The following is a 57,671-nucleotide window of genomic DNA, read 5'->3' as shown; positions in this document are numbered from 1 at the left end:
TTAAATCAGCTATTTAGTCACAGGGGAATTTCAAGTAAATTAGATACAAATTAATTAAATTTCCAACTTATTTCAAATTTCTGTTTTGCTATTAAGAGTTTTGGTATTTATTATGACTTGTGAACCCAAAATAATTTAAGTACAATTTATCTTAAAGAAAAAAATAAAATTAACAACTAAGTATTATTTTCAATAATACAATTATTTGTGTTCTCTCAAACTTAAAATATTTCAAGAATATTAAAGGATTGAGGATGATGTCACAAACATTCAAATTTAATAGATAGCGTTCTAAATAAATATATTTAAGGGTGGATTGTATGATTCTCAAGTCTATCGGGAATAGCAAATGAAGGGGATTATATTGGTTCTGGTACCCGACTTTATCCTTTAACTCATATTGTCAGTAAATAATTAATGCCAGTTTACGACAAGCCGATGATTTACTATCCTTTATCTGTATTGATGTTGACTGGGATTCGGGATATTTTAATTATTTCTACACCGAAAGATTTAAGTTTGTTTTGAGACTAACTAAACCCTCGAAAATATTAAGTTTTAACTCTACGTGCTTGCACTATGGGTTATCTGAAAAAATTTGCCATAATTATTTTGGTTTTTCCTCTGTGAGTAATTGTTGTTAAATGAAGAATATTTTTTACCAGCGTCGATTTTTCTGGTGGTTAGGATTAAGTTTACTGGTTGTTTTGCTTGGGTTTATTCCGGTGAGGATTGCTGTTGCTTTTCACCAATCACCAACACCTCAAGCTATGTTTGTTTTAGGGGGTAATTTTGAGCGGACAAAGTTTGCTGGTGAGTTTTGGTCGTCTCATAAGGATTTGGACATTTGGGTTTCTGATTTTCCCCAGTATTTGGATAGACAGGGGCGGATTCTAAATCAGTTTGGAATCCCTTCTAGACAGTTGCATTTGGATGGCACAGCGACGGATACGGTGACTAATTTTACAACTTTGGTTGATGATTTTGTTGATGCTGATTTACAGCACATTTATTTGATTACGTCCGATTATCACATGAGGAGAGCGAGAGTTATTGCAAGTGTTGTTTTGGGTAGTCGGGGGGTTGTGGTTACTCCAGTTGCGGTGGCTTCGAATGGACATGAGTCTGAGTCTCTGATAAGAGTGGTGAGGGATTTTGGGCGTAGTGTATTGTGGATTACAATTGGTAGAAGTGGAGCTAGTTTGAATCCACGTTTGAGGAAGTCTGATTTTAAACATTCTCCTTCAATTACCTTTGTTAAATACTGCAAAGAAAATCCAGTCTACAACAGACGGCGACCTTGAAACCTTAAACGATGAGCATCTTTACGGGTAGGAAATGAAAAATAAGTGGCTTGAGTAGAATCTTGGGGTTTAGCATCAACTGTACCCGCCTCAATTTTATCGATAGCTTCGAGCAAAGCCTTAGCTCCAATAATCTTAGAGCGCACCATCAAATCATGTAGAGAATCACTAGGATTAATTGGGACAGATTTCTGTAAAATGATATCCCCAGCATCTAATTTTTCTACCATATAATGAATTGTGACAGTAGCCTCCGGTTCATTATTCACCATTGTCCAAAAATTCGGCATCATACCTTGATAACGCGGTAAAGGCGCAGAGTGCAGGTTAATACAACCTAATGGAGGAACTTCCAGAACAGATTTTTTAAGAATTTGGCTTGCAGCTACAGAGACTAACAAGTCAGGACGAATTTTGTGCTTTAAAGTATCCACAAAATTCGCAGCGTTAATTTTAGAGGGTTGATATAAATCAATATCATAGCGATGAGCTATCTCAGATGCGGAATAGGGACGAGTCAGAGGTCGCCAATAATTTAAATGGTTTAGCGCTTTAGCCCATGCATAATAAGCAAGCAAACGACTAAAGTCAAAAGCTCCATAGAAATGATATAAGCGTTTGGCTGTAGAAGTTATTTTTTCATTAAAACTAGGCGTAACAATAAGAGCAACAATATTGTCTTTTTGTGTCTGACATAGAGTATTTAATGCTGGAGGCAAATAAAAAGGATCTTCTTGAGTAATTATGGCAATTCGCATTTCTAATGTTTTCTCTTTCTATATAGATAAATTTTGAGCAAATACTTGTTTCATTGGAGCAAATTTAAACTCGTTTAGTAAAAGCCTTAGTCTATTTTCAGTTTTATCAAGGTTAACGTAGTGACGAAAGCGAGACATTAATGAAGCATTGCTTATACGCGGTTGTTTTGGGTCAAACTCCCACGGGTGCAAATAGATGATGGCTGGATGTCTGTCTATGTTAAGCCTACGAATAGCCCAACTAGTTATCGGTAGTGGAAAAAGCCGGAAATAACCTCCACCTGCAACAGGAAAGTTGTATTTACTTAAGCGCAATGTGCTAACAGGAATTTCCCACAAATCTTTCTTGATTTCATGGATAAATCTTTTGGCATCACTGATACCATAGCGGTCATGTGCTGTAAGAGGAAAGATACTTGAGTCGTACTTGATACCATAGTCACGGAGAATATCCAATGCCCATAAGGATTGGCGGGTGATGGAAAAGGATGGGGCACGATAACCTATAATTTGATAATCACCCAAAGCATTATGAATAGCTTTAATAGAACGATTCAAGTCATCAGCGAATTCTTTAGGAGTTTGGCGGTAAATCAGTTCATGTTGATAGCCATGTGTAGCAATTTCATGACCATTAGATGCTATTTGCTCAACAAGTTGAGGGTGACGTTCTGCAATCCAGCCCAACATAAAAAAAGTAGCACGAACTTTATACTCTGAAAGTAATTTCAGAATGCAATTAGTATTACAGACTACGCGGGTAGAGTAATTATCCCAGTTAGAACGTTTAATTACTTTTTCAAATGCGTGAACCTGAAAGTAATCTTCGACATCTATCGTTAAGGCGTTAAGCATATATGTGATTTGTATTTAATTTAAAACTTATATTTTTAGACAACTAACTAAAATTAAAAAAATCTGCAAAAATCATAGCTAAATTCACTTAACGTTTTAAACATTTAGGATAATTCAAGTTAGCTAGCTATTTACCAGTTAGGAGCCCGTAAAATTTTGTGTCTAAATAGTTGGTAAGTATATCCAAAAGAGTGAGCTAATGGCATTGTAAGTATAGCGACTCCACAGAATAAACATCGAGTTATTATGGAGGGGACTTTTTCTGAACTACGCCAAATTTCTGAATTAAATACCAAATCATACTTTAACGTTGTGCGGATACCTTCTAAGAAAGGAATCAAGAAGCAAATGAATAAAAATATGTAAAAGAATAAGCTAATTTGAGGGAATAAATAAGTAAAAGGAGAAGCAAATACTAGAAGTAACAGAGCAATGAATGGTATTTTGCTCCTTAAAGGGGATTTTTTAGGATGTTTAAGAGAAGTTAAATAACGCCCTCTACCATATTTAAAGTACTGCTTCCATAAAGTTTTCCATGTCTTGCGTGGGTGGTAACAGACTTTTATCTTTGAACTTATATAAATAGCTTTAGGATTTTTTTCAATTAATCTTAAATTTAACTCTGCATCCTGATTTGTAACTTGTGAAGTATCAAAATATTCAATATTCGATAAATTTAATTTTTCATTTTGCTCAGATTGTTTGTATAAAGCTACTTGAAGTATATCCTTTTTCCAAAAACAACCCATAAAGTTTGTATCTGAGTATCCGTCATAATTGGGATTTCTTAATTTTGAGCCACCGTTAGCTAAAAAACTTCTAAAAGCAAGAGCAACTCCGGCTTGGAAAGCTGTAGTTGCAACAGCACGCTGCGCTCCACTGACACTGGAGGCTTTTGATTCGATTAAAGCTTCTACACATCTTTCTATATAATCGGGTGCATATTCGCAATGAGCATCAGCCCTAAGAAAAATATCTCCTCTACATTGCTGCAAAATTAGATTAAGACCTGCTGATTGAATTTTTAGAGGATTATGTAAGAGTTTGACTCTTGAATCTTCTAGAGATAATTTTTTAACAATATCTTGAGTACTGTCAGTACTACCACCATCAGCAATGATAATCTCTATTAAGTCAGGATATTTAGTTAATAAAAAACTTCTAATTACTTGTTCTATAGTAGTTGCTTCGTTGTATGCAGGAATTCCTACTGTTACGGAAGCATAAGTTGTGATTTTTAGTTCAGATGATATATTTGCTACAGTAGTATTTATTTCATTTAAGTTCCAATTTTTTTGTTCTTCCATATGTATTAGTGTATTTAGGTATTTTTATTTTCCTACTTAATTAGAACTTCACGAATTGCTAATTATGATATGCTTTAATTAAAAAAATATCTTAAACATAATTATTCATTTGATTCAAGAGTAATTTAGCATTAGTTATATAATCATGATTTTTCTCAACCAATTTACGTCCTTCAATACCCATTTTTAGGCTTATATGTGGATTCAATAATAAAAAATGCATTTTTTCTGCTAACTCTTCAATATTTCCTGGTTCACATAAGTAACCATTTATATTTTCTTTAATAACCTCTGGAATTCCAGAAAGCTTAGAAGTAATAATTGCTCTTCCTAAAGCCATTGCTTCATATATAACTGTGGGTATACCATCCATATCACCATTTTTATCTATTACGCTTGGAGCGACCAAAGCTATACAGTCTTTTAGCATTTCAGGTAATTGTTCATTTTTATATTTTCCTTTTAAATTGACAATTTCCTGAAGATTATTAATTTTTATCAATTTTTTAAGATTCTGTTCTTCTAATCCATAACCATATATATCAACAACAAAATTTTCTCCTCTATTGTTTAGTATTGCAGATGCTTTAATTAGTACATCGAAGCCTTTTTTAGAAACTAAGCGTCCTAATGCGATAAATTTTTTACTAGTCAATACTGGAATAAGTTCTTGAAAATCATTAGGTCGAATAGCTGTATAATTAACCTTGATTTTCTTCTCACACTTCGGTGAAATTTCTAGAAGTTTTTGTTTCCCATACTCATGTTCTGAAAAGATTAAAATAGCACACTTTATCTTAATTTTTTTTAAAAAATCTACATATTCTAAACTCTTATCATAAATATCAAAAGCATGAACTTTGAATGAAAAAGGACATTTGAGTACTTCGCTTAACATTAAAGCTACTGTGGCAGTTCCTTTACCAAAGTCAGCATGAATCCAATCAAAACTTTGCTCTTTATTTAATAAATATGGATACCATCCAAGAGTAAATAATAAAGCTGCTAAATTCTTTTTTATTGCCAGTATATTAATTGATGCTATTAAAGTGAATGTCAGGATTCTAAGAAGAGATATTGGTGACCTGAATAGCAATAAAACAAAACCTAAAAATATATTATTATAATTTGGATAAATTACATGTTTAAGTAAAGGTATTGCAAACTCATGAGCTTCAGTACAGGATGAATTTCGACAAGATGCAATTGTGATATTTACACCACTATTTTGAATTCCCAACATTTCATTTTGCTCGAATACTAAACTTACTGCTGGAAATTGAGGTGAAATATAGAGTAATTGTTTAATATCTGTCATAAATTTAATTATTTTATCTTTTCTGCAATACAAGACAAGTTGATGAGACTCTCTTAAACAACCAAGTAAATCTTGCTAAACTACGCCACCATGTTTGCGGCTTATAAATTGGTAACATTAGTCGAACTGTAAAGGCTACCGCAAATATTAAAAAAGGAAAACGAGTTCCGTTATATTTACTATAAACAATCTCCCCATATAACTTTGTTAAGGTTGAAAATGACTTCTCAAGTTCATCTATGGTGGGACGGAACATAGTATCGATAGGATCGGGATGATATGGATATTGATGAGGTACTGTAACAAACAAGTAGCCTCCTTTAGGTAAGATAGAACTGATTATTTCACAAAATTCTTCACGATTATCTAGATGTTCAAGTAAGTTAGAACATAGAATAGACTTAATATTTAACTTAGCAATTTCTTTCAAAAACTCAGTATTACAGAGGTCTCCAGCAATATCAACTCCTTCATCTTGTTTCAGGTCCGTATGAATAACATTAAAACTTTTTTCCCTGGCAGGTTTAAATAAGTGTTTGTCTATCCAAGGCTGTGTTTTTTCTCTAAATTCTTTAGTTGAGCTACCTACATTAAGGATCGGAAAAATATTTGCTTCTTCTAAAGAAGAAATTTTTGCGGCTAACCAAATAGCTTCATTTTTTAACATATTCAGTCTCTATTTTTGTCACGTCGCAACTATTTATTACTTCAGCGTAGATAATCTCATCAATTCTAAGTATTTAGATACTATTTTCTCGGTACTAAAATCTTTAGCTCTCTGAATAAGTAAATTATTTGATATGACAGGTTGTTCTAGCATTTTTTCCATACCTCTAGCAAGAGCAATTGAGTCATTTTCTGGAACTAAAAATCCATACTTACCTTCTTTTAAAATTTCTACTGGTCCATGAGGACAGTTCGTTGAGATAACTGGACAACCGCACGCCATCGCTTCAATTAAAACTGTTGGTAAGGCTTCATAATCCGAAGATAAAACAAAAGCATTAGCCCTACTCATATAACTGTAGGGATTGTCAATAAATCCCGGCATAAAAACGTCAGATTCTATACCTAGTTTTTTAGTTAAACTTTCTAATTCGGTTCGTAATTCTCCTTCACCGAGTATCATGAGTCGAGCTTCTCTACGAGAACGTAAATCAGCAAAAGCAGTAATTAAGTTTTTATGATTTTTCTGTTTGTTTAACCGTCCAACTGTCAAAAAAACCGGTGGTTGATCTGGATTAAACCAAGGATGCTCATTTGGTTCTTCTGCTTGCTGAAAAATTTCATCATTTATAACTGGGTTATACAATACATTTACTGAACCTTTCTTAAGACCCAATTCTATTTCTAGATCGCGAGCTGTTCCTTCTGAAGCAGAAACAAGTATATCTCCAAAAGGATAAGTCCATCGCATTAAGCTTAATATCGGTATCCTTGTATATAAAGGCATACTATATTTATCTATTGACAGGGTATTATGTGCTGTCATAAACAAGGAAGTAGGTATTCTGGCCAAATGACGTGCAATAAAAGCTGCTATATTTCCATTAAAATTAGCTGACAACAATACATCTGGCTTTTCTTTCTTTAAATAATTTGTCAGTTTAGGTATTGATAAAAATAATTTTTTAGAATTCAGATTAATGAGCCTTACTTCTGATGATACTTCCTTTAAAAAGGAACCACGGGCAGAAGTTAAAAGTAAGTCCGGTATAATATTTTTATCTACCATTGCATTAATTAAATTAACAATTGTCTTTTGTATTCCACCTCCTTCTAAATCTCTTAAAAAAATTGCTATTCGCGGAAAATTATGTTGGTTGTACATATACTGATTGTTCTTTTATAAGGATAACTATCAGAAGATAAACATAGAATTTAGGACTTACGCATTGACAGGATTAGGAAAATATGAGGTATGTATTTTAGGCATCAAACATCAATTTTCCGATACCTTTTACGCAATTACTTTAATCACGGAGTTATTGAAAATAGTCTGAAACAACGTATTCTCGTTCCTGACTGTAGTAATCTTGTACTGTTATTAAGTCCTAGAATTTATTTTAATTCATCAAAAGATTCTATACCTCGATTATTTACAAACTGTTGAAGCCAAACTTCCATAGTAAATAGTCTAGTCAATGTTTTTATATATTTTGGATATGGATACCCAGAAAATAATATTTTCTCACGATCAAGGTTTATAAACTCTCGCCATAAAGCTTTTGAGTTTAATAATAAAGTCTGAGCTAAACTATTGAAAGGTTCACTACGAAGCCACTTTACATAATCCATTGTTAGGTACTTATTTGAAATTGGAATGCTCATACATTGACTTCCCTGAAGTATTCTAGTCCACAACTTATTATTTTTCTTACCTAATTTTTGTATTACAAGTGGACTATCAATGCTTGTGCCAGTTTTATGCCACGGATATTTTTTAAAATAATCAGGATGTAACTCTAAGAGGGCTTCATTATAAATCCGACTATCTGACACCCAATTTCTAGGCAAGCTAAATAAGAACGAGAAAAGCTGATTCTCGAAAAAAGGTTCACGAACTTCGACTGCACTTAATTCAATACTAGGTCCAAAAGAAGTAAAGCGTCTTAATCGTACCCAAAAATTATCCTCTTGACTCAACTCATCACTAACTATAATTTTTCCACCACCTGCGATCATATCTCCAAAAAGTCCATCTATAACTATCCCACCATCTCTTTGTATAAATTCAAGACAGTGTATGACGTGTGTATGAAGCAGGTCAATCATACCATCGGTCATCCAAATAGCTTTAGCTCTTGATGCTAACCAGTTATTAGAATCTATTTCTATAACAATATGTTTTATACCACATTCTTTGGCAATTTTTGAAGCTATTTTTACTTCTAAAGACGATTTTTTACCATAAGTTATTGCACCTTTTATTTGAACATGTTTCATCGCTTCGAGCAGAAGAAAGCGAGAATCTAACCCACCGGATAGTGTAAGCCAGACAGGACGGTTTTCAATATTTTTCAATCTAGATGCTACAGAATTTTGTAGATATTTTTTCAGAATTTGCTTTGCTTCACTAAAGTTGATTGAGTCAATATCATTAATTCCTGAATTTAAGTAGATATTATTTCCAAATGGTATTATTTTATTCGTAACTTTATTTAAATTTAGATTGTAAATAACAATAGCATTTCTTGGTAAATCAAATACATTTTTGAAGTAAGTTTTATTTGGTAATACCGTGCCATTATTGAAGAAATCTTCTAAAGAATTATGATTAAATTCTAAACTCATAAATGATGATTCTCTCAAAGCTTTTAGCTCAGAAGACCAAACAAATACATTATTTATATAACCATAATATAATTTACGAATACCGTTTTTGTCAGCAATCAAAATTATTTCTTTAGTTCTAGCATCATATATTGATGCTACAAAATACCCATCTAAATCATAATAATGGCGATTAATTAAATTTCTATTTTCACATATCATTCTGTGTAAAAGCTTTGTACTTCTATAATCAGATGTACTCATTCCAATTATTTTTGCGATCTGCTGTAAATTGTATATCGGTCCCCAAATAGAAACCCAAGAACCATCATAAAATTGTTCAAAATTGCTTTCTTTATCATCAATAAGCTTGTTTAAACCACAATATGTGTGAGAATCTTTATTATTCCATTCAATAGTTTTTAATCTTGAAGAATGATTAATACTACGTGCCATCTTTTTTATATAAGATGATAGTTGTTCTCTATTAATTTTTTCTGTAGATATTCCAATTAATCCAGGCATATTAGTTTCCTTATATCAGTTATTTATGAAATTTAATTATTCCAAGAATATAAAGTAGAAAGTAAAAAATGATTAAGGGAGTCAAGTAAACTCGACTTAACTTATAAAGAAACGACACCGTATGAATACGTAAACCATCAAGCATAAATACAGGTAAACTACCAGCAAAAAATAATAATGAGCCCATAGTATTTGAATTCATCATATTTTTATAGATTTTTCCAAGTATCCAGCTATAAACGAATAAATGTAAAAATACACCAAAAACACTAAAATTTATATATCCTTCTGTTATTGGTGAAAAGCCTCGACCCTCTCCTCGTGCCCATGCATCTGGATAAAAAGTTGTCATGCGCCATTCATTTGGATCAAAACCAATATCAGTAAAAAGACGAGCAAGAAATGGAAATAATCTTCCAAAAGCAGACAAATACGAACTACCATATTGTAATGGCGGACCACCAAACTGAAGAACTTCTAGCATAGAATTAGCGGGATCTTTGAACTCCCTAATATTAGATGGTAAAAGAATAGATGGATCGCGGGACACTTGCTCAAAAGTACTCAGAAAAAAATCAATGGCACCAAATTGTAAATAGTAGCGTCCAATAGCATAAAATTGAGAAATAAATAAACCTAATAATAGCCCAAAACTAATATATTTTTTAGAAATTCTTTTATGACCGTAATGATATAAAATAGAGCCAAATATTATGGAGTAAACAAAGCTACTTCTACCTCCAATAAAAAAAATAATACAACTACAAAGAATATAAATAGTTACTCCTAAGACTTGATTGATTTTAGATTTTCTTTTAATCCCATAAAACCAAAAAAGAATAGCTGATACTAGTACCCAATCAAATCCTGCACCCAAAATATAAGAGCTTTCTAAAACTTGATATCTTTCACCACCATATCCAACTCTGAGTAATCCTCCTAAACCACCAAAAGCAGATAATTGAGTTACAACAGAAGCACAAGACAAAACTGAAAAAACTATAGCTGTTAACTGTAAACTTGATAAAGATAGTTCATTAATAAGTATTTTGTTATTTTTAATATGTTTAGAGTTACTAGCAAAGTTTAATCCAATTATCATTGCGATTAATCCTATAACCTGTAAAAAAATATATTGATATAAAACTTCTAGGTCAAACCTTTGAGTTATTTCTACATCTCCAGTTAAAGGTCCAATACCATAAAAAGTAAACATAATAGGAAGTAATCCACATGGATTAAGAGCATCTTGGCTTTCAAAAGATATAAAATTGATAATTAATACAGCGCAACAAACTAAAATTAATGAATTAATAGCATTTTGATTCTCTATAGTGAAAATTGCTATTATAAAAATAAAAATGCAGGCTAATTGACTGAAATAAAATGTTTTTGGATAAAATCGAAGCTTACTCATATTTTTGATGATATATATTAATTATCTTTTTGATTACAATTTCCCCTGAAATTGAAACTGCTGTATAGGCACCTGCCATCCAAATAGCAGACTTTGGTAAAATAAAAGTGGCTATACAGAGTATAAAGGCACGACTAATATTAATTAATGCATCTATATGAGGTACACCTATTGAGTGAACAAGGATATTTAGATAACCAAGATACATAACTATGACCATTCCTATGCCTAAAATAATAAAGACTGGAATACTCGCTTGATAACTATTGCCTAATATAAAATACTGTGTAAAAGACATAATTACTAGGATTACTAACATCAATCCAAAGAAAATTGGTGCTATATCTAGTATTATTTTTTTATATCTTTTACGTTCTTCTAATGAGTTAATAGCAGATACATCTGGTAAAATAATTGTACGGATAGCATCATTTGTTAATATAAAAATAGGAATAAATGTTAAAGCCGCACTGTATATTCCTACTTCATCTGCATCTGTAGTAGTTGCTAAAGTAAACTGTGGTATTTGAGAAAGAAGAGTGAAGCAAATTGTAGATATCCCAACCCAAAAGCCATAACTTAATATTGATTTTAAAATATGATATTTATTAGTTTGGGCATACTTATTTTTAGATTTTTTAGATATATAGCTTGATATATTTTTAAAGCTAGTTAATATTAATAGTGGCAAAAAATAGAGACTTGCAAAAATTGATATAATAGAAATGTGATTGACAACTAATAAAAATAATACAACAAACAATCTTAAAAAACCATATACCCATGTATAAATATTAAAACTTCTGAAGTCTTTTTGAGACTGTTCTATAGCCCTTGTGCTTTTCCATATACTATGTAGTCCTCCTGATATAATTGCTAAATAAATTAGCAAATTCATACCTTTTAGAATTGGAAAATTATTAATTATTAATTTTGTTGCGGGATAAATTAGTAGGCAAATTATAATCAGTAATCCATACTTAAATTGATTTATTACTCTAATTAAATTCGATTTATAAATAATATCTGTAGATGCGTTATAAAGACGAACTAACGCAATACTTGTACCAAAATCTAAAAATGTAGATAAATTTACCGTGATAGCGACTGCAAGAGCCAATTTCGCAAATTCAGTTGGTCCAAGTAATCTTGCTGCAAAGATTGTTATAGCAAACGACGAAAAGTTGTTAAATACATTAGCACTTAGTACACCTATTAAACTTTTGAGCTTAGGATGTATTTTGATTTTTTTCACTTTGAAGTTTTTTTGAATTATGTGCTTATTACTTTTGATACTTAATCTCCAAGTCTTCGTTAAGAACGAGTTTCCATTTTTTAACCAATTTAAAACTTCAATCAATATACTTCTTTCAAAGACAGTAGAGTTGAAGCACTAGGTCAATCCAGATAACCTAAATTGATTCATCGTCAATTACCTTGTGTTTTTTATAACTACTCAGCTTCATCACGCAAATAATATAACAGAGTACATCAAACAAAAATGTTTGCTAGTTTATACCCAAGCAAAAAATACTATTTTTTATTAAACCCCCTAAGAAACTTGCGCTCGAACGCTTATAAAATAGTATTTTTTGATTTTGTCAGCGTTAGTATAAATGTAAAATATATTGTAATTAAGCAAGACCAAGAATGAGTTAGGTTATCTAAAAATATTGTAGAGAGGTAGCACTGTTACCTCTCTAGATTTTTCGGGAAATATACATTCTGTTTTTCAAGTAAAAAATCAAACTGATACCTTCTCCTTTATATTATTTCCGTAATAGCTCTGTCCATAATAGCCACCATACTGACTATCACGATTAATACCATTAAGCGCCATCCCTAAAACTCTTTGACCAGACTGCTCTAACTGATTCTTCGCTGCACTAACTGCATCTGAAGTAGCAATTCCTGGACGAACTACCAATAATGTCCCATCCACTAATTTGCTAAATATAAGGGAATCTGCAGCAGCCGTCAGAGGAGGAGTATCAATAATAATAAAATCATATTCCTTTTTAGCCTCTTCCAATAAGGAAACCATACTCTGAGAGTCTACCAATGCTCCTGGATTTGGAGGAATTTTACCTGCAGGTAATAAATCTAAAGTTGCTAAAGGTTTTTGAATCGAATTTTGTAATTCTGCTTTACCTACAAGTAGATTACTCAGTCCAGAAAAGCTATGTATCTTCCAGAGCTTGTGCTGACGAGGACGGCGCATATCTCCATCGATTAACAATACTCGTTGACCAAATTGGGATATTGTTACTGCTAAATTTGCAGAGACAAGAGATTTACCCTCACCAGGAACAGAACTAGTCACCATTAGAACTTTGAGAGTCTTATCAGAACTAGTAAAACTCAAATTTGTTTGTAGCATTTCAAAGGCTGAACTTTCTACTGAATAAGGGTTATTCAGTGTAGGTAGTTCAGGATTACCGTCAAACCCTTTACCTTCAAATTGTGGAATAGTGCCCAGTACAGGATAATTCAAAAGTCGCTTGGCTTGGTCTACTGTTTTCAGAGACTTATCCATTGTTTCTAAGATCAATGCTGTCCCTGCACCGAGAAGAATACCTAAAAACCCACCCAACAACAAGTTAAGTGCTATACGAGGAGATATTTTTTTATCGGGAACTAATGCCTCAGATATAATTCTGGCATTACCAATATTTTGATTTTCTATTACTTGAACTTCCTGAAGTTTCTTCAAGAGGTTTTGATAGGTTAATTGTGCGATTTGCAATTTGCGTTCTACCTGTCTTTGCTGCTGTTCTAATTTTGGTAAGACAGTTAAACGTGCTTGCTGCAGAGCAAATGCTTTTCTCAAAACTCCAACTTGTTTGGCTACAGCTAATCTTTCTACTTCTGACTTGAGCAACTCAGAAGTCAAAGTTTGCTTAATTTCTCCAACCTGCAAGTTATCTTCTGTGATGGAACTATCATTACTATTATTATTTACAACTTGACCTACCCGTTTTTCCAATTGATTTCTTAAAGCCCGTTCCTTGTTAGATAGGTCGATGACCGTTGGGTGTTGATTCGTTAAGCGAGTTCGGGCTACAGCTAACCGATCTTGTACCTTCTGATATTCTTGAAGTGCTTGCTGTACAGCTGGAGATTGACTCAATTCCGAAAGTTCCACAGCTTTTTGTTTTTCTATATCTAACTCGCGCTGTAAAGCTTGGGAACGTTCATTTGCTGCAGCTAACTTTGCTTCAGCTTGGTTTAATTCTTGCAATGAATCTTTGAGACCCTCTACTCCAAATTGTGCTTCTTCCTTCAAAGCTACTACTTTATTTTCTTCCTTAAACTTACGTAGCTCAGCTTCTGCTTTGACTACTCTACTTTCAACTTCGGGTAATTGGTTATTAAGGAATTCCCTCGCAGCCCTTGCCTCAGCTGTATTAACACGAATATTATTATCAATATAATCCTGCATTAAAGAATTAACAATAGCTGCAGCCTGTTGGGGATCGGTACCTTTATAGGAAATTTCTAAAACATCTGTACCCTTTGCACTTTTTACCTTGAGTTGTTTCAAAAAATCTTCTATTGATATCGGTTCGTTATCATCATCTCTAAGGTTAAATTTATCAATAGTTTTTTGGATAATAGGGTTGGAACGAATTACTTTTGCTTCTGTTTCCAAAGGATTGCTCAAATTTGTAATTCCACTGAGTTCTCCCACTGCTCCACTCAAGCCCGTCAGAGAAGAAACATTACTCTGCTTATTAAACAATAGCTCAGCTTTTGCCTCATAAATAGGCTTTTGCATGAACGTAACTAATGCTGCAAGTCCCACAACAGAACCAGCAACAACACTTGCAGGAACCCAACGTCTTTTGAGAATCAGCCAGTATTGTTCTAGATCGATATAGTCCGTATCTTCTCGTTCAACTTGAGGTGAAGATGTCATTTTTTTACTGAAGTCTCTTGTGACAGCGATTTTCTGTAAATTTGTATCTAAATCATCACGGGCGATTTTCAAATATTGAAAATGGATATGATTTATGGTTTAGAAATGAGTGAAATTTTAATCCAATATAGAATAGCCAATTAACCAGAGCAATTTAAAGTTGAGAAAAATACATTTTTGCCGTTTTTTAAGCAAATATTACAAAAATAATTTCAATAAATATAAGACATGGGGAATAGGAAATATTATCTGATTACTATGACGTAATTTCAAAATTTAAAGCTTACATTAATTATTTTCATAAAAAATATAGTAGTTTCCGGTTGAGTGCATTACACCTTGTAGAGACTTACTATAGTAAGTCTCTAAGCTATGGAAGTGTAAAGTGTATTTTATTCAAATGAAAACCACTATAACCTAGGCTAAATACTCTAAAAAGAATTTAAGACAACTATAAAATTTCAAGTTTAAAGAGATATTAAATTTCTTATTGAATACAAATAGCTTTTTTCAGGAAAACTACCCATAAGCAATAAAAATAATTAGCCAAAGCCGCTAATACATACAACAATAAAATTCAATTCATAAATATGTATTTCTAATTAATTCACTATATATCAGTATTAAGCATATAAATATTTTATATATATTCTATCAAATGTTATCCCTTATATATTAATACTTACTTCTCTAGTAAATACTAGCTAAATGTTATTTATTGACATGCTTTTTTATTTTCGACTAATTACAATAAGCTCTGAAATATACAAGTTATTATATTATTTTAATTCATTCAGAAAGTATTTATTAATTCCGTAAAGTTAGTAAATAGATAATTTTCTCATCTAATTTAATCGAATCGAAAGCTCACAATTTTCATTACTTTCTGTTTAGCAGCTAACAAAAAATCATACCAATAAATACTAATGCAACAAATTTATTCAGACTTTAATCTAGATAGTAATAAGCAAAATACAAATATCTTGAAGGTGCTCCGTAAAATACCAATTTTACTTTTGTTAGGAGATATTCTCGGGTTATTGATTTGTCTAAATATTACCCTCTGGTTAACTTTAGGAGAGTCAATTAATTTATTAGATCCAATTCTAACTGGATTTATTTTGTTAATTATCACCGGAATGTATTTAGCCAATACATATAATCCAGACTCGCAAATCGCAGGTTTGCGGACTCCAGCACGAATTATTATATGTCATCTTGTTTTAGCTGCAATTATTGCAGCTACTATCTATTTATCTGGAGTATGGGAAAAAAGTGTCCTCCTGACAAAGAATGTTTGGTTACCAAGTCTAGGATTATTTACCCTTTGGTCTATCAGTACGAGAATGACAACTGTAGCGTGGATGCGATCGCGTACCGAACAAACTCGCTGGTTAATTCTAGGTGCGGGCGATCACACAGTTGAGTTTGTCAAAACTTTTCTCCAAAAAAATCCTTTTGGAAAGTTAGTAATTCTGGTTGAAGATAAGAAAGAAGCTATCAATAAAGAAAGTATTTCCCAATCACAGGGCAAACGTTTGCATGTTAATAATCTTTCTCAATTACATTTTTGGAGTAAACAGCATTGGTCAGGTGTAATTGTTGGTAGTGAAATCAAATTATCTGACGAATTAGTCAAACATGTGATGGAAGCCCGACTACAAGGAAGCCCAGTTTACAGATTACCGGAGTTCTGTGAAGCTTCATGGTATAAATTACCATCATCCTTTTTACAGGATACATGGTTTGCTTTTAGTCAGGGTTTTAATCTTGTCAATAGTCCTCTACAGTTAAAGCTGAAAAAATTTCTAGATAAATTTGTTGCTGGAATACTACTGCTGATTTTGTCACCATTAATGCTGTTAGTTGCATTACTAATCAAGCTAGACAGTCCAGGTCCAGTTTTTTACAGCCAGTCTCGCACAGGAATAAACTGTCAGCCATTTAAAGTTCATAAATTTCGTTCGATGTATCAAGATGCGGAGAAAAGAGGCGCTCAATGGGCTAGCAAACGTGACCCCCGCATCACTAGAGTTGGTTACTGGATAAGGATTCTGCGAATTGACGAATTACCTCAAATTTGGAATGTACTTAAGGGAGAAATGAGTTTGATTGGTCCTCGTCCAGAACGACCAGAATTTGATACTAAACTCAAACAAGAAATTCCCTACTATGACGTGCGTTATTTAGTAAAACCTGGTATTACGGGTTGGGCTCAAGTGATGTATCCCTACGGTGCATCCGTCGAAGATGCTTATGAAAAACTATCCTATGACCTCTATTACATCAAAAATTATTCCTTATTCTTAGATATTGCCATTTTCTTCAAGACTATCCGCGTAGTTTTACTAGGTAAAGGAAGATAGATGACTCATAAACACAAAGTATTAGTTACAGGTGGAGCAGGCTACATAGGCTCCCATGTAATTCGTCAGTTAGGAGAAGCCGGATACGATGTAGTGATTTACGATAATTTTTCTACAGGTTCGCCCCAAGCCATAACACAGGGTAAATTAGTTGTTGGAGATTTAGGAAATCTAGAGCGCCTTTACCAAGTATTTGCTCAACATCAGTTCAGTACGGTATTACATTTTGCAGCAAGTTTAATTGTTCCAGAGTCAGTTAAATATCCTCTGGATTACTATACAAACAACACCCGTAATACTCTAAATTTACTGCGCTGCTGCCAAAATATGGGTGTCAATCAACTTGTTTTTTCCAGTACAGCAGCAGTATATGGAGAGCCCAAAGAAAATCCGATTACAGAATCAGCCTTGACTTTACCAATTAATCCCTACGGACGCTCAAAATTAATGAGTGAATGGTTGATTCGTGATTGTGGGGTATCATCATCTCTGCGCTATGTGATTCTCCGATATTTTAATGTTGCGGGTGCTGACTCTAGTGGTAAACTAGGACAGTTCTCAAAAAATGCAACCCATTTAATTAAACTTGCTTGTGATGCAGTTTTAGATCGCAGATCTAACTTACAAATTTTTGGAAATGATTTTCCAACAGCAGATGGTACTGGTGTTCGAGACTATATTCACGTAGAAGATTTGGCTACAGCACATTTGGACGCGTTACGTTATTTAGAGCAAGGTGGAGAAAGTCAAGTTTTAAATTGTGGCTACGGACAAGGATACAGTGTCCGACAAGTAATAGAAAAAGTAAAAACAATCTCTGGAAAAGATTTTCCTGTAATTGAAACTCAGCGTCGTCCTGGAGATCCTGCTTGTGCGATCGCCAATGCAGATAAAATTCACGATGTATTGGGTTGGAAACCAAAGTTTAACAATTTAGATAAAATCATTCACAGTACTTTAGCCTGGGAAGTCCAAAAAGAAAATTTTACGTCAGACTTAAATACTAATATTCCAATTCCCCATAAATTAAGCCTGACAAGTTAGATTTTGAATTTAAAATAGCGAGCGTCACCGACATCAAGATAACCTCAATAATATTAAAAGTAGCGATCGCTGATTACCACTGAGCCGCGCTTAGCAGCGTTTGTTGACGCACTCCGTGTTCGCTGTAAGCGCGTCAACAAACACCTCCGGTGCCCCTCACGTGGACGCGGAACTCCTCTGAGACGTTTATCGCCACTTATGCATAATCGTGCGATCGCCAATATCTCATATCAATCAAAAATTAGGATTGTGGCAAGATTTGCCCAAACTCTTGTATAGGGTTAAATAGTTAAAGCTTGCTTAAACAAGAGCCACAACCGATTTATTCTATCTTTTTTGCACATTTTGTCTATACTATTTCCCCATGCGGCTAAAAACTTGACGGCTCTCTAAATGAGCTTCAACATCTTCCCTAATATGCCAAACTGGGCGTAACTGTTTCTTCGCCACCAACTCCAATTGATCGGTCTGATGAGTCGAATCTGGTTGAGACGCATTTCCATAACTCATCACCGCCATAGCCTTTACTGGTTTGGAAAACTCAATTGCAGCAACATAAGAGTCACCTGCTACAGGTTGAAATTTACCATCTTCCGAAGGAGCAAAATTGATAACTCGGAAAATTCCTAAGTCTCCATCCCCACCATTACCTGGTAAGTCCACATTTCCATATTTCAAGCGGAAAACCTCTCCCCAAGCAACATCTAATTTTCCATAGGCTTTCTCTACTTTTTGTGCTACTGTTTCCAGTAACTTCACTGCATCTTGAGGATTTGCTAATCCATCGGGTGTATTCCGGGGTGAATCTTCACTCCAAGGTTGACTAAACGCCTTATCCAAATCTAACTCTTGTGCCCAAGCTGCAAATAATACTGCTCCCCGACTATCTGTATTCGCTTGTCTGTCCCACTTTTCTAAGATGGTTGCTGCTCGTTGTGCCAATTCGCCACCATATTTCCGCGCAGCTGGAATTAAATCATCCAGAATCCGGTCCGCAAATTCCATACGTGTTGAATGCTTATATTCAATCATTTCGTCTAATGTGATTTTTTCATCTTCATCCAACATTCTTGCCGAACTCTGCGCTCGGAAATCCATGAAACGCGGTGCCATATAAGACGGATATTTATCTGATTCGATCGCAACCGGAAAGGTTGTGGTCCAAGGTGGATCGTTGGCATTTTGTAACCAACCACTTGGCGGGTCAATAACACGAGGTAAATCCTGATAGGGATGAATTTTTGTCCATAAGGTTTTTGATGTGTTTCCAGGAATAATACCTCGCCAATATTGAAAATCTCCTTGTTCGCGTACTGGAACTTGTCCGTTAAATAGGTGCATAATATGCCCCTCACGATCAGCATACATCACCGTGAACATCGGTAATTGCAAACGCTGAAGCGCTTTTTCAAACGCTGCCAGATTTTGCGATCGCGCCATATCCCACCATTGTTCCAATACTCCTGGTTGCTCGAGACCGACAACACGCAGCGCAGTGGCTTGTCCTTCTTTTTCTGAAACAACAGGTCCATGAACAGAACTTTTCACTATTAGTGGTTCTTCGCGCAAAGTCCCGTCTTTTTGTCTTACTTTCAAGGAAATATTCTTCGTTTCAAAGGGACGAACTTTGTCATCAAAACGATAGCCATCATCAACTAGTTCTAGTTGGTAAGCATCCCATCCATCATAAGTGTTGACGGTATGAGTCCAACCCAAGTTCTCATTGAAAGCAATTGTTAAAACGGGAATTCCGACAAGTGATGCTCCATAAGCATCAATTCCAGGTGCAGTGATTTGAGCCTCGTACCATAAATAAAAATCCGACCAGGGAAGGTGCGGATTTGCAAGCAGCATCGCATTACCAGATGCTGATCGTTTCGGTGCGATCGCCCACCCGTTAGAACCTGCTTTTGATTCTGGGGTACTAATACCTGCAACTCGCTGTGGGCTAACTACAAATGAAAAATTGAGTACTCTTTGTAGATGAGAAAGTATGTCTTCCCCTTTAACCGGTAAGACAACTTCAACCTCATCATCAATTGCATCCGGATTTTCTTTCGCGTAAGTATTGATACCTTCTGCGAAGGCATCTAAGTAACTGCGGAAAGATGAATTCTGTGCTTCATACCAAGAGCGAGCGCGTTCGGGTACTCCCATTGTCAATACCCAACGGTCTGAGTCTATATATTCCTCTCCCCAATATTCTGCAGCACGTCCTCTCGCTTGTCCGTAAAGACGCAAAAGTAAGTTCCCATGACTTTGCATTTGTGCCCATCCAAAAGCGCGGAATGCACCTGTGGTATCCTTCCCATAAATATGCGGTATGCCGTAGGTATCCCACAATATTTCAGTATTTTGTGCTGGGGAGCCTAGAGTTTGAGATCCTAAAATTAATACAAGCAACAAACTGAGTACACACGATAAAATTCGATTCCGATTTCTTTTGCGAAGCATAAGTATGTGGGATTTATCACTAAAGAGCGAAAATACAAACTATGGGAATTAACTGCTTTCAAAGTTAATCCTAATAAAGCAATTAGGTTTTACTAGTAGCTTCGTCCATTTTCTGTCTGAGACTAAGAGGTCTCATATCAGTCCAAACTTCTTTAATGTATTCAAGACATTCTTGCTTAAGACCGCTTTTGCCCGCATCTTTCCAACCAAGAGCATTATCTTTATCAATAGGCCAAATAGAGTATTGCTCTTCGTGATTAACTACGACTTTATAAATTGTTTTATCTTCTTTTTCATCTTGATACATTTGTTTCTCCAGTCAATTAATAATGGTCATTTGATTTAAATATTTACGAATTAGCGTTGTCTCGAATCCCAGATGATTTTTCTACCTTCACAGGTTCGTAAACTGGAACTTCAAACAAAAGTGTGTTTTTACAAAAATCTATCCATTCGGGAGTTACATTGTCAAAGATTATATTTTCATCTTTGAAAATACCATCTGTAACTACATAGTTTTCTTGAACATAAAGAAAGTCATCATCAGTAATTATCCTCTTGACTTCAACTTTCTTGCCATCCATTTCTTGCTTTTCTTTCCTTATATTTTCGAAATTCTCAGCCCATTGGTTAAATTGACGTAAATTTTTAACTGAGTATGCTTTACAGTATTTTCCCATCGTTGCCATAATATTACCTCATTTTAATTTATCATTTTTTCAGGAAGTTTAATTAATGAGATATGCTGGTCATAATATTATATGTTTTATCTCTTTGATATACTTCTAAAGTAAATTTTTCTAAACTCTATCCACGTAAATAAAGCAACAATTAAAGTAAATAGTAAATCTACAGAAGCGTAACCATAATAGATCCCACTCACTCCAAAAAATATTGGTAAAATTAATAATATTGGTAAAAATAAAATGATTTGTCTCATCAATGTAATGACTCCTGCAATTTTCGCATTACCTATAGCTTTAAAGAATTGAATACTACATGACACAAAGGAAATTAATGGCAGTAAAAAGGTAACAATATGAAAGTTAAGTAAATTGTTATAAGTAAAATTAAAATCTGGTATTAACCAGCTAATAAAGATTCTTGGAAATAGCTGTAGAGGTATCCATATTAAGATTAAAAAAATAGTTCCACCTATTACAAAAGTCAAATATGCGTTCTTGAGTCTTTGATAATTATTTGCTCCATGATTCATGCCAACAACTGGTTGTAGGGCTTGCGCTAACCCATAAAAAGGAGAGATCATTAAAGAATATAATCTGATAGTTGCTCCACCAAAGGCAATGTCACTATCCGTTCCATAGTAAGCTATTGATTTAAACAAGACTACGTTTTCAAGTATACCTGTAACTTGTGAAATCATAGTCACTAAAGCTATTGATAATATTGCAGGTAGTAAATCTAAGGCTATCAGATCTAGTTTAATATTTAACTTTTTACAATTAACAGGAAGAAAAATTTTAGCAGATATAAAATATATACAATTTATAGTGGAATAAACTACTGCAGAAATAACTGTAGCAAAAGCTATTCCCTGAAGCCCCCAATCAAAAATAATTACAAATATAGGATTTAAAATAATATTAGTTACGACATAAATGCTAGTAAACAGGCTTGCTAGTCTAATTTTACCTTCTGCTTTGATAAGCTGGCTAGAAGAGACTGCTATAATCAAAAATGTTGAACCCAACATATAAGTTTTAAAATAGTCTATTCCATAAGAAGCAACTTCACCTTCTCCTCCCATAAATGCAATTAATTGTTTGCCAAAAATGTATGCTAATATCGTAATTAAAGAAGAGACAATTATACTAAGAATTATTAAAGTACTAAATATTTTGGACTGAATTTTGGTGTTTTCTGCACCAATGGCTCGACTGAGAATTGAAGCACAACCGACTCCGATCGACATGGCACATCCAATGGCAATAGACGTAAGTGGTAGAGCAAGAGATATAGCAGCCAAAGCAGTTTCACCGATGAGTCGCCCTGCAAATAAAGCATCAATGAAAGTGTTCAAGCCTATTAGCAACATTCCCACAATGCCGGGAAAGGATAACTTGAACATTAGTTTAACCAGATTACCTTGAAGAATTTCGTTTGTGATTTGAGATTGCTTTTGTGAAGTCATTTTTTCTCAACTATTACTGTTTAATCAACCTTAACCAAAGAACTAACGCGATACTGCTTCACTGTTTTTAATTCCATTTTTTTGGCTGAGTTTAATGCAGTCATAGCCTCACCACAAGCTTCAATTCTGGCTTCATAGGCACCTTTTGTACTACCATCGGTTGCAGCAAAATCAATCCGAACTTCTGCCCAGTCAGCCTTCTGACCTTCAGCTACTTCTTCCACCGCAAGTATCTTGCCTGCTTTTAAGTAGTTAAGCCAGTTCCACCTAGACTGCATCCAAATTTCGCGCTCGGCAATTTGTTCAAATTTCTTTAAACCTGTCCATCCTCGATAGTATTCACATAAACGTGAAACTGAACCATTTCGGTGTACCAACAAATCCAATACATCTGGCTCAAGATGTCCCCACAAGCATCCTTGAGGTAAATCAATTAATGTAGGAGCAAACTGATGACCACCAAAGTGAGTTGTTTGCCATACTCTTAAGTTTTCCTTAGAAGCATATTCTGTACGTAATTGTCGATATATAGGAGTCCCAAATCTGCCACAGGCAAGATCTACTTGAGTATGTGTGCAAACCATGAGTTCACGAATATGACTCGTTTGTTTTTGATATTGCACAAATTCTGATAAATCATTGGGTTGTTGCATTAAATGTTTGAATATTGCTCTTACCAAACCTGCTGCTTTGCTTTCTGGAACAATAAACTCCTGTTTCTCAAACTGAGAAAATAGCTTTGCAGGACGATAGTAGTAAAACAGGCGGGTAAAACCAGGATAAGAATATTCGCGGTCGGGAGCAATTAGTATTGGTTTTAACTTAATCCCATGCTGAAAAACTAACTCTTGGAATAAACCCATCAATGATTTGATAGTTGGATTTTTCTCAAAGATTTCTTGCGGCCAAGGTTTTGGAATTTCGATAATCAGCCAATGATCGTAATTGCCTGCTGTGCCAATTGGGTCTTCTTTATTAGCTTTAGAAACTAAAGAGCAAAAACGACAATCTGTGAGAAAAAGTTGATTGTTTTGTTGGGTTTGCATATTTGTGAATTTGCTTAACTTAAGTATTACCAGCCATAAACCCAATTTTGGTCTTATGGTTAAAATCCATTAAAATGGTTTAACAGTAAAATTTATTCAGCCTGATACTAAGTAAGTAGGATAAGCTTAGTCAAACTTCTGGTTCTTTGTGCTAAGTAGAACTAAACTCAAACTGTTGCAGTCGCTCTTGGCGTAGGCGCTCGCTGACCAAGCATTAACATTTTCAAGCCACTAGCAGGAGGATAGTTAACACCTCTGGCTAATGGTTTTTCTACTTTTTGATGTGCTAAAGCTAATTGATAGCGTGAGAGAATAGTCGCTAATACTAGTTTCATTTCAAAAAGTGCTAATAGCTCACCCGGACAACGACGAACACCACCGCCAAATGGTAGAAATTCATAGGGAGAATATTGTTTTTCTAAAAAGCGCTCTGGTTTGAATTGTTGCGGTTGTGGATATAAGTCCTCTCGTTGATGAGTTAAATATATACACCCTCTTACTACTGTACCTGGCTCCAATTTATAACCCATTATTTCAATTGATGATTCTACAAGTCGTGGAAATGTAACAACCTGGGTTGGATAAATCCGTAGAGATTCGTTACAAACCGCACTCAGGTAGGGTAATGTGATAATATCTTCAGGCTCTGGAGACTCACCAAGGCTATCCAGTTCTTCTAAAACGCGATCGCGAACACCAGGCGTACTATGAATCCAGTACAAAGACCAACTTATAGCAGTTGCTGACGCATCTTGACCGCCAAATAGTAATGATGGAAACAAATCTCGTATATATTCGTAGGTCATTGGTTGACCTGTTTCATCACAAGCAAACATCAATTTTGACAATACGTCAGTACTAAAAGAGTCTAATTTTTGACGACGTGTTTCTATTTCTGCGTGGAGTAGTTTGTCAAATTGTCTTTGTAGATGAAGCCAATATCCCCAAGGACTCCAGCGACCCAAATCTTTTTTTAGAACTGGATAGGAAAGAGATATATTTAGCCAACGAGATCTAGCATAACTAATCAAATTAGAAAACAGTTGTTGAAATCGTTCGTAACGCTCTCCCTCGTGCAAACCAAACAATGCTGGTAAAACTACTTCTAAGGTAATCTTTTGCATTATTGGGTAAGCAAGAAAAGATTTACCTATGGTCAATTGATTCATGACTTTTTCTGTTACTCTACAGATACGCTGTCCGTACGCTTGTGTCCGAGTTTCGCTCATAGGTGACATCAACAACTTACGACGATTTCTATGGCGTAACCCATCTAATGCGAGCAACCCGTTACTTCCAACTATTGATGCCGAATGTTGATTCAACTTCCCAGAAGCTGTAATCTCTTTGGCATTGGAAAAAATTTGCTTCATTCCTTCTGGGTTGCTAATTATTACTAGAGGAGCAGAATCGGTCATAATGGTGAAAATATCACCATAGCGATCGCCCATAGCGTCCATGAAGCCAAGCGGGTTAGTCTTAAATTGATGATTGAGCAATCTGGGAGAAATTTTTGGTCCATTAGGTAGTTTCATTAGTATTTTCTGATAAACGTTAATGATAGATAGGAGTTAAACTGAGCCAACAATCGATGCTTGTGACTGTCCTTTACGTTGACGCAGTCCACGTATGAGCACCCTCACACCGCTAGCAGGGTAAGAAATTAGACCTCCAAATTTAGGACGTTCTGGGCGATTACTGACTAGCTCTAATTCATAACGTGAAAGAATAGTTGCTAATACTAGTTTCATTTCAAATAGGGCAAAAGTTCCGCCAATACACATGCGAGAACCACCACCAAAGGGTAGAAATTCGTAGGGAGAATATTGTTTTTTCAAAAAGCGTTCTGGCTGAAATTCTTTTGGCTCTGGATACAAATCTTCATGCTGATGTGTTGAGTAAATATTACCAATAAGTATTGTACCGGGGTTTAACTCGTAACCCATAATCTTAACGGTCGATTCTACTAATCTAGGAAATGTAAATAACTGAGTTGGGTAAATTCGCAAAGCTTCGTTACAAACAGCACTTAAATACGGTAGTGCAAAAATGCTCATGGGATCTTGGTTTTCACCAAGACTATCGATTTCGGAAAGTAGGCGATCGCGAACATGAGGGAAACGGTGAATCCAGTATAAAGACCAAGCAAGTGCTGTTGAGGAAGCATCCTGGGCTGCAAACAGAGGTGAAATTAATAAGTCTCGCACTTCTTCATCGGTTAAAGAATTACCTAATTCATCCTTTGCCAATAATAGCTCCGAGAGAATATCAGTTCCTAAGTTTTGTGTTTGCTGGCGACGCTCTTGAACTTCGGTATAGAGCAAATCAAAAAGTTCTCGGCGCAGGTAAAGTAAGTATCCTTTTGGGCTCCATCGACCAAAATTTCGTCCACCAAAAGGCAGATTTTGAGCAATCTTTAGCGATGGAGATAACATCTGTTTCAAAGCCAAAGAAAGCAGTTGCTTGAGTCTGTTGTAGCGATCTCCTTCAGACAATCCCATCACAACTTCTATGCTTACCCGCACAGTGATATCTTCCATTTTTGGATAGCCAATAAAAGGCTTACCAATTGCTTGCTGCTGGATAACCTTATGTGTAATGTCACAAATTCGTTGCCCGTGGGCTTGCATCCGCGCACCGTGAAAAGCAGGCATTAAAAGCTTGCGTCGATGTTTGTGGCGTATTCCATCAAGTTGAAGGACTCCTTGTTTTCCCGTCATCAAGGCGAAACCCCGGTTTAATTTGCCACTAGCTGAAATTTCTTTGGAGTTTGTAAAAATCTCCTTTATTCCTAAAGGATTACTCACATAAACTGTTGGTATAGAACCAAACATTAAAGTAATGATATCACCATAACGTTTGGAAATAGCATCCATATAGCCAAAGGGGTCAGCATTGAATTGTAGAGCTATCAACCAAGAAGGAGTTTTGGGTCCTGGGGGTAGTTTCTTAAGCATTTTTACTCCCATTATTTATTTAAATTGCAAACAGCGTTATCAATACAAATTCTCAGTTTTTTAGCTAGTTCTTGAATATGAGGTTCAACGAAAATCGAGAAATGGTCTCCAGGGACATCAATAAGTTGAATTGGTTGATTGCAACATTTACCCCAGCCTAGTAAGGAGTCGTTAGTGTACCATTCTGGATTATCAAAGTCATGAACTATTTCCTCCGACGCTCGAAATAGAGTTATGGAATGAGGATAAACCTGGGGAGCATAATTTCGCATCGCTTGAACATGAGCTTTGAAAAGTTTGTAATAACGGAGAAAATCTTGAATCTCGGCATCACTGAAGATGAAATTTGCCTTTTTATTAATTAAATTAAGTTGTTCAGTTAATGGTAAATCTCGAAGTTCTTCAAAAGGTACTGAGAAGTCTATATTACTATCAGTTTTTATTGATTCAGCTATGCGGAGCAAGAATTTCGCATCGTCATCATTTGTAGTTTCAATGCTTTGTTCTGGTAATATGGCATCGATAACAACTACTAAACCTACAGTTTGACCCTGCTTTTGTAGTTGCTGTGCCATTTCAAAAGCAAGTACACCACCGTAACAATGACCCCCTAAAAGATAAGGACCATTTGGTTGTACTTTACGGATTTCTTGTAAGTAGCGAGTTGCTGTCTCTTCTACTGAAGTAATTTCTGGTTTGTCTTGTTCTACATTATCTTCTAAAGCATAAAATGGATAATCTTCACCAAGTCTTCTGGATAAATTAAAGTATTTACTAATACCTCCACCAGCACCATGTATACAGAAGAAAGGTATCTTGGAACCAGAAGAGTTTATTGCTACTAGATGAGAAGCAGAATTTTGGCGGAATGGCTGACTAACAATGATTGCTAGTTCTTCAATTGTGGGATTTTCAAAAAGAGTAGATAGTGGAAGATTATGCCTAAATCTGTCTTGAATTTGAGCGATTAACCGGACAGCTAAAAAGGAGTGACCGCCCAAGTCAAAAAAGTTGTCTGTCACTCCGATCAGACTAGTATTGAGAAGATTTCCCCAAATTTTTACTAAAGCTAATTCCGTAAAATTTCGGGGAGCAACAAATGATTTATTAGTGTTTTGTCGAATAATTCCATTATTTGGTAGCGCACGTTTGTCTACTTTACCATTAGGTGTCAGTGGAAGAGCATCCAGTACAACAAAAGCAAACGGTAGCATATAATTTGGCAATTTCTGTTGCAAATAGGGCAACAGTTGTGTAGCTATATCTTTATTCTCTGTTAAAATATAAGCAATCAAACACTGATTTTCTTGATTATCATTTCTGGCAATTACAACCGATTCTTGCACATCTTGATGCTGTGTAATCACTGTAGCAATTTCACCTAATTCTACTCGAAAACCTCTGATTTTTATTTGTTCATCACTGCGACCCAGGTATTCAATATTTCCATCTTTAAGATATCTAACCAAATCGCCTGTTTTATAAATTTTATTTCCTGTAATAAAGGGGTTACTGATAAATCTTTCCTGAGTTAATTCTGGACGATGTAAATAACCCTTTGCTAACCCATCACCACCAACATAAAGCTCACCAACTATCCCCACAGGTGTTGGTTGTAAATCTCGATTTAATACATAAATTTGAGTATTATCAATCGGACGACCGATTGGAACACTGTGCGCTTGATTTGGTAATAAACTGGTGTCGTAGTAAGTAGCGTTAGCGGAAACTTCCGATGAACCGTAAAGGTTGATGAGTTTTGCTTCTGGTATCAGTTCTTGGAAAGTTCTAACTAAATCAACAGATAGTGCTTCTCCACTAGTTATCCAAAGTTTTAGTTGGGATAATTTTTTAATAATATGGCTGTAGTTGTCAAGAAGTAAGCGCAGTAATGAAGGTACAAGTACAATACGAGTAACTTTGCGATCGGCTAGAGTTTCTATAAATAATTGCGAGTCTAGTATAGTTGCATTGCTGATGATTACTGTAGGAACTCCTTGAAGTAAAGGAGCAAAAATTTCCCAAACTGAATCTACAAAGCTAATAGCTGTTTTCTGACAACAAACTTCTCCTTGGGTAAAAGGATATGTCTTCCATAACCAGTGTAAGCCGTTTACTGTACCGCCATGAGTGCCAAGAACGCCTTTAGGTGTTCCAGTGGAACCAGAAGTGTAGATAATATAGGCAAGATTATCAGATGAAGAGATGTTAATGGGGTTTTCTGAACTTTCCTCAGCAATTTCGTCTTTGTGAACATCTAAGCAAATAGTTTTAGCTGAAGATAACGATAGTTTTCCTAATATCTCTTCCTTGGTAATTAACAATGATGCTTGGGAATCAGCAAGCATGAAATTTAAACGTTCCACTGGATAACTGGGGTCAAGGGGAATATATGCACCACCAGCTTTCAGAATAGCTAAAATTCCCACTACCATATCTAGGTCGCGTTCCAGACATAGAGCAACCAGTGTTTCTTTCGTTACTCCCTGTTTTTGTAAGTAATGTACAAGTTGATTAATTCTATGGTTAAGCTGACGATAAGTTAATTCCTCAGATTCGCTAACTAATGCTAAAGAGTCAGGAGTTTGCTCGACTTGCTGCTCAAATAATTGATGTAGAGTTGCGTCTTGAGGATAATCTGCACGAGTTTGATTCAACTTAAATAATAGTTGTTCTTGCTCGGTAGCAGTTAATAGTGACAATTCACTCAGACGCTGTTGTGGATTTACAACTATATTTTCTAATAAAGTTTGGAAATTACTGATAAATTGGGTTATTGTTGTTGAATCAAAAATATCCGTATTGTACTCCAAACAACCTGTTAATCCCTCTTCGGATTCAGACATGGACAGGAAAATATCTAATTGAGCTGTACCGCTATCAAACTCCAAAGTACGCAAGGTTAATTCAGAGACTTCATGCACGGAAGTTGGAGTATTTTGCAATACAAACATAACCTCATAAAGTGGGTTTCTGCTCAAGTCCCGTTCGGGTTGTAATTCTTCTACAAGCATCTCAAAAGGCAAATCCTGATGTGCATAAGCATCGAGAGTCACCTCACGTACTCGATGTAAAAGTTCGCAGAAACTAGGATTACCACTGAGGTCATTACGTAATACCAAAGTATTAACAAATAAACCCAACATTCCTTCCAACTCTGCGCGGTTGCGGTTAGCAATTGGAGAACCGATCGAGATGTCTTCTTGATCTGTGTAGCGGTATAGCAATATGTTAAATGCTGCCAGCAAACTCATAAAAAGAGTGCTATCTTCTCGCTGACTTAATTGTCTGAGTGCATTAGTCAGGGATGCTGAGAACTTTAAGTATTGCTTGGCACCACTGAAACTAGTAGCATTAGGTCGTGGACAGTCTGTAGGTAACTGAAGTACGGGTAACTCACCCTTAAGTTGTTGCTTCCAATAATTTAATTGGGTTGTGAGAAGTTCACCCTGGATGCGATCGCGCTGCCAAACTGCAAAATCTGCATACTGAATTGGGAGTTCGGGTAAGGGGGAAGGTTGATTTGTAGAGAAAGCAGCATACAGCGTTGACAGTTCGTGCAGAAACACACCCCAAGACCATCCATCGGTGATAATGTGGTGCATAGTCACGAGCAAAACCTGTTCTTCTTGACTCAATCGTAGTAAAGTAGCCCTAACTAGCAGTTCTTTAGCTAGATTAAAAGGTTTTTTGGCTGACTCTGCTGCAAATTGTTTAACCTCCGATTTCCAATCTTTACCAGACAAATTTTCAAGGTTAATAACAGATAAATCCCAATTTAATTCAGGAGCAATTTCTTGTACTGGTTCTCCATTTACAAGGGTAAAATTTGTCCGCAAAATTTCATGACGCTTGAGAATTTCGTTCAAGCTTTGCTCAAGTTCTGCAATATTAAGATGTCCTTGTATATGAAAAGCAATAGGAATATTATAGAAAGGACTCCCGTGATAAAGCTGGTCAATAAACCACAATCTTTGCTGGGAAAAAGATAAAGGAATATTTTCACAGTCCTGACGCTTGGGAATAATATCAGCTTGAAGCTTTCCTCCCTTCCATTTTTCTAAAAGGGCTTTTTTGGCTGGTGATAAATTAGAGTATTTTTTATTCATAGCTAATAGTTGTTTATGAGTTATGAATTATGAGTTATGAATTATTAATTATGAATTAGTTAATAGAAGCGCTACTTCTTCCTCAGATAATTCTTCAATTTTTGATAACAGGATTTGCTCAAGCATTTCTGCTTGTTTCGCTGGTATCATTGCTGATGATAAAAGTTCGCGCAGTGGTAAATCCACAGGAAATTTTGTTCGCAATCGAGAAACTAATTGAGTTGCACTGAGGGAATCTCCTCCTAACTCATAGAAGTTGTCGTAAATACCAATTTCTGAAATTCCAAGTACTTCTTGCCATATTTCCGTAATTTGTTTTTCCAAATCATTTGTCGGAGCAACGTAAGAATTAATAAGGCTAGGTCGAGAATAACGTGAAAATGAATTTAATTGATTAGTAGATTTTGAATTTTCCTTCTTATCTCCGTTGAATATCTGGTTTTTTCTGAGATTAATATCTACTGTTGAAAGAATAATTTGAGTACCTGATTTTAAAGAAAATACTCGTTTAAATACTTTTATAGTTTCTGTTGGGGTAATAGCTAATTCTGACCCAGATACTTGCTCAAGGGTTATTTGTTCCTGGTTCGCATTCAGTTGTAATTTATCCCAATTTATAATGTACCAAGGTAGGCAATTATTCCGGTTGTGTCTGTTAATAGAAGTATCTATGAATTGATTGCTTGCTGAATACAAACCTAACCCAAATCCTCCTAAAATAGAAGATAAAGAAGAAAAAACTATACAAAAATCTAAGTTTATATTCTCTAATACTTGTTCCAGTACTGAAATTTTACGATGTTGCGATTTTAATATATTTTCTAGTTCGATTTTTGTAACTTCTGGAATGGAAGCAAATATATGTTCGCGCTTTATTCCAGTTGAACAAATTACTCCGTTAATCTGTCCAATATTTTCAGATGCAAGGCTTTGATACATTTGCTCATAATTAGTTTTATCTGCACGCAATACTAAAATTTTTGCACCATTATTTTCCAATGCTAGCAATCGTTGGATTTTGCAACTCACTTCATCATCTTGAGCATGAGTTTCAAGCCATTGTGAGAAATCATCTTTTTCTGGGAATGCAGAATCCTCAATAAATATGAGTTTTGCTTGGAAATTTTTTGCAAAGTACTCTGCAACCACAACTTCAATACTTTCGAATCCACCAGTAAACAGGTAAGTACCTTGTTTTCTTAAAGGCATTTTGTCTTCAGCTACTGACTCCAGGTGAACTGGTTCAAATGTTTGTACCCAACGGTAGCGATCGCGATAAGCAATTACATTATCTGAGGATACAGAGGTTAACTCATCCAAAAGTGTTTCAACAATATGACTTTCATATTCATAATTTTCTTCTCTTTCTTCTGCCTTATTTGCGTCTATATTATTACTTAAAGCAATATCAATACATCGACAGCTAATATTGGGATATTCTTGCGGAATTACTTTACATAAGCCTAATATTGCTGCTTTCTCAGGATCGAGTTTTTCATTACCATTAACATCTTGGATGTTGTTTGATATGACCCAAAGTTGTAAGCTATCACTCATTTTTAACTTACTAAGGCTTTGCGCTAAGAATAATAAGCTGTTAAATTCTAGATAATCTAGATAATTTTCTAATTGATTTGTTTTATGAGGACTTAAGCTCCAAAAATAACCAATAGTTTCGAGTTTTTGGTCTGATGATACTAATTCCTTAAGTAAGATATCATAGTCTTCAGTTGCAAATGGATTAATCGTATAGATATCTTCACCTAATTTGCTAAACCGTTCTCCTTTTTTTACAGCTATTACATTTTTATTTTGGTTTTTAAATACGTTAATTAATTGCTCGCCGATTCCTAAATCATCGACAAAAAATAGCCATGTTTCTTGTGTAGATTCTATTTGAGTAGAGTATAAATTAGGCAATAAAGAACGTTTCCATGAAGGTATATAAAACCAGTCAGCAATATCTTGTTTATTATCTAATGTTGTTAGTTTTTTACTTATAGAAGAAGATGAGGATTTCGCATCAACCCAGTACCTTTGTCGTTCGAAGGGGTAAGTTGGTAAAGGCAAACGATGACGATGCTCGTGAGTATAAAACTCCGACCAATCTATTTCTACACCCCTAAGCCACAGTCTACCTAATGTTTGTAATAGAAAGCTAACATCAGATTGTTGCTCTTTTACATGGCGTAATGAAGTTAATACCTGCTGCTCAGTATTTATCTCTAAATGCTGTCTCGTTAATGTGCTTAGAGTTCGTCCCGGTCCTATCTCTAGGAAAACACCTTCAAACTGTTGTATCAATTGGGATATACCATCCGAGAACCTCACAGTTTGTCGTAAATGTCGGCACCAGTAATCTGGATTTGTAGCTTGTTCTTCAGTAATCCAATTACCAGTTACGTTAGAAATAAAGCGTATATGCGGAGGATTGAGTTTAACTGTTTTGACAACCTCAGTAAATGCTGACAAAATCGGTTCCATCATCTGAGAATGGAAAGCATGAGATGTATGTAATAGCCGACATTCAACTTCTTTAGACAATAACTGTTTCTGCAGGGCTGCGATCGCGTCGCTTGTTCCTGAAACTACACAGGATTCGGGGCTGTTGATTACTGCAATTTGTAGATGCTTTTTATGTAAAATCTGTGCATCTAAGAGCAACCGCACATCTTTTTCTGGAAGCTTAACTGCCAGCATACTTCCCGTGGGTACTTGTTGCATCAGCTGTCCCCTTTTTGCCACAATTTTTAGGGCATCTTCTAAAGAAAATACACCTGCAATTGTTGCGGCGACATATTCCCCGATACTATGACCGATCGTCGCCTCTGGACGCACTCCCCAAGATAAGAATAACTGAGCCAAAGCATATTCTGTAACAAATAAGGCAGGTTGGGTAAAAGATGTTTGTTGTAATTGCTTTGAAGCAGTTTCAATCTCTTCTTTTTCGGGGTAAAGTAAAGAACGGATATCAAGACTGATGTGGGGTTGCAAAATCTCAGCGCAGATATCTACATGTGTTTTAAATGTTGGTTCTACTTCATACAGTTCTCTCCCCATGTTTGCATATTGTGACCCTTGTCCCGAAAACATGAAGATAACTTGACAGTGAACTGGCTTACGGTAGGAAATCAAAATAGTTTGTGGGTCTTGGCTGTGAAGCGATTTCACCGCATCATCTAACTCTTGGCAAATTACCACGCGACGATACCCAAAGTTTCGGCGACCCACTTGTAAGGTATAAGCTACATCAGGTAGGGCAATATTGGGGTTTTGCTCTAAATAATTGCCCAGTTGTAGTGTTACAGTGTCTAAAGCTGTGCTGGTTTTGGCTGAGAGTAATAATAATTGGTAAGGACGGGAAAGACTAGAAGCTTCAATGATTGGAGCTTCTTCTAAGATGACATGGGCATTAGTCCCACCAATGCCAAAAGAACTTACACCTGCTCTGCGGGGTGTATCGTTAGTTTTCCACTCTGATAACTTATTATTAACGTAGAAGGGACTATTAGCGAAATCTATCTGAGGATTTGGTTTTTGAAAGTGCAAACTCGGAGGTATTTGCCTATTTTTGAGTGCTAGTACAGTTTTAATTAATCCTGTTACCCCTGCTGCTGTATTCAAATGCCCAATATTGGTTTTGACTGACCCGATCGCGCAAAAGCCTTTTTTATCTGTACTTGCACGGAACGCTTGTGTAAGAGCTGTGATTTCAATCGGGTCTCCCAAAGGGGTTCCTGTTCCATGTGCTTCAATATAATTGATAGTTTCTGGTTCAACTCCAGCTAAAGCTAGGGCTTCTAAAATTACCTCTCTTTGACCATCAACACTGGGAGCTGTATACCCAACCTTCAAAGAACCATCATTATTGATAGCCGAAGCTTTGATTACCGCATGAATGCGATCGCCATCAACAACAGCGTCCTCCAATCGCTTCAAGACCACAACACCCGAACCGCTACCGAAAACAGTTCCTTGAGCTTGAGCATCAAAGGCTCGACAATGTCCGTCAGGAGAATTAATACTTCCTTCTTGATACAAATAACCAGTTTTTTGTGGAACTTGTATCGAAACACCACCCGCAAGTGCAATATCACTTTCGCCATTTAATAAGCTTTGACAGGCTAAGTGGACCGCAACCAATGATGTAGAACAGGTGGTCTGAACATTTATACTTGGTCCTTTAAGATTTAATTTATAAGAAATTTGTGTAGGTAAATGGTCTTTATCATTGCCAATAAAAATTTGGAACGTATCGGCTGATTTTATAAAATCCTGATTGGGATATAAATTTGATAATAAATAATTACTAACAGTAGTACCAGCAAAAAGACCTATTTGACCAGGGTAAGCTTCCGAATCATAACCAGCATTTTCTAAAGCTTCCCAAACACATTCTATGAAAATACGGTGTTGCGGGTCTGTAATTTCTGCATCTCTGGGAGTGAAACCGAAAAATGAAGCATCAAATAGTTCTATATCTTCTAATACAGTACCAGCCTTCACATATTGATGGTCGCTCAATAGTTTCGGGTCTAGTCCTGTGGATAATAATTCTTTATCAGTGAAAAAAGAAATTGATTCTACACCATTTTGCAGGTTTTGCCAAAAGGTATCGACGTTATTGGCATCAGGGAAACGACCTGCCATACCGATGATAGCAACTTCATCTTTGTCATTAAAGCTATTAATTAAATTATTTTCCTTTTCCATTTACAGTACTTTTTTGTGAAGTTTACTTGAGCTTTTATAGTCTAGGAATCGCAAATTTCATCAAATGACTGAATAGCCTTTGTTCTTTATTTTTCATTAGATTTACGTTTTGTAATCCGATAATTTTGCCGAGCTTGTTTCCGACGATTCATTGAAGCTGTGCGACTTTTGTTTTGACGAACATTTTCTCGAACAAATTGTTCTTTCTCTTGTAACTGAGTTAAATATTTGGCTAAGTAGTTGATGGTTGGATATTGAAAAATATCAACTAATGAAAGTTGCTGAAATATTTTTTGCAACTTACTGTGAACTTGAACCACAAGCAATGAATGACCGCCTAGTTCAAAGAAATTATCATAAATACCAACTTCTTCAATACGAAGAACTTCTTGCCAAATATTAGCAATAGTTTTTTCTACCTCAGTTTGAGGTGGTATATAAACCGCTTCCAGTTCAGGGCGTACTTGGTCCGGTATAGGTAGTGCTTTGCGGTCAACTTTGCCATTGGGTGTTAATGGTAGTGCCTCTAATAAAAGTAAAGCATTCGGAATCATGTAGTTTGGTAACTTTGATTCTAAAAATTCCCGTAGTTCGGTAATTGTTAGTGTTTGCTCTTTTTGAGCAACTACATAAGCGACTATTTGTTGAAAATCTACTGAGTCTTCCCTGACTAAGACTACAGCTTCTTGCACTGCTGGGTGTTGGCTAATAACTGCTTCAATTTCTCCCAGTTCGATGCGAAAACCGCGAATCTTCACTTGGTGATCGATACGCCCTACAAATTCGATATTGCCATCTGGTAGCCAACGGGCTAGGTCGCCAGTCCGATATAATCTTGCTTCTGCTGCCGTTTCAGTTTTATTGTTATCCTTTGTAAATGGGTTAGGAATAAATTTTTCCTGGGTTAACTCAGGCAGATTCAAATATCCTTGTGCCAGTCCATCTCCTCCTACATATAGCTCACCCATAACACCTGGCGGGAGAAGACTGCCATACTTGTCCAGGATGTAAATTTGCGTGTTTGAAATTGGTTTTCCAATCGGAATCGTATTTTTTTTCAAATATTCTTCTAGAGCTTCTCCCATATCTGTTTTTGGATCGTCCGCCAACTGCAAATGTATAGCTTCAAAATACTCCACAGTAGCTTCTGTATCACCTTTTTCTTTACTTCTTGCTTCAATTTGATTTGCAATTCTTAGTTGATCTTCAAGAACACTCCGTAAATCTGTAGCAGTCGTATTCGGATTGGATAAAACAGTCCGAAATACAACAATTTTTTTGTCTGTATCATAAGAACTGTCCATCAAAGTGGTCTTGGATACAAAAGTCAGTCCTTGTTCAAACTGTTCTTTTTGTATTTGTGTATTTAGTTGATTAATTTTTTGGATATCATAGTCACTCAAAGATTTTTGTGTTGCTTTTGCTCTTAAATCCTCAGGAATATATCGATAATTAACGATATTCAAAGCTGGTTCCATTATCAGTTCAAATGGTTCCAACTGCTCAATAAGTCTGGAAAAATATTGGGCTTTCTCTATCCCATTGTTAATTAGAATCTCGTATCCCTTTTTACCGATAATATGAAGTGCCCCATGTAAACATAATGAAATTGCCGAACGCGATCCTTCAATCGTAAATCGTCCGACATCGAATGTATCTCGCTGAGCCTGATAACGGGCTGTGGTTTCGGCAAAGTTTAACATCTGCGGATCTTTAAACAGACAAACACTAATACCCTGGGGTAGGTATAACTGTTTATGCCCACAGATAGTTATAGAATCAGCTTTGTCAATCCCTTTCAATTTTCCTTTATGCTTGTCGGAAAATATCGTCGCACCACCCCAAGCTGCATCTACGTGAAAATGAATGCCGAATTCCTGAGCGATATCGCCCATTTCAAATAAAGGATCGATTTCACCAGTTTCTGTTGTTCCAGCGATACCTACAAGAGCTAGGATGTAAAGCTTACTTCTCCTGCATTCGCGGATTTTTTCTTTGAGCAGATTGAGATCTAACTTCCTGTCATCAGTACTGTCAATAAAAACAATGTTATCTGTCCCCAGACCTAATATCGAAGCTGCTTTATTGAGAGAATAATGCATTAGTCGAGAGCCAATTATGACGATATCGTCATATCCCTTTTTACTCAGAATCTTATAAAGGCTTTCTTTTGATAACTCCCAAGAATTTTCTTTGCTTAACAATCCTGAGTTTCGCGCACACAATAAAGCACTGATGTTTGCCGTTGTACCGCCAGTTGTTATGATACCCAGATTTCGATTTTTCCGCTGAATATTTTCCTCGTAAAATTCACCAGAAAATGCATAAACAAGACGATGCAACATGGCGATCGCCTCTCTTTCCAAAAATATCAAAGACTTTGATGTCTCAATTTTAACCAGATTTTGGTTCAATCGCGAGATCATCTTGCTCATATCATGCATAAAATCAGGCAAAGCGGATGTCATATGCCCAATATATGTAGGAGACCCCGTATCGATTGTATATGGAAGCACCTCTTGGGAAAAATTATCGTAATAATCATCAACTGTTAAAGGATATAAGGGCAATTCGCTCCGTTGAAATTGTGTAGCCAGCATTTCTGGACTCACCCCAGGTTTGGTAAAAGATTTCTGGTGAAGAACCTGCTTTTGGGTTGCATCACGAACAACTTCTGGCTCGAAATATTGCAGTATTCTTTGGCGCGTTTCCCAGAAATTAACTTCAAAGCATGTAACATCAGCAGCAACTTCTGAAGAGCCGTAGAGATTGAACAATCTGGCAGAACTGAGTTTTTGGTTAAATGCCTCAGCCAAGGCTAGTGGAAGGGCTTCACCACTGCAAAAGACATATTTGAGATATCGAAGTTTTGTCAGTTGTTGGGGTGCACTGTCTAGCATCGCTTTTAGCAACGATGGAACCAGAACAATTCTAGTTATCTTTTGATCGCTTAACAAGCTCATTAGCTGGGGAATATCGCCCCGTATATTATCTGGAACCACCATCAGTGGAATCCCTTTCAGAAGGGGAGAAAATATTTCCGCAACATGATCGACGAAATTTATGGAAGTTTTCTGACAGCAAATTTCATCTGCTGCAAATGGTATAGTTTCCCACATCCAATGCAAACGATTGACAATGCCACGAACCTTGCCAAGAACGGCTTTGGGTTTTCCAGTGGAACCGGATGTATAGATTGCGTATGCCAGGTCATCCAGTGTTGTTTGACGATTTAAATTTTCAACGCTTTCTCTACCAATGGTACCCTTATCTTTGTCTAGGCAGACGATATGAGCGTTTTGAGAAGAAATTTTTTCGGTAAAAGACTCCTGGGTCAACAGGATATGCACATTGGAATCTTCTAACATGAACGACAATCGTTCTTGCGGATAATTTGGATCTAACGGTACATATACGCCATTGGCTTTGAGAACAGCTATCAAGCTCACCACCTGCTCCAAGGATGGCTCAAAACAGATTCCTACCAATACTCCTGAACCAACTCCGAGAGACTGTAAGTAATGTGCTAGTTGATTTGCCCATTGGTTTAACTGCCGGTAGGTCAGCTGTTGGTTTTCAAATACTACTGCCACCGCATCCGGCGTTTTCTCTACCTGGGCTTCAAATAATTCATGGATACATTGAAGGGGATATTCAGCTTCTGTATTATTCCACTCGTGCAGTAACTGATGCTGTTCAGATTCCGTCAATATTGGTAAATCTGACAAACGTTGTTGTGGATTGGCAACAATCCCTTCAAGCAACGTTTGTAAATGAACCACCATTTTTTGTATCGTATTTACCTCAAATAAGTCAGTATTGTATTCTAAGTTTCCAACTAACCCTTCTAATGTTTCTGTCATGTATAGAGTTAAATCAAACTTAGAAGTATCTCTATCACCTTCCAAAGAAGTTAAAGTTAGACCAGGCAACTCTAAAGCGGACATTGGAGCATTTTGAAGTACAAACATCACCTGAAATAGTGGTGCATGACTTAAGTCTCGCTCTACTTTGAGTTGTTCAACTAACAACTCAAAAGGTAAGTCCTGATGTGCATAAGCTCCTAGTGCTACTTTCCGTACCCGTTTTAATAGCTCTTCAAAGCTTGGATTTCCTGCTAAGTTAGTTCGTAAAACCAGGGTATTCACAAAAAATCCAATTAACCCTTCTATCTCTGCTCGATTGCGGTTAGCAATCGGCGAACCAACTAGAATATCTTCTTGGGCTGTATAACGCCATAGTAGTGTTTGGAATCCTGCTAACAGGGTCATGAATAATGTAGTTCCCTGCTGCTGGCTTAATTTATTTAAAGCTATAGATAATTCTTTTGATAACTTAAATGAATAGGTCGCACCCCGGTAAGTCTGAATTGCTGGTCTTGGGTAGTCGGTGGGTAATTCTAATACTTTTGGTGCGTTCTCTAACTGCTTGAGCCAATAAGATATCTGAGTTTCGAGTACTTCTCCTTGCAGCCATTGTCGTTGCCAAGCTGCAAAGTCTACATACTGTACTGGTAGTTCTTCTTTTGAGATGGGTTCCTCATTGCAGAAGTTAGAATAAAATAAAGAAAATTCTTGTACTAATACACCAACTGACCAAGCATCAGAGACAATGTGGTGCATTGTCAGTAGTATTATATGTTCTTGTTCGCTAAGACGTAATAATTTTACTCTAAGTAGATGATCGCTGCTAATGTCAAAAGGTTGTTGTGCTTCTTTTGTAGTTTGTTCTTTAACTTCAGCTTCTTGTTCAAAAGCACTCAAGGAACTGATATCTAGTATTGGTAATGTTAGGGGCTTTTGTTCCGAGATCACAGCTACTGCTTGACCTTCTATTGTTTGGAAATTAGTTCTGAGCGCTTCATGACGGCGCACAATTTCGTTCAAGCTTTGTTGTAATGCTTCTACATTTAATTCTCCCTGTAGCCGAACAGCTGCAGGAATATTGTAGAATGGGCTGTCTGGTTCTAATTGGGCTAGGAACCACAGTCGTTGTTGGGCAAATGATAGTGGTAATTTTTGCGAACGTGGAATCCGCTCAATACTCGTCGCTTCAACTGGTGAATCTAACTTAATTGCTTTTTCAATTTCTTTTCCTAGTCCTGCAACTGTTGGTTTTTCAAATAAATAACGTAAAGGAAGTTCTACTTGAAATACTTGCCGGATTTGGGAAATTACACGAGTTGCAATTAAGGAATGTCCTCCTAATTCAAAGAAGTTATTATCAATTCCTACTTTATCTATACCAAGTACTTCTGCCCAAATACCCGCTAATAAATTCTCAATTGGCGTGGAAGCAGGGACTATATTAGATGATGATACTTGGATTAATTCGGGTACAGGTAGTGCTTTACGGTCAACTTTACCGTTAGGTGTTAGTGGTAATGCCTCTAATGTGACAAAAGCAGACGGCACCATGTAGTTTGGTAGCTTAGACTCTAAAAAGTTACGTAATTGAGCAATTGCCATTGTTTGTTCTTTGTGAGGAACTACATAGGCGACTATTCGTTGAGAATCTACCGAATCTTCACGTACTACAACTACGGTTTCTCGTACTACTGGGTATTGGCTGATTACTACTTCAATTTCTCCTAGTTCAATCCGAAAACCACGTACTTTTACTTGGTTATCAATTCGACCAATGTACTCAATTTCTCCACTGGGCAGATAGCGTCCTAAATCCCCGGTTTTATACAGAAGTTCTGCTTCTGTACTAAAAGGATTGGGGATAAATTTCTCTGCTGTCAAATCAGGGCGGTTGAAATACCCCCTTGCAAGTCCTTGTCCAGCGATACACAACTCGCCCACTACACCCACAGGAACTAACTGACTGTATTGGTCTAGGATGTAAAGTTGCGTATTCGCAATCGGATTACTAATTGGTATTATCTCACCATCAGTTTTGAGTTGGGATGCTGCCGACCAAATAGTAGTTTCTGTCGGACCGTACATATTCCACACAGAAGCACATTGCTGTAATAGTTTACTAGCTAAGTTACTTGGTAAAGCTTCGCCACCACAGAGAATTTTTAATTGATGATTACCATCCCAGTCTGCTGCTAAAAGTAACTGCCATGTCGCTGGTGTGCCTTGCATGACTGTAGCTTTTGAGTCAGTTATTTTTGCTGACAACTGCATTCCGTCTGAAGCTACTTCCCGACTGGCGATTACTAAGCGACCACCAACTATAATTGGCAAGAAAAGTTCTAATGCTGCAATATCAAAGGAATAAGTTGTGACTGCTAGTAATGTATCTTCGGATGTTAATCCTGGTGCTTGCCTCATGGAGTACAAAAAGTTACTCAAGGCACTGTGGAAAATTTGTACGCCTTTGGGTTTACCTGTAGAACCAGAGGTATAGATGGTATAAGCTAGATTATCAGTATTTAGTTTACATAATAGATTTTCCTGACCCTGTCGGGCTATTAGATGCCAATCAGTATCTAAGCAAACGACTTGAGCTTTGTGTTGGGGTATTTCCTCTAAAAGCGAGACTTGAGTTAGCAATACTGGTGCTTGAGTGTCTTCTAATATAAATTTTAATCTTTCTTTAGGATAATTCGGGTCTAAAGGTATATATGCACCACCCGCTTTGAGGATAGCTAATAACCCGATGACCATTTCTAGCGATCGCTCTACACAAATCCCTACCAATACCTCTGGTTTTACTCCTAGCGATCGCAAGTGATGTGCTAATTGATTGGCTTTAGCGTTGAGTTCCTTGTAGGTTAATTTTTGGTCTTCAAATACTACTGCAATTGCGTCTGGCGTTTTTTCTACCTGGGCTTCAAATAGTTGATGTAAGCATAATTCCGGTTGCTGACTAGTTTTACCCTTACCCCACTCTACTAATTGGTGTTCTTCAGCAGTAGTCAACAAAGGTAACTCCCCAAGGTGCTGCTGAGGATTTGCCACAATTCCTGTCAGTAAAACTTCAAAATTTGTAGCTAAACGTGAAATCGTTATGTCATCAAATAAATCGGTATTGTATTCAAAATTAGCAACTAATCCCTGCTCTACATCTTCTACCACTAAAGTTAGATCGAACTTTGCTATTGTACCGTTGTTTTCTAGGGACTCTACCTCTAATCCAGGTAACTCCAATTTTCTCATTGCTGCATTTTGCAACACAAACATTACCTGAAACAAAGGATTATGGCTCAGGTTACGTTCTGGCTGTATTTCCTCTACTAACTTCTCAAAGGGTAAATCTTGATGAGCATAAGCTCCTAGTGCTACTGAACGTAATTGTTTGAGTAGATTGTGAAAAGTAGGATTACCAGACAAGTTACTTCGCAATACTAAAGTATTAACAAAAAAGCCAATTAAATTTTCAATTTCCGATCTATTTCTGTTAGCAATAGGCGAACCTACTAAAATATCTGTTTGACTTGTGTAACGATATAACAAAATTTTAAAAGCTGCTAAAAGTGTCATAAATAAAGTGACACCTTCTCGCTTTGATAGGGTTTTTAAGTCCTCACTTAAGCTTTTTGGTAAGACAAATGATAGGTTTTTTCCAGCATAAGTCTGAACTGTGGGACGAGGACGGTCGGTAGGTATTTGTAATATAGGTAATTCACCTGATAATTGTTTTTGCCAATAAGCAAGTTGATTTTTTAATGCTTCTCCCTCTAACCATTGTCTTTGCCAAACCGCGAAGTCTACATATTGTATCGGTAATTGTGGCAAGGGGGAATGTCTACCAACACAGAAAGCTGTATATAGTGTGGCTACTTCCCGAATTAATATATCCGTTGACCAACCATCAGAAATTATATGATGTAGGGTTAATAAAATTACATGCTCTTCTGCATCTAATTGTAGGAGTCTCGCCCTTAATAATGGTGCTTGAGTGAGGTCAAATCCCGTTTGTGCTTCTTCTTTGGCTAACCGGTATAGTTCTGCTTCTCGCTGTTGAGGTGAAAGATTTTGTAAATCTATAATTGGTAATTTTAAGTTTATGGAATCAGAAATTATTTGGATTGGTTGACCATCTGCGATCGCAAAACTTGTCCGTAAAATTTCATGTCGTTTGATAATTTCGTTGAGGCTGGCTGAAAGTGCATTGATATTCAGTTTTCCCTGTAAACGCACTGCTCTAGGTAAATTATATGAAGGGCTACCCGGTTCAAATTGGTCAAAAAACCACAATCTTTGTTGAGCAAAAGATTGGGGAAGATTTTTATCTCTAGGAGCAGGAGTGATAGTTTTAATTTCTTGCTGCTCACCCCGTATTGCTGTTTGAATCTGTGCTGCTAGTGCAACTAAATTTGCAGATTCAAACAGTTGCGGTAAAGGAATTTCTACACCAAAGCTGGTGCGGATGCGAGAAATTACTTGAGTCGCTAACAGGGAGTGTCCACCCAATTCAAAGAAATTATCTTCAATACCTATCCGTGGTACACCCAACAATTGCGCCCAAATACCTGCTAATACTTCTTCGACAGGAGTACGGGGAGGAATAAAGTTTGTTTCTCTGCTGACTACTTCTTCTGGTTCAGGTAAAGCATTACGGTCTAATTTACCATTAACTGTCAGAGGTAAAGCTTTGAGGATAACAAAGGATGTAGGTATCATGTACTCAGGCAACTTTGCTTTTAAGAAGTTGCGGAAGTCACGATCTGATACTGAATGAGATTTAGGGACTATATAGGCGACAAGACGCTTTTGTGTTGATGTCTCTTCCCTAGCAATTACCACACTTTCTCGTACTGCTGGATGTTGACTCAAGGTTGTTGATATTTCACCTAGTTCAATGCGGTAGCCTCTTATTTTCACCTGTTCGTCGAGGCGACCGAGAAATTCTAAGTTACCATCCGATAGATAGCGGACGCGATCGCCTGTTTTGTACAATCGCTGCTGAGTATCGCTAAAAGGGTTATTAATAAACTTTTCATTAGTCAATTCAGAATGATTTAAATAACCCCGCGCTAAAGACTCACCACCAATATACAGTTCTCCTGCGACTCCTAAAGGAACTGGCTGTAGGTGTACATCTAATATATAAACCTGTGTATTAGCAATGGGTTTACCGATGGGAACTGTTGCAGTTTCCTGAACTTTCTCTCCTACTGAGTAAGTTAATACGCCAATTGTTGTTTCTGTAGGACCATAGTGATTAAGAATTCGACAACGAGGTGCATTACGTTTTATATTCTCAATCAAATTCCAATTTGCTGCTTCACCACCGAGAATTAGTAACTGACGAGGTAAAATCTCCCAACACTCGGAACTTAATAAAGCTGCTAACTGGGAGGGAACTATTTTCAAACAGTCGATAGGATGATGACGGAAGTAACCTGCTAATGCATTTGGATCGGATGCCCGTTGCCAAGTTACAATGTGTAAACACCCACCACTACACAAACAGGGGAAGATTACGGTATTGCCTAAATCTGCAGCGAAGGTAGAAACAGTTACATAGTTAGCATTAGCAGGAAGTTGGAGTTTTGGTAAAATTCCGTACAGGTAATTAAGTAGCTGTTGGTGCTCAACCGCAACGCCTTTTGGTTTACCTGTTGAACCAGAAGTATAAATTACATAAACTAGATTTTCTAGCTGGATGTTATTGATGGGGTTTTCTGTACTTTCTTGAGAAATAATCTTCCTATCAGTATCTAAGTTAACCTCTGTTATACAGATATTTTCTATATTTCCCTGTTCCCTAATTAAAATCGATGCTTGAGCGTCTTGTAAGCGGAACTGTAACGCCTCATTGGGAAGGCTGGGATCGAGTGGGAGATAAGCAGCACCAGCTTTGAGAACAGCTAATAAGGATATTATAAATTTGGGCGATCGCTCTACACAAATTCCTACTACTACTTCTGATTTTACTCCTAGTTTTTGTAAGTAGTGAGCTAATTGATTAGCTTTAAAGTTTAATTGTGCATAAGTTAGTTCTTCATTTTCAAATACAACAGCAACTCGATCGGGTGTTTTTTCTACCTGTTCTTCAAATAACTGATGAATACCTTTTTCTCGCTGGTAATCATTCTGTGTTTGGTTAAAATCAATTAATAATTGTTGGTGTTCGCTGGTGCTGAGTATCCCTAATTGACTAATAGGTATTTCCGGATTATTGATAATATTTATTAATAATGTTTGAAAATTTTGAGCTAGTCTTTGAATTGTTTCTTTTGAGAAGTAGTTGATATCATAGTAAAATTCTGCAATCAAACCATGATTGCGTTGTAAACATGTCAGTTTTACTTTAAAAGCTTCAATGAAACTGTAGATTTCTTGTAAAGTAAATGATATTTCTGCACTATCAAACTTAGTTTCAGAAATGTTTGCAAACTCAAAGCCTATTGGAAAAGCCATCAAATCATTTGTCTCTACAGCTTCAGGCACAAAATAGTCTTGCCATTCTGTAGCACTTTCTAATGTTTGCGTTACTGCTGCTAATACTTGTGTAAAGTTTAAATTAGATGTAAATTTAGTTTTAATTGGTAGGCAAGTTGCTAACAATCCTAATGTATCATCAAGCTCTTCATAATCGCGGCGATCGCAGGCTGTACCAATAACTATGTCTGACTCTCCTGTCAATCTCCATATTAGAATTTGCCAACAAGATAATAATAAAACATCGACGGAAATTTGATGATTTTGACTATAGTCGAAAATTGCTTCGGTTAATTCTTGACTTAAAGTTAGTTGTAATTTATCACTAACAAAATCCTCATTATTTTCTCGTCGTTCACCAGGTAACTTTAACGCTGATAAAGAGTTAATTTCTTGTTTCTTCCAATATTCCTTAGCTGTCTTGGCATCTTCATCTACAAGTAATTGATTTTGCCATTCTGAAAACTGTACATATTGTACATATTCTTGGCTAAATTTTTTACCCTGACAACATTGGATGTAAGCTTGACTAATTTGATTAACTAGATTTTTAATTGTTTTTGTATCAGCACATAATGATGGCAAGGTAATAATTAAAATATGTCGTTCGTGTGATTTTTTAATTAAAAATAAACTCAGTGGATAGTCTTGGGATAAATTTTGATATTCTTGCCTAGCTACACGAAATAACTCTTGAATTCTTGTATCAATCTTTGACTCTGATAAATCACTTAAATCTTGATATTCCCAATTAAATACACTCTCCGTTGCAACTACCATAACTGGATATTTGATTCCAGCTAAGTAAGAAAAATTTGTTTTGAGAATATCATGACGATTGACAACTCGCTTAATAGCTGTTTGCAGTATCTCCGTTTGTAGATTACCTTCTATTAAAATACTAAATTGGCAGCAAAAAGTAGAGCTATTTTGTTGTAAATCCCACAGTCTTTTTTGTTGTGGTGAGAGCTGAAAACCAGTAATTTCTTGAACTTGCATATTAGTTAAAGACTATTAAATTCAGAATTTTTATTTACCAGACTTAGCTACAAATTTTTAAGGTGTATTGATATTTTTACCGTTAATCATTTCTCCCATTGCCACAACGATTTTACGCTGTCCAATATACGGATTTCTGCCATGAGCAGCCAACATATTATCTAACATAATTATGTCACCTTTTTGCCACGGGAAACTAGCTTGCGACTGTTGATAAACTATATTAATCTCAGCAATTTCTGTTGCTGTAATTGGCTTACTATCACCAAAGTAAACGTTACGGGGTAACTTTGACTCTCCAAATATAGATAACAGTGAATCTCGAACATCTGTATCTAAATAGGAGATGTGATGCAATTGAATTTGATTAAAAAATACGGGTTCTTTAGTTTTGGGATGTACTGCTAAAGCTGGACGGATTTGTCGAGTTATTAATCCATTATTATCATACCATTCAAAGTCTATCCCTACTTGACGACAGTAATTTTCTACTTTATTTTTATCTGTAGTTTGAAAGAAATTTTGCCAACTAACATCTAAACCATCTGCAAAATTCCTCACATACATTAGCTGTTTACTGGCTAGTTTTTCTCGTAATTGAGGATTGAGCAATCGATAAGCCTTACGACAGTCCACAATAGGGGTTTCCCCACCGCTTACAGCAGGTTGAACGCAGTAAAACCAAATTTTTAAGGGAAAGCAATGTAAATGGGAACTTTCATTATGAAAAAGTATAGTTTTGTCTGCTGGATAAGGTGTGGAACCATAAATCTTCCCCCCTTCATCTGTGCGGGGTAAGTCCCCATAGTCTGCAAATAAATTTGGACAAACTGTTTGAGCAAAATTTTCAAACTCTAAAGCAGATTGAATATTAAAACCTCTAAATAAAATTGCTCCATGTTTTAATAATTCTTTTTCGAGATATTCTTGATTATTCTCAGTCCAAGATATAAAATCGATTTCTGAACTATTAGGCTGAATCACGAGGGGAAATTTTTGCTCTTCTTGTAGGTAACCTGTTTTAATTAATTCCTCTACTGACAAGCTAACAGCTTTGGGAGCAATACTCATGAATTTTTTTCTTTTCGCAGATTTACGTTCCTGTTTTTGCATATTTTGTTCTACCTTCTCTGCTTCTGTAAGCATTTCTAATGTATTGATATGACTTTGAGGATGGTTAACAATGCTGTTAATTAATGTTTGCCAGTGATTTGTCAACTGAGTGATAGTATCGTAAACAAATAAATCAGCGTTATATTGCCATTTACCTTCTATACCTTGCTCGGTTTCTGTGAGGAATAAGGCTATATCAAATCTAGCTATATTGTTTTCGGTTTCTAATAATTTTAAGGTGAGTCCTGGTAATTCTAAAGCTGAGGTTGGTGTATTTTGCAGGACAAATAACACCTGGAATAAAGGAACTGTATTGCTTAAATGACGTTCGGGTTTTAATTCTCTAACTAATTCGTCAAAGGGTAAATCTTGGTGAGCATAAGCTGCTAACGTTTGGGTGCGAATACGTTGTAGTAATTCTAGGAAGGTAGGATTTCCGCTTAAATCGGTGCGTAGGACTAATAAGTTAACAAAGAAGCCGATTAATTCTTCAAGTTCTGCTTGATTTCGGTTAGCAACATCTGTACCAACAATAATGTCATCTTGATTAGTGTAGCGTTGCAATAAGACTTTAAAACTTGCCAGCAGTGTCATAAATAAGGTTACACCCGAACCCTGGGAGAGCGATCGCACTTTTTGCACCACTGACGCAGGTATTACAAAATTATGACTAGCACCCCGGTTCGTCTTTACTTCTGGACGGGGACGGATTGTGGGTAGCTGCAATACAGTTAAGTTTACTAATTGCTTCTTCCAGTAGGTAAGCAAACTTTCCCGTCTTTCACCTTGCAAATGTTGACGTTGCCAAACTGCAAAGTCTGCATACTGGATAGGTAATGCTGGTAAAGGAGAGGTTTCTCTCATAGCAAAAGCTGTGTACAGTGTTGCTAACTCCCGAATGAATACACCTGTTGACCAGCCATCAAAAACGATATGGTGAATTACGAACAGCAAAATATATTCTTGTTCCCCTATTTGCAAGAGCTTACACCTAAGCAACGGTGCTTGAGTAAAATCAAAGGGATGTTGAAATTCCTCCACACTAAAACGATTAATTTCTGCTTTTTGTTCGGCTTCCGTCAATTCCCGTAAGTTCGCTACAGATATTTTTAACTGCACCTTAGGGAGAATTTTCTGTAATGGTTGCTCATCTGCTAAAACAAAGTTAGTACGTAAAACTTCGTGACGATTAATAATTTCATTAATACTTTGCTCCAACACCTCTATGTTCAAATCACCCACAAGGCGAATTAATGCAGGCATATTATAAATATAACTACCTGGTTTTAGCTGTTCGAGTAACCATAATCTAGCTTGGGCAAATGATAGGGGTAAATTTTCAGTACGAGGAACAGGTGTAATTGAAGAAATATTCTTGCTGCTTGCTTGTTGAATGTCTTTAGCTAGTTGTGCGATAGTTGGGAATTCAAATAAACGCTGAAGCGATATATCCACTGCACAAGTTTTGCGAATACGAGAAATAACCTGAGTGGCTAATAAAGAATGTCCTCCAATTTCAAAGAAGTTATCATTAATACCAACTTGGGAAATACCCAAAACTTGACTCCAGATTCCCGCTAATAATTCTTCTACAGGGTGACGGGGAGCAACAAAAGCATTTCCTAATTCCCAACTGGTGTTTTCCGGTACGGATAAAGCTTTACGGTCAACCTTACCACTAGGTGTTAGTGGTAGTGCCTCCAATACGACAAAAGCAGACGGCACCATGTAGTTTGGTAACTTTAACTCTAAAAAACTACGTAGTTGAGAACTTGCCAGCGTTTGTTCTTTTTGAGGAACTACATAAGCAACTATTTGTTGAGAACCTACTGAATCTTCCCGTACCGTAACTACGGTTTCTCTCACTCCTGGGTACTGATTGATTACCGTTTCAATTTCTCCGAGTTCAATCCGAAAACCACGGACTTTTACTTGGTTATCAATACGCCCCAAATATTCAATGTCTCCATTGGCTAAATATCGAGCTAAATCCCCGGTTTTATACAAACGCCCGCTTTCTTTATCTTCACTAAAGGGATTGGGGATAAATTTCTCTGCACTCAAGTCGGGACGATGGAAATAACCTCGTGCAAGTCCTTCGCCACTGATACATAACTCACCTATTATGCCCACAGGAACTAATTGACTGTATTGGTCTAGGATATAAAGCTGTGTGTTCCCAATTGGATTGCTAATTGGTATTATCTTGCCATCGGGTTTAATTTCAGATGCTGTAGACCAAATGGTGGTTTCCGTAGGACCATACATATTCCATAAAGAACCACATCGCTGTAATATTTGACTAGCTAAGTGAGTAGATAAAGCTTCGCCACCACAAAGAATTTTTAATCGATCATTACCGTCCCAACCTGATGCTAAAAGTAAGTGCCATGTTGCTGGTGTGGCTTGAATTACTGTTGCTCCTGAATCAATTATTTTCGCTGACAATTGTATTCCATCTAAGGCTACTTCCCGACTTGCTACTACTAAGCGAGCGCCTACAACGATCGGTAAGAATAGTTCTAATGCGGCTATATCAAAGGAATAAGTTGTGACTGCTAGTAATGTGTCTTGGGATGTTAATCCTGGGGCTTGCCTCATGGAGTACGAAAAGTTACTCAAGGCACTGTGGGGAATTTGTACGCCTTTAGGTTTACCTGTAGAACCAGAGGTATAGATGGTATAAGCTAAATTGTCAGTAGTTAGCTCAGAACATACATTTTCTTGACTTTGTTGGGCTATTAGATGCCAATCAGTATCTAAGCAAACGACTTGAGCTTTGTGTTGGGGTATTTCCTCTAAAAGCGAGACTTGAGTTAGTAATACTGGCGCTTGAGTGTCTTCTAATATAAAAGATATGCGTTCTTGAGGATAACTGGGATCTAGTGGTACATATGCACCACCTGCTTTAAGGATGGCTAATAGTCCCACTACCATTTCTAGCGATCGCTCTACACAAATTCCCACCAATACCTCTGGTCTTACTCCCAGTTTTTGCAAATAGTGAGCTAGTTGATTTGCTCTGTTGTTAAGTTCTTCATAGGTTAATTGCTCATTCTCAAATACCACTGCTACAGCATCAGGCGTTTTCTCCACCTGTGCTTCAAATAGCTGATGAATACATTGGTCTTGCGGATAATCAACTTGTGTATTATTCCACTCTTCTAATAATTGATAACGTTCTGTAGCTGTTAGCAATGGTAACTCACCAATATGCTGTTGGGGATTTGTGACCATACCCAACAACAAGGTCTTTAAATGCCCCAACATACGATTAATTTTATCATCATCAAAGTGGTGGCGATCGTAAAAAACCTCTAGTGATAATTCTGCATCTACTTGTACTGAAATATTAAGCGGATAGTGGGGATGAATAAAACTATTAACATTAGATATTTTGAGATTATGTATTGGTTGTTGTAATGAAGAATTTATAGGGTAATTCTGAAAATTAAATATACTTGCAAATAAAAGTTGTCCAGCTGGAATTTCACTCCACTTTTGAATCTCTATTAATGGAGTATATTCATACTGACGTACCTCATTTTGTTGTATCTGTAATTGTTTAAGCCAAGGTATGAGAAGTTGTTGAGGATTAAATTTTACTCTTACTGGCAAAGTGTTGATAAACACTCCTACCATTGATTCTACACCTGTTAAAGTAGTGGGACGACCAGATACAACACCACCAAAAACAATATCATTCTCACCAATGTAACGGTTAAGAAGAATTGCCCATGCTCCCTGCACTATAGTATTTAGTGTTAGTTGTTGTTGTCGAGCGAAAGACTGTAAAGCGGCTGTTTCTATATTTGATAAACGCAATACCGATGTAGCATAATTTTTGTTCTCGCTAACTTGGCTGTTAAAATTCTGTTCTACACCCAAAGAAGTAACTGTGGTAAAACCTTTAAGATATTGTTTCCAAAAAGTTTCTGATTTTGATAGATTTTGCTTTTGTGACCAAGCTATATAGTCTCGATAAGGACGATGTTTTTGCAAACTTATATCTTTACCTTGGCTTAATTCCTGATAGCAAGTAAACAAGTCTTGAAGCAGTAAAGATGAAGACCAGCCATCTAGTATTAAGTGATGATGAGTCCAGATAAATTTGTAGTTTTTCTCCGCTAAATGGAGTAATTTTAAATTCATTAATGGCGCTTGGGAAATTTCAAAACCCTGCTTCCTTTCTGTGAGTAAATGAGTCTCAATAAGCTTTTGCTGTTCAATTATATCTATCCCTGACAAATCTTCTTGTTGCCAAGGTAAGTCTATCTGTTTATGGACTACCTGTACGGGTTCTTTAATATCTTCCCAAATAAAAGAGGTTCGCAAAATGGGATGTCTTTCAATTAATTGCTGCCATACTTGTTGAAATGAAGAGATGCTTAAATCTCCCTGAATATCAAAACTTAACTGCTCAACATACACTCCTGATTCTGGGGCATAAATAGTGTGGAAAAGTATGCCCTGCTGTGTTGGTGAGAGTGGATAGAATTCTTCAATATTTTTCATTAATTCTCAAGTATTTAGTTTATATTACTGATACTTATTAGAGATTAAATTAGCTTGTTTTTATAAGTTTGTGCAATCGTCAATAGTAGGAAACTCTAATTCTAACTCTTGTAATGATTCAATTCTTTTTCTCATTAGCATTTTTATTTTCCCTCAGTAATAGTGTACTATTTCCAAATTCAGAATTATTTAATTTTCAGTTTTATTGATAGCTGCCATAATGTCATCAATATCATCTTGCTTCCATTGGCTAGATTCAAATTCCGCAAAGTCTGAAGGTGTATAGTTTGGTTCTGAAGAAGACTGAGCATTACTGAACAGAGAAAATAAAGCTGATAGAAAATCTTGAGCTAAACTTTCAACTGTTTCTTGACTATGTACATTTTGGCTGTAAATCCAGTCAACTTTGAGTTGATTTTGGACTATCAAGGCATTAATTTCTATGAGGTGACTGCGTTTCCCACGCAGACTACGAGATAAACCGCTAGATTTTGGCGATAATTTGAATAAAGAAGACTTAGGTACAGTTTGCTCATAGTTCCCAAGGTAAAGGAAAAGTACCTCCGCAAGTTGTTGCGATCGCAATTTTTCTGTAATTATTTCATCGTTACTAAGGTAGCGCAGAACTCCATAACCCAAACCCTGATTTGGAAAACTACGTAGTTGCTCTTTGACCTGCTTTAAGATTTCCCGAGCTTGTTCAACTTCCCCAATTTCCAACAGTACAGGAGCAATATTAGTAAACCAACCCACTGTACGGGACAAATCGACATCATCGAAAATGACATTTCTGCCATTTCCCTCTAAATCTATTAATAATGATTGTCTCTCAGTCCATTTACTCAATACTTGCGCTAAAGTTGCAATTAAAATATCTTCTAATTGGACTCGATAATTTGTAGCAATCTCTTCTTGTAATATTTGTGTTTGCTCCGCACTCAAGGTAACAGAAACAGTTTGGGCTGATGCGACTGTGTTGTCACCATCTGGATAATCTACTGGTAATGGTGATACCCAATCACGCTCAGTTGCTAACCAATAAACCTGTTCTCTTTCTAACTCTATTGACTGAGCATATTCAGTTAAACGTAAAGCCCACTGCTTGAACGAAGTTGTTTTCGGCTGTAACTTAATAACCCTTCCTTGGCTTAGTTGTTGGTATGCAGTTTCTAAATCCTCTAACAAAATCTGCCAAGAACCAACATCAATGGCTAAATGGTGAATAGCCAACAATAAACGGCTTGATTGCTCCGTACCAAAATCAAAGTAAGCAACCCGTACAATTGGACCAGCAGTAAGATTTAAACTAGCTTGCATCTCTGCAGCAGATGCATCAAATGCCTGTTCTTGCTGCTGCGGTGAGAGTCCGGATAAATCTATCTGTGCAAAAGGTACAACTTCCTCCATACTAGCATTTACTTGTTCCCAACCCGATCCTTCTTCTCGAAAACGCAAACGCAAGGCGTCATGGTGTATCAATAAATGTTGAATTATCTGCTCCAACATGAGTGGTTCGAGGGATTGTTGCATCTCTAGAACTACTGTTTGATTCCAGTGATGTGCGTCTAGTAAATTTTGCTCAAAAAACCACTGTTGAATTGGTGTTAAGGGTAGCTCTCCTTGTACTAATCCCTGTTCGCTCAAAACTGTTTGCGTTCTTGTCGCTATTTCTGCTAGCTGTCCAATAGTCGGGTATTCAAACAAATGCTGATTTGTAAACCGTAAACCTGCTTTATTAGCTCTAGCAGTAATTTGTATACTTAAAAGAGAATCGCCACCTAATTCTAAAAAGTTATCTTCAATGCCTATCTGTTCAATCCCTAAAATTTCTTGCCAGATATTAGCGATGGTTTGCTCTGTTTCATTTCTAGGAGCAACATAGTTATTCTGCAGGTATGGTCTAGAATGTAATGCTGTTGAATTAGTTTGATTGACAATTTCTGAAGGCTTAATCCACTGTTCGATTCTGGCTTGTAAATCAGTTGTAGAAACAACTATCTGATTTACTTTATTTAAAGATAAAACGTGTCGAAAGACCTCAACACCTTCTTGATTGGTCATGAAAAATTCAGTGGAAATTTCTGGTTTTGTCGCCAATTCTGTAGCCAATTGCTTAGTTAACCAGTTATCCCAGTTCACAGCCATCCAAGGTGTAGAATTAGTTTGGTTATGTTTATAAATAAAAGCATCTGCAAAAGCATGAGCGGCTGGATAAGCTGCCATACCCAATGCACCTAAAATAGATGACAAGGAAGAGATTAAAATACAGAAATCTAACTCGATTCCTTGCAATATTTTTTCTAAAATAAACAGCCCGTGTCCATTGGCTCTTAATTGTTGTTCACATTCGCTTTTGTTTATCTCTTCAATTGTTTTAAATAACTTGAGCCCAGCAGCATGAATAACCCCATTTATCTGACCAAAGCGAGCTACAGCTTGTGCGATCGCATCCTGCATTTGAGTTTCATTAGCGACGTCAGCGCTTAGAGTCAGAATTTCTGCTCCCAGTTGCTCTAAATCCTGTATTTTCCCTATTTTTCGGCTGACTCTATCTTCTTGGTCGTGAGTTATCAGCCATTGTTCCCGTTCATCTGCTTTAGGGAAAGCTGAAGCACTAACCAATATCAGTTTTGCTTTGAATGTCTGAGCCAAATACTCAGCAATTTCTAAACCGATACCCCCAAGACCACCAGTAATGAAATACACTCCCTCTTGCCGCAACCTGGACGTATCCGTAATATCATCTACACGGAGAGGTTCATAAGTTTGCACCCAGCCATGATGCCCACGGTAGGCAATTTCCGGGTGAGATGGCTTACTGTTTAATTCTGCTATAAGTTGCTCTATAAGTTGATTTTCTGCAACAGTTTCAGCTACGGGAAGGACAATATCAATGCTGCGACAGGAAATATTTGCATACTCTTGGGGAATTGTTTTACACATCCCCAAAACAGTTGCTTTTTCCGGACTTAATATCTCTAAACCTGTGACATCATATAGATTGTTGCTAACAACTAAGATATCTATAGGTTGAGTAATATTTTCCTTACTCAAAGACTGTGCTAAAAATAGCAGGCTGTAAAAACCCCTATTTTGAAAATTCTCAAAAAACTCGATTCCTGATGTTGTTTGCTCTGGTGATGTGATATTCCAAAAATGAGCGATCGCATCTGGGATTTGACCTAAAGATTGCAATTGTGCAATCAGAGCATCATAATTATCAGGACGGTTAGGGTTGATCCTATATTCACCTGCACTCAGTTTGCTAAAATCCTCTCCTGGATAGACGGTAATCACATTACTGTCATTATCTTGCAGATTTTTGGCTAGCTGTTTTCCTACTCGAGCAGTATCAGCAAATACTAGTACCTGTTTTTCTAAGTTCTGTTTTTCTAAGTTCTGTTTTTTTAACTTCACAGTTTGGGGTGCAATCGCTTGTTTCCAAACTGGTGTATAAAACCAGTCTGCGATGTTGGGCTTTTTCTGGTTCGCAGCAGGAGAATCACTAGATTTTTTTCGAGGTTCTATCCAGTAACGCTGACGTTCAAAAGGATAGGTAGGTAAGGGGACACGGTGACGTTGTTCGGCAGTATAAAAACTAGACCAATCTACAGAAACTCCTGATAGCCATAGACGACCAAGGGTAGTCAGTAAAAATGCTCGATCTGCTTTTTCTGCTTTTTCTTCCTTGGGATGTCGCAATGAAGACAGTACTATTTGCTCAGTTACTTGTTGCGAGGATTGCTGTTTGAATAAAGTAGATAAAGTTCTCCCTGGTCCGACTTCTAGTAAAATCTGCTGCGGCTGTTGTGTTAATACAGATACACCATCAGCAAACCTTACTGTTTCCCGTAAATGTCTTGCCCAGTAAGTCGCTTCCGTAGCTGCTTCTGCAGATATCCAGGTTCCAGTAAGATTTGAAATGTAAGGAATTTGCGGAGGGCTTAGGCTAATTTTTTTGACTTCATCTGTAAATGTCTGCAAAATCGGTTCCATCATTTGGGAATGGAAAGCATGGGAGGTATGCAAGCGGCGACATTTTACCTCTTGAGTAACCAAATATTCAGCCAGTTCATCTACAGCTTTGTCGGTTCCTGAAACTACACAGGAAGAAGGCGTATTTTTAGTAGCTAAAGATAAATTTTCATTTAGTAGAGGTAAAATATCAGCTTCTGGTAGAGGAATAGATAGCATACTTCCTCTTGGTAATTCCTGCATTAATTGTCCCCGAATGGCGACTAGATTTAATGCATCTTCCAAAGTCATGACACCAGCAATGCAAGCCGCCACATATTCCCCGATACTATGACCAATCATGGCTTTTGGAACAATACCCCAAGACATCCATAACTGAGCTAGGGCATACTCAATTACAAACAATGCTGGCTGGGTTAGATAAGTTTGTTTGAGTTGTTCTTGTGCGGTTTTCTCATCAGACTCACATGGGTAAATGACTGCACGCAAGTCTAAACCCAATACAGGTTTAAGCTTTAAACAGCAGTGATCCACATATTCACGAAATACTCCTTCGGTTTCATAAAGTTGTTTACCCATGTTGACATACTGACTGCCTTGTCCGGGAAACATAAAAGTAATTGGACAGTCGTATGATTCTTGATAATTAGTGAAAACCCTTTGAGGATCGGGATTTTGTAATGTACTGACGGCATCTAGTATATCCCGACACGCTAGGATGCGACGATGATTAAACTCCCTGCGTCCTATTTGCAGTGTATAAGCAACATCCGCTAGATTTAAATTAGGACGATCTATGAGGTGTTGAGCCAAATTGGAGCTAGCAGCGTTTAATGCTGTCTCAGTTTTGGCAGAAATGACCAATAATTGCCAAGGGCGAGCAGCAGTAGAATCGGATAGTGCAGGAGATTCTTCCAGAATTAGGTGGGCATTTGTTCCTCCCATCCCTAAAGAACTGATACCAGCGCGACGAGGAAATGCTTCAGTTTTCCATTCTGTCAGTTTTGTATTTACATAAAAAGGGCTATTGGCAAAATCAATCTCAGGGTTGGGTTGTTCAAAATTCAGGCTTGGTGGTATTTGTTGATGTTTTAGTGCTAAAGCTGTCTTAATTAGCCCTGTAACTCCAGCCGCAGCATCAAGATGACCGATATTTGTCTTTACAGAACCAATGGCACAGAAGTCTTTTTTCTGGGTACTGCTACGAAA

The 57,671-nt window shown here is 36.6% G+C and carries 25 protein-coding genes and 1 pseudogene (1 of these 26 only partly in view); 4 read left to right on the top strand and 22 right to left on the bottom strand.

The window, feature by feature from the left end:
* Nucleotides 1-342: 342 nt before the first annotated feature.
* Both BC008_RS51495 and BC008_RS23645 read left to right on the top strand, forming a co-directional pair.
* Nucleotides 343-525 (top strand): annotated as a pseudogene (locus BC008_RS51495) (sugar phosphate nucleotidyltransferase); the annotation flags it as partial.
* A 119-nt stretch (nt 526-644) separates the two neighbouring features.
* Nucleotides 645-1,304, top strand: coding sequence for a YdcF family protein (locus BC008_RS23645; protein WP_036264803.1), 660 nt, complete (start codon nt 645-647; stop codon nt 1,302-1,304).
* Here the strand turns inward: BC008_RS23645 and BC008_RS23640 are convergent.
* The 10 genes from BC008_RS23640 to BC008_RS23595 all read right to left on the bottom strand — a co-directional run bounded on the left by BC008_RS23640 (nt 1,283) and on the right by BC008_RS23595 (nt 14,748).
* Nucleotides 1,283-2,062: a methionyl-tRNA formyltransferase gene (locus BC008_RS23640; protein ID WP_058183917.1), complete on the bottom strand. Its 780-nt coding sequence runs from the start codon at nt 2,060-2,062 to the stop codon at nt 1,283-1,285. The genes BC008_RS23645 and BC008_RS23640 overlap by 22 nt on opposite strands.
* Before the next feature lie 18 nt (nt 2,063-2,080).
* Nucleotides 2,081-2,917 (bottom strand): XrtA system polysaccharide deacetylase, encoded by an 837-nt coding sequence (locus tag BC008_RS23635; RefSeq protein ID WP_027841544.1) that lies wholly within the window; start codon nt 2,915-2,917, stop codon nt 2,081-2,083.
* Nucleotides 2,918-3,048: 131 nt separating this feature from the next.
* Nucleotides 3,049-4,224: a glycosyltransferase family 2 protein gene (locus tag BC008_RS23630; RefSeq protein ID WP_082650610.1), complete on the bottom strand. Its 1,176-nt coding sequence runs from the start codon at nt 4,222-4,224 to the stop codon at nt 3,049-3,051.
* Between the two features lie 91 nt (nt 4,225-4,315).
* A complete protein-coding gene (locus BC008_RS23625; RefSeq protein ID WP_027841542.1) occupies nt 4,316-5,542 on the bottom strand; it encodes a glycosyltransferase in 1,227 nt (408 codons plus the stop codon).
* Nucleotides 5,543-5,555: 13 nt separating this feature from the next.
* On the bottom strand, nt 5,556-6,209 hold the full coding sequence (locus tag BC008_RS23620) for a methyltransferase domain-containing protein (RefSeq protein ID WP_027841541.1): 654 nt from the start codon (nt 6,207-6,209) through the stop codon (nt 5,556-5,558).
* Nucleotides 6,210-6,245: 36 nt separating this feature from the next.
* A complete protein-coding gene (locus tag BC008_RS23615) occupies nt 6,246-7,373 on the bottom strand; it encodes a glycosyltransferase (RefSeq protein WP_027841540.1) in 1,128 nt (375 codons plus the stop codon).
* A 230-nt stretch (nt 7,374-7,603) separates the two neighbouring features.
* Nucleotides 7,604-9,340, bottom strand: a complete 1,737-nt coding sequence (locus BC008_RS23610; RefSeq protein ID WP_027841539.1) for an asparagine synthase-related protein — start codon at nt 9,338-9,340, stop codon at nt 7,604-7,606.
* Nucleotides 9,341-9,359: 19 nt separating this feature from the next.
* Complete coding sequence (locus BC008_RS23605) at nt 9,360-10,757, bottom strand: O-antigen polymerase (protein ID WP_027841538.1); 1,398 nt, start codon at nt 10,755-10,757, stop codon at nt 9,360-9,362.
* On the bottom strand, nt 10,750-12,012 hold the full coding sequence (locus tag BC008_RS23600; protein ID WP_161938151.1) for a lipopolysaccharide biosynthesis protein: 1,263 nt from the start codon (nt 12,010-12,012) through the stop codon (nt 10,750-10,752). The genes BC008_RS23605 and BC008_RS23600 overlap by 8 nt, the downstream gene beginning before the upstream one ends.
* Nucleotides 12,013-12,501: 489 nt before the next feature.
* The gene (locus BC008_RS23595; RefSeq protein ID WP_235595919.1) at nt 12,502-14,748 is read right to left on the bottom strand and encodes a GumC family protein; all 2,247 of its coding nucleotides are present in this window, start codon (nt 14,746-14,748) and stop codon (nt 12,502-12,504) included.
* 854 nt (nt 14,749-15,602) lie between these two features.
* Here BC008_RS23595 and BC008_RS23590 point away from each other — a divergent pair.
* On the top strand, nt 15,603-17,042 hold the full coding sequence (locus BC008_RS23590) for a sugar transferase (protein WP_027841536.1): 1,440 nt from the start codon (nt 15,603-15,605) through the stop codon (nt 17,040-17,042).
* Entirely contained in the window at nt 17,043-18,086 is a 1,044-nt protein-coding gene (galE, locus tag BC008_RS23585) for a UDP-glucose 4-epimerase GalE (RefSeq protein ID WP_058183916.1), read from the top strand. It abuts the gene before it with no gap.
* Nucleotides 18,087-18,440: 354 nt separating this feature from the next.
* Here the strand turns inward: galE and BC008_RS23580 are convergent, their stop codons facing one another.
* The 12 genes from BC008_RS23580 to BC008_RS23525 all read right to left on the bottom strand — a co-directional run.
* On the bottom strand, nt 18,441-20,540 hold the full coding sequence (locus BC008_RS23580) for an acylase (RefSeq protein WP_036264801.1): 2,100 nt from the start codon (nt 20,538-20,540) through the stop codon (nt 18,441-18,443).
* 82 nt (nt 20,541-20,622) lie between these two features.
* On the bottom strand, nt 20,623-20,847 hold the full coding sequence (locus BC008_RS23575) for an MbtH family protein (RefSeq protein WP_027841534.1): 225 nt from the start codon (nt 20,845-20,847) through the stop codon (nt 20,623-20,625).
* Nucleotides 20,848-20,890: 43 nt separating this feature from the next.
* A complete protein-coding gene (locus BC008_RS23570) occupies nt 20,891-21,229 on the bottom strand; it encodes a hypothetical protein (RefSeq protein WP_027841533.1) in 339 nt (112 codons plus the stop codon).
* Between the two features lie 77 nt (nt 21,230-21,306).
* The gene (locus BC008_RS23565; protein WP_027841532.1) at nt 21,307-22,692 is read right to left on the bottom strand and encodes an MATE family efflux transporter; all 1,386 of its coding nucleotides are present in this window, start codon (nt 22,690-22,692) and stop codon (nt 21,307-21,309) included.
* 20 nt (nt 22,693-22,712) lie between these two features.
* Complete coding sequence (locus BC008_RS23560; protein WP_027841531.1) at nt 22,713-23,738, bottom strand: sucrase ferredoxin; 1,026 nt, start codon at nt 23,736-23,738, stop codon at nt 22,713-22,715.
* A gap of 167 nt (nt 23,739-23,905) precedes the next feature.
* A complete protein-coding gene (locus BC008_RS23555; RefSeq protein WP_027841530.1) occupies nt 23,906-25,273 on the bottom strand; it encodes a cytochrome P450 in 1,368 nt (455 codons plus the stop codon).
* Nucleotides 25,274-25,309: 36 nt separating this feature from the next.
* Entirely contained in the window at nt 25,310-26,695 is a 1,386-nt protein-coding gene (locus BC008_RS23550) for a cytochrome P450 (RefSeq protein WP_036264805.1), read from the bottom strand.
* 11 nt (nt 26,696-26,706) lie between these two features.
* Entirely contained in the window at nt 26,707-30,804 is a 4,098-nt protein-coding gene (locus tag BC008_RS23545; RefSeq protein ID WP_027841528.1) for a non-ribosomal peptide synthetase, read from the bottom strand.
* Between the two features lie 48 nt (nt 30,805-30,852).
* Nucleotides 30,853-35,517, bottom strand: a complete 4,665-nt coding sequence (locus tag BC008_RS23540) for a type I polyketide synthase (protein ID WP_058183915.1) — start codon at nt 35,515-35,517, stop codon at nt 30,853-30,855.
* A gap of 86 nt (nt 35,518-35,603) precedes the next feature.
* A complete protein-coding gene (locus BC008_RS23535) occupies nt 35,604-46,859 on the bottom strand; it encodes a non-ribosomal peptide synthetase (protein WP_058183914.1) in 11,256 nt (3,751 codons plus the stop codon).
* Nucleotides 46,860-46,916: 57 nt separating this feature from the next.
* Nucleotides 46,917-52,487 carry a non-ribosomal peptide synthetase gene (locus BC008_RS23530; protein ID WP_058183913.1) on the bottom strand — a complete coding sequence of 1,857 codons (5,571 nt, stop codon included), beginning with the start codon at nt 52,485-52,487 and terminating at the stop codon, nt 46,917-46,919.
* A 189-nt stretch (nt 52,488-52,676) separates the two neighbouring features.
* A protein-coding gene (locus BC008_RS23525) for a type I polyketide synthase (RefSeq protein ID WP_027842332.1) crosses the window boundary here: on the bottom strand, nt 52,677-57,671 show its 3' portion. Its footprint extends 1,005 nt past the window's final position; only the last 4,995 of its 6,000 coding nucleotides appear in the window; the start codon falls outside the window, past its right edge; the stop codon is at nt 52,677-52,679.

Origin of the sequence: Mastigocoleus testarum BC008, from assembly GCF_001456025.1 — a bacterium.
Classification (GTDB): Bacteria; Cyanobacteriota; Cyanobacteriia; order Cyanobacteriales; family Nostocaceae; genus Mastigocoleus; species Mastigocoleus testarum.
The sequence above is the reverse complement of the archived record's forward strand: the minus strand, read 5'-3'. Positions and strand labels throughout refer to the sequence as shown.

What these genes read in the sequence shown, in the direction of transcription:
- BC008_RS23645 (WP_036264803.1), top strand. Translation starts at nt 645, where the DNA reads ATGAAGAATATTTTTTACCAGCGTCGATTTTTCTGGTGGTTAGGATTA.
- BC008_RS23640 (WP_058183917.1), bottom strand. Translation starts at nt 2,062, where the DNA reads ATGCGAATTGCCATAATTACTCAAGAAGATCCTTTTTATTTGCCTCCA.
- BC008_RS23635 (WP_027841544.1), bottom strand. Translation starts at nt 2,917, where the DNA reads ATGCTTAACGCCTTAACGATAGATGTCGAAGATTACTTTCAGGTTCAC.
- BC008_RS23630 (WP_082650610.1), bottom strand. Translation starts at nt 4,224, where the DNA reads ATGGAAGAACAAAAAAATTGGAACTTAAATGAAATAAATACTACTGTA.
- BC008_RS23625 (WP_027841542.1), bottom strand. Translation starts at nt 5,542, where the DNA reads ATGACAGATATTAAACAATTACTCTATATTTCACCTCAATTTCCAGCA.
- BC008_RS23620 (WP_027841541.1), bottom strand. Translation starts at nt 6,209, where the DNA reads ATGTTAAAAAATGAAGCTATTTGGTTAGCCGCAAAAATTTCTTCTTTA.
- BC008_RS23615 (WP_027841540.1), bottom strand. Translation starts at nt 7,373, where the DNA reads ATGTACAACCAACATAATTTTCCGCGAATAGCAATTTTTTTAAGAGAT.
- BC008_RS23610 (WP_027841539.1), bottom strand. Translation starts at nt 9,340, where the DNA reads ATGCCTGGATTAATTGGAATATCTACAGAAAAAATTAATAGAGAACAA.
- BC008_RS23605 (WP_027841538.1), bottom strand. Translation starts at nt 10,757, where the DNA reads ATGAGTAAGCTTCGATTTTATCCAAAAACATTTTATTTCAGTCAATTA.
- BC008_RS23590 (WP_027841536.1), top strand. Translation starts at nt 15,603, where the DNA reads ATGCAACAAATTTATTCAGACTTTAATCTAGATAGTAATAAGCAAAAT.
- galE (WP_058183916.1), top strand. Translation starts at nt 17,043, where the DNA reads ATGACTCATAAACACAAAGTATTAGTTACAGGTGGAGCAGGCTACATA.
- BC008_RS23580 (WP_036264801.1), bottom strand. Translation starts at nt 20,540, where the DNA reads ATGCTTCGCAAAAGAAATCGGAATCGAATTTTATCGTGTGTACTCAGT.
- BC008_RS23575 (WP_027841534.1), bottom strand. Translation starts at nt 20,847, where the DNA reads ATGTATCAAGATGAAAAAGAAGATAAAACAATTTATAAAGTCGTAGTT.
- BC008_RS23570 (WP_027841533.1), bottom strand. Translation starts at nt 21,229, where the DNA reads ATGGCAACGATGGGAAAATACTGTAAAGCATACTCAGTTAAAAATTTA.
- BC008_RS23565 (WP_027841532.1), bottom strand. Translation starts at nt 22,692, where the DNA reads ATGACTTCACAAAAGCAATCTCAAATCACAAACGAAATTCTTCAAGGT.
- BC008_RS23560 (WP_027841531.1), bottom strand. Translation starts at nt 23,738, where the DNA reads ATGCAAACCCAACAAAACAATCAACTTTTTCTCACAGATTGTCGTTTT.
- BC008_RS23555 (WP_027841530.1), bottom strand. Translation starts at nt 25,273, where the DNA reads ATGAAACTACCTAATGGACCAAAAATTTCTCCCAGATTGCTCAATCAT.
- BC008_RS23550 (WP_036264805.1), bottom strand. Translation starts at nt 26,695, where the DNA reads ATGCTTAAGAAACTACCCCCAGGACCCAAAACTCCTTCTTGGTTGATA.
- BC008_RS23545 (WP_027841528.1), bottom strand. Translation starts at nt 30,804, where the DNA reads ATGAATAAAAAATACTCTAATTTATCACCAGCCAAAAAAGCCCTTTTA.
- BC008_RS23540 (WP_058183915.1), bottom strand. Translation starts at nt 35,517, where the DNA reads ATGGAAAAGGAAAATAATTTAATTAATAGCTTTAATGACAAAGATGAA.
- BC008_RS23535 (WP_058183914.1), bottom strand. Translation starts at nt 46,859, where the DNA reads ATGCAAGTTCAAGAAATTACTGGTTTTCAGCTCTCACCACAACAAAAA.
- BC008_RS23530 (WP_058183913.1), bottom strand. Translation starts at nt 52,487, where the DNA reads ATGAAAAATATTGAAGAATTCTATCCACTCTCACCAACACAGCAGGGC.